This is a genomic window from Streptomyces sp. NPDC046557 (genome assembly GCF_040645975.1).
Taxonomy (GTDB): Bacteria; Actinomycetota; Actinomycetes; order Streptomycetales; family Streptomycetaceae; genus Streptomyces.
In genome coordinates, this window is record NZ_JBEYZH010000001.1 from 665,626 (window position 1) to 722,265 (window position 56,640).

At 72.7% G+C, this 56,640-nt stretch carries 51 protein-coding genes and 3 pseudogenes (1 of these 54 only partly in view); 21 read left to right on the plus strand and 33 right to left on the minus strand.

Annotated features, from left to right (window positions below):
* Positions 1–30, plus strand: a pseudogene (locus ABZ934_RS03275) (transposase); its annotated part reaches 495 nt to the left of the window's first position; the annotation flags it as partial.
* A 35-nt stretch (positions 31–65) separates the two neighbouring features.
* Here ABZ934_RS03275 and ABZ934_RS03280 read toward each other — a convergent pair.
* Positions 66–470 carry a hypothetical protein gene (locus ABZ934_RS03280; RefSeq protein ID WP_361307941.1) on the minus strand — a complete coding sequence of 135 codons (405 nt, stop codon included), beginning with the start codon at positions 468–470 and terminating at the stop codon, positions 66–68.
* Between the two features lie 103 nt (positions 471–573).
* Here ABZ934_RS03280 and ABZ934_RS03285 point away from each other — a divergent pair, with 103 nt between their 5' ends.
* Both ABZ934_RS03285 and ABZ934_RS03290 read left to right on the plus strand, forming a co-directional pair.
* Complete coding sequence (locus ABZ934_RS03285) at positions 574–1,347, plus strand: MBL fold metallo-hydrolase (protein ID WP_361307943.1); 774 nt, start codon at positions 574–576, stop codon at positions 1,345–1,347.
* Entirely contained in the window at positions 1,344–1,952 is a 609-nt protein-coding gene (locus ABZ934_RS03290) for a VTT domain-containing protein (RefSeq protein ID WP_361307945.1), read from the plus strand. Before ABZ934_RS03285 ends, ABZ934_RS03290 begins: the two co-directional genes overlap by 4 nt.
* A 142-nt stretch (positions 1,953–2,094) precedes the next feature.
* On the opposite strand, the pseudogene ABZ934_RS03295 reads toward ABZ934_RS03290, so the two are convergent.
* From ABZ934_RS03295 to ABZ934_RS03305, 3 genes and pseudogenes are all read right to left on the minus strand, one after another.
* A pseudogene (locus ABZ934_RS03295) lies at positions 2,095–2,409 on the minus strand (hypothetical protein); the annotation flags it as partial.
* A gap of 133 nt (positions 2,410–2,542) precedes the next feature.
* The gene (locus tag ABZ934_RS03300) at positions 2,543–3,781 is read right to left on the minus strand and encodes an aminotransferase class I/II-fold pyridoxal phosphate-dependent enzyme (protein WP_361307947.1); all 1,239 of its coding nucleotides are present in this window, start codon (positions 3,779–3,781) and stop codon (positions 2,543–2,545) included.
* A gap of 129 nt (positions 3,782–3,910) precedes the next feature.
* Positions 3,911–4,483, minus strand: coding sequence for a TIGR03086 family metal-binding protein (locus ABZ934_RS03305; RefSeq protein ID WP_361307949.1), 573 nt, complete (start codon positions 4,481–4,483; stop codon positions 3,911–3,913).
* 188 nt (positions 4,484–4,671) lie between these two features.
* Here ABZ934_RS03305 and ABZ934_RS03310 point away from each other — a divergent pair, with 188 nt between their 5' ends.
* Positions 4,672–5,484 carry a methyltransferase domain-containing protein gene (locus ABZ934_RS03310; protein ID WP_361307951.1) on the plus strand — a complete coding sequence of 271 codons (813 nt, stop codon included), beginning with the start codon at positions 4,672–4,674 and terminating at the stop codon, positions 5,482–5,484.
* Between the two features lie 31 nt (positions 5,485–5,515).
* Here ABZ934_RS03310 and ABZ934_RS03315 read toward each other — a convergent pair whose 3' ends face one another.
* From ABZ934_RS03315 to ABZ934_RS03340, 6 genes are all read right to left on the minus strand, one after another.
* A complete protein-coding gene (locus ABZ934_RS03315; RefSeq protein WP_361307953.1) occupies positions 5,516–7,486 on the minus strand; it encodes a DUF5107 domain-containing protein in 1,971 nt (656 codons plus the stop codon).
* Between the two features lie 114 nt (positions 7,487–7,600).
* Positions 7,601–8,143: a GNAT family N-acetyltransferase gene (locus ABZ934_RS03320; protein WP_361307955.1), complete on the minus strand. Its 543-nt coding sequence runs from the start codon at positions 8,141–8,143 to the stop codon at positions 7,601–7,603.
* Positions 8,144–8,191: 48 nt separating this feature from the next.
* Entirely contained in the window at positions 8,192–10,240 is a 2,049-nt protein-coding gene (locus ABZ934_RS03325) for a prolyl oligopeptidase family serine peptidase (protein ID WP_361307957.1), read from the minus strand.
* A 13-nt stretch (positions 10,241–10,253) separates the two neighbouring features.
* Positions 10,254–11,567, minus strand: coding sequence for a M20/M25/M40 family metallo-hydrolase (locus ABZ934_RS03330; protein WP_361308705.1), 1,314 nt, complete (start codon positions 11,565–11,567; stop codon positions 10,254–10,256).
* Positions 11,568–11,628: 61 nt separating this feature from the next.
* Entirely contained in the window at positions 11,629–12,462 is an 834-nt protein-coding gene (locus ABZ934_RS03335) for a M55 family metallopeptidase (RefSeq protein WP_361307959.1), read from the minus strand.
* A 182-nt stretch (positions 12,463–12,644) separates the two neighbouring features.
* Complete coding sequence (locus ABZ934_RS03340; RefSeq protein ID WP_361307961.1) at positions 12,645–13,088, minus strand: SRPBCC family protein; 444 nt, start codon at positions 13,086–13,088, stop codon at positions 12,645–12,647.
* A 255-nt stretch (positions 13,089–13,343) separates the two neighbouring features.
* On the opposite strand from ABZ934_RS03340, the gene ABZ934_RS03345 reads away from it, so the two are divergent.
* Together ABZ934_RS03345 and ABZ934_RS03350 are read left to right on the plus strand one after the other, a co-directional pair.
* Positions 13,344–14,384: an Rv2578c family radical SAM protein gene (locus ABZ934_RS03345; RefSeq protein ID WP_361307963.1), complete on the plus strand. Its 1,041-nt coding sequence runs from the start codon at positions 13,344–13,346 to the stop codon at positions 14,382–14,384.
* A 112-nt stretch (positions 14,385–14,496) separates the two neighbouring features.
* The gene (locus ABZ934_RS03350; RefSeq protein ID WP_361307965.1) at positions 14,497–16,092 is read left to right on the plus strand and encodes an alpha/beta hydrolase; all 1,596 of its coding nucleotides are present in this window, start codon (positions 14,497–14,499) and stop codon (positions 16,090–16,092) included.
* A 22-nt stretch (positions 16,093–16,114) separates the two neighbouring features.
* Here the strand turns inward: ABZ934_RS03350 and ABZ934_RS03355 are convergent, their stop codons facing one another.
* Positions 16,115–16,687 (minus strand): adenylosuccinate lyase, encoded by a 573-nt coding sequence (locus ABZ934_RS03355; protein ID WP_361307967.1) that lies wholly within the window; start codon positions 16,685–16,687, stop codon positions 16,115–16,117.
* 340 nt (positions 16,688–17,027) lie between these two features.
* Between ABZ934_RS03355 and ABZ934_RS03360 the strand changes: the two genes are divergently transcribed.
* From ABZ934_RS03360 to ABZ934_RS03410, 11 genes are all read left to right on the plus strand, one after another.
* Positions 17,028–18,830, plus strand: a complete 1,803-nt coding sequence (locus ABZ934_RS03360) for a 3-hydroxybutyryl-CoA dehydrogenase (protein ID WP_361307969.1) — start codon at positions 17,028–17,030, stop codon at positions 18,828–18,830.
* Positions 18,831–19,026: 196 nt separating this feature from the next.
* The gene (locus ABZ934_RS03365; protein ID WP_361307971.1) at positions 19,027–19,842 is read left to right on the plus strand and encodes a TetR family transcriptional regulator; all 816 of its coding nucleotides are present in this window, start codon (positions 19,027–19,029) and stop codon (positions 19,840–19,842) included.
* A 403-nt stretch (positions 19,843–20,245) separates the two neighbouring features.
* A complete protein-coding gene (gene ccrA / locus ABZ934_RS03370; protein WP_361307973.1) occupies positions 20,246–21,583 on the plus strand; it encodes a crotonyl-CoA carboxylase/reductase in 1,338 nt (445 codons plus the stop codon).
* 48 nt (positions 21,584–21,631) lie between these two features.
* Complete coding sequence (locus tag ABZ934_RS03375; RefSeq protein ID WP_361307975.1) at positions 21,632–23,683, plus strand: protein meaA; 2,052 nt, start codon at positions 21,632–21,634, stop codon at positions 23,681–23,683.
* The gene (locus ABZ934_RS03380) at positions 23,680–24,654 is read left to right on the plus strand and encodes a CoA ester lyase (protein ID WP_361307977.1); all 975 of its coding nucleotides are present in this window, start codon (positions 23,680–23,682) and stop codon (positions 24,652–24,654) included. Before ABZ934_RS03375 ends, ABZ934_RS03380 begins: the two co-directional genes overlap by 4 nt.
* Before the next feature lie 5 nt (positions 24,655–24,659).
* A complete protein-coding gene (locus tag ABZ934_RS03385; RefSeq protein WP_030155134.1) occupies positions 24,660–25,172 on the plus strand; it encodes a MaoC family dehydratase in 513 nt (170 codons plus the stop codon).
* A 5-nt stretch (positions 25,173–25,177) separates the two neighbouring features.
* Positions 25,178–26,383 carry an acyl-CoA dehydrogenase family protein gene (locus ABZ934_RS03390; RefSeq protein ID WP_361139237.1) on the plus strand — a complete coding sequence of 402 codons (1,206 nt, stop codon included), beginning with the start codon at positions 25,178–25,180 and terminating at the stop codon, positions 26,381–26,383.
* Positions 26,384–26,568: 185 nt separating this feature from the next.
* Positions 26,569–27,225 (plus strand): phosphatidylserine decarboxylase, encoded by a 657-nt coding sequence (locus ABZ934_RS03395; RefSeq protein WP_136212902.1) that lies wholly within the window; start codon positions 26,569–26,571, stop codon positions 27,223–27,225.
* A 64-nt stretch (positions 27,226–27,289) separates the two neighbouring features.
* Positions 27,290–28,069, plus strand: coding sequence for a CDP-diacylglycerol--serine O-phosphatidyltransferase (gene pssA / locus ABZ934_RS03400; RefSeq protein WP_361308707.1), 780 nt, complete (start codon positions 27,290–27,292; stop codon positions 28,067–28,069).
* 321 nt (positions 28,070–28,390) lie between these two features.
* Positions 28,391–29,872, plus strand: a complete 1,482-nt coding sequence (locus tag ABZ934_RS03405; RefSeq protein WP_361307979.1) for an AlkA N-terminal domain-containing protein — start codon at positions 28,391–28,393, stop codon at positions 29,870–29,872.
* Positions 29,873–29,915: 43 nt separating this feature from the next.
* Positions 29,916–30,425, plus strand: coding sequence for a methylated-DNA--[protein]-cysteine S-methyltransferase (locus ABZ934_RS03410; RefSeq protein WP_361307981.1), 510 nt, complete (start codon positions 29,916–29,918; stop codon positions 30,423–30,425).
* Between the two features lie 26 nt (positions 30,426–30,451).
* Here the strand turns inward: ABZ934_RS03410 and ABZ934_RS03415 are convergent, their stop codons facing one another.
* From ABZ934_RS03415 to ABZ934_RS03435, 5 genes are all read right to left on the minus strand, one after another.
* Positions 30,452–31,495 (minus strand): cytochrome P450, encoded by a 1,044-nt coding sequence (locus ABZ934_RS03415; protein ID WP_361307983.1) that lies wholly within the window; start codon positions 31,493–31,495, stop codon positions 30,452–30,454.
* A 54-nt stretch (positions 31,496–31,549) separates the two neighbouring features.
* The gene (locus tag ABZ934_RS03420; RefSeq protein ID WP_361307985.1) at positions 31,550–31,723 is read right to left on the minus strand and encodes a hypothetical protein; all 174 of its coding nucleotides are present in this window, start codon (positions 31,721–31,723) and stop codon (positions 31,550–31,552) included.
* Positions 31,724–31,902: 179 nt separating this feature from the next.
* Entirely contained in the window at positions 31,903–32,331 is a 429-nt protein-coding gene (locus ABZ934_RS03425; protein WP_361307987.1) for a hypothetical protein, read from the minus strand.
* Between the two features lie 45 nt (positions 32,332–32,376).
* On the minus strand, positions 32,377–32,877 hold the full coding sequence (locus ABZ934_RS03430; RefSeq protein WP_361307989.1) for an NUDIX hydrolase: 501 nt from the start codon (positions 32,875–32,877) through the stop codon (positions 32,377–32,379).
* 44 nt (positions 32,878–32,921) lie between these two features.
* Positions 32,922–33,233 (minus strand): hypothetical protein, encoded by a 312-nt coding sequence (locus tag ABZ934_RS03435; RefSeq protein ID WP_361307991.1) that lies wholly within the window; start codon positions 33,231–33,233, stop codon positions 32,922–32,924.
* Positions 33,234–33,464: 231 nt separating this feature from the next.
* On the opposite strand from ABZ934_RS03435, the gene ABZ934_RS03440 reads away from it, so the two are divergent.
* Together ABZ934_RS03440 and ABZ934_RS03445 are read left to right on the plus strand one after the other, a co-directional pair.
* A complete protein-coding gene (locus ABZ934_RS03440; RefSeq protein ID WP_361307993.1) occupies positions 33,465–34,613 on the plus strand; it encodes a glycerate kinase in 1,149 nt (382 codons plus the stop codon).
* A 124-nt stretch (positions 34,614–34,737) separates the two neighbouring features.
* Positions 34,738–35,250, plus strand: a complete 513-nt coding sequence (locus ABZ934_RS03445) for a GNAT family N-acetyltransferase (protein ID WP_361307994.1) — start codon at positions 34,738–34,740, stop codon at positions 35,248–35,250.
* A gap of 40 nt (positions 35,251–35,290) precedes the next feature.
* Here ABZ934_RS03445 and ABZ934_RS03450 read toward each other — a convergent pair whose 3' ends face one another.
* On the minus strand, positions 35,291–35,896 hold the full coding sequence (locus ABZ934_RS03450) for a cysteine hydrolase family protein (protein ID WP_361307996.1): 606 nt from the start codon (positions 35,894–35,896) through the stop codon (positions 35,291–35,293).
* Positions 35,897–35,969: 73 nt separating this feature from the next.
* Here ABZ934_RS03450 and ABZ934_RS03455 point away from each other — a divergent pair, with 73 nt between their 5' ends.
* Positions 35,970–36,995 carry a helix-turn-helix domain-containing protein gene (locus ABZ934_RS03455; protein ID WP_361307998.1) on the plus strand — a complete coding sequence of 342 codons (1,026 nt, stop codon included), beginning with the start codon at positions 35,970–35,972 and terminating at the stop codon, positions 36,993–36,995.
* Positions 36,992–39,784 (plus strand): SpoIIE family protein phosphatase, encoded by a 2,793-nt coding sequence (locus ABZ934_RS03460; RefSeq protein WP_361308000.1) that lies wholly within the window; start codon positions 36,992–36,994, stop codon positions 39,782–39,784. Before ABZ934_RS03455 ends, ABZ934_RS03460 begins: the two co-directional genes overlap by 4 nt.
* A gap of 81 nt (positions 39,785–39,865) precedes the next feature.
* Here ABZ934_RS03460 and ABZ934_RS03465 read toward each other — a convergent pair whose 3' ends face one another.
* The 16 genes and pseudogenes from ABZ934_RS03465 to ABZ934_RS03540 all read right to left on the minus strand — a co-directional run bounded on the left by ABZ934_RS03465 (position 39,866) and on the right by ABZ934_RS03540 (position 56,618).
* Complete coding sequence (locus tag ABZ934_RS03465; RefSeq protein ID WP_361308002.1) at positions 39,866–41,923, minus strand: SpoIIE family protein phosphatase; 2,058 nt, start codon at positions 41,921–41,923, stop codon at positions 39,866–39,868.
* A 121-nt stretch (positions 41,924–42,044) separates the two neighbouring features.
* The gene (locus tag ABZ934_RS03470; protein WP_361308004.1) at positions 42,045–42,527 is read right to left on the minus strand and encodes a DUF3574 domain-containing protein; all 483 of its coding nucleotides are present in this window, start codon (positions 42,525–42,527) and stop codon (positions 42,045–42,047) included.
* Between the two features lie 7 nt (positions 42,528–42,534).
* Complete coding sequence (locus ABZ934_RS03475; protein ID WP_361308005.1) at positions 42,535–43,497, minus strand: DNA-binding protein; 963 nt, start codon at positions 43,495–43,497, stop codon at positions 42,535–42,537.
* Complete coding sequence (locus tag ABZ934_RS03480; RefSeq protein ID WP_361308006.1) at positions 43,494–44,708, minus strand: MAB_1171c family putative transporter; 1,215 nt, start codon at positions 44,706–44,708, stop codon at positions 43,494–43,496. Before ABZ934_RS03480 ends, ABZ934_RS03475 begins: the two co-directional genes overlap by 4 nt.
* The gene (locus ABZ934_RS03485; RefSeq protein ID WP_361308008.1) at positions 44,705–45,193 is read right to left on the minus strand and encodes a toxin; all 489 of its coding nucleotides are present in this window, start codon (positions 45,191–45,193) and stop codon (positions 44,705–44,707) included. The genes ABZ934_RS03480 and ABZ934_RS03485 overlap by 4 nt, the downstream gene beginning before the upstream one ends.
* A 294-nt stretch (positions 45,194–45,487) precedes the next feature.
* On the minus strand, positions 45,488–46,060 hold the full coding sequence (locus ABZ934_RS03490) for a MepB family protein (RefSeq protein WP_361308010.1): 573 nt from the start codon (positions 46,058–46,060) through the stop codon (positions 45,488–45,490).
* Positions 46,061–46,115: 55 nt separating this feature from the next.
* Positions 46,116–46,628: an O-acetyl-ADP-ribose deacetylase gene (locus ABZ934_RS03495; RefSeq protein ID WP_361308012.1), complete on the minus strand. Its 513-nt coding sequence runs from the start codon at positions 46,626–46,628 to the stop codon at positions 46,116–46,118.
* Positions 46,628–48,046, minus strand: a complete 1,419-nt coding sequence (locus ABZ934_RS03500; protein ID WP_361308014.1) for an NAD(P)/FAD-dependent oxidoreductase — start codon at positions 48,044–48,046, stop codon at positions 46,628–46,630. Before ABZ934_RS03500 ends, ABZ934_RS03495 begins: the two co-directional genes overlap by 1 nt.
* Positions 48,047–48,137: 91 nt before the next feature.
* On the minus strand, positions 48,138–48,962 hold the full coding sequence (locus tag ABZ934_RS03505; RefSeq protein WP_361308709.1) for an inositol monophosphatase family protein: 825 nt from the start codon (positions 48,960–48,962) through the stop codon (positions 48,138–48,140).
* 513 nt (positions 48,963–49,475) lie between these two features.
* Positions 49,476–49,790: pseudogene (locus tag ABZ934_RS03510) on the minus strand (S9 family peptidase); the annotation flags it as partial.
* Positions 49,791–49,860: 70 nt separating this feature from the next.
* On the minus strand, positions 49,861–51,054 hold the full coding sequence (locus tag ABZ934_RS03515) for a hypothetical protein (RefSeq protein WP_361308016.1): 1,194 nt from the start codon (positions 51,052–51,054) through the stop codon (positions 49,861–49,863).
* Positions 51,051–52,100, minus strand: a complete 1,050-nt coding sequence (locus tag ABZ934_RS03520; protein WP_361308018.1) for an aspartate-semialdehyde dehydrogenase — start codon at positions 52,098–52,100, stop codon at positions 51,051–51,053. Before ABZ934_RS03520 ends, ABZ934_RS03515 begins: the two co-directional genes overlap by 4 nt.
* 47 nt (positions 52,101–52,147) lie before the next feature.
* The gene (locus ABZ934_RS03525; protein ID WP_361308020.1) at positions 52,148–53,107 is read right to left on the minus strand and encodes a helix-turn-helix domain-containing protein; all 960 of its coding nucleotides are present in this window, start codon (positions 53,105–53,107) and stop codon (positions 52,148–52,150) included.
* Positions 53,108–53,250: 143 nt separating this feature from the next.
* The gene (locus ABZ934_RS03530) at positions 53,251–53,601 is read right to left on the minus strand and encodes a LuxR C-terminal-related transcriptional regulator (protein WP_361308022.1); all 351 of its coding nucleotides are present in this window, start codon (positions 53,599–53,601) and stop codon (positions 53,251–53,253) included.
* Between the two features lie 204 nt (positions 53,602–53,805).
* The gene (locus ABZ934_RS03535; RefSeq protein ID WP_361308024.1) at positions 53,806–55,263 is read right to left on the minus strand and encodes an aldehyde dehydrogenase family protein; all 1,458 of its coding nucleotides are present in this window, start codon (positions 55,261–55,263) and stop codon (positions 53,806–53,808) included.
* Positions 55,264–55,307: 44 nt separating this feature from the next.
* Positions 55,308–56,618, minus strand: coding sequence for a hydroxyacid-oxoacid transhydrogenase (locus ABZ934_RS03540; protein ID WP_361308026.1), 1,311 nt, complete (start codon positions 56,616–56,618; stop codon positions 55,308–55,310).
* Between the last annotated feature and the right edge of the window lie 22 nt (positions 56,619–56,640).

Genomic DNA, 56,640 nt, shown 5'->3' on the forward strand with positions numbered 1-56,640 from the left:
AAGCGCGTCAAACCCGCTACCGCGAGGTAAGCAGGAACCTCCCGACTTCCAGCCGGGAGAACACTTCAAGTGCCGTCGTAGCCGGCAGTCGGCATGGAGAGCCTGCGGTGCACCTCGGCCTTCATGGCGGGGGTGTAGGTGGGTTCGTCCTGCCCCGCGGTCTCCAGCCGTACGCCGCGCCGCTCGCATTCGGCGGTGAACTCCTCGACGGAGCGCAGCGCCCGGGCCAGGACGCGCCGGTTGGCGGTGACGAACAGGTCGACCTGTCCGGCGTCGATGTCGCGCCAGAGCCCGCAGTGGTCGGCGCGCAGGCCGTAGACCAGCAGGTGTCGGGTGACGACGTACCCGTGTTCGGCGGCCCAGCGCGCGCACATGGCGTGCTGGCCGCGGGTGTCCACGGCGAAGGGGTCGGCGTCGAGTTCCTCGAGCGGGGCCAGGCTGGCGATGGCGGCCACGCGCAGCTCATCCATGGCGCGAGACCCTACTCCGATCCCCGGCCTGGGAGGAGGGGGCGATCGGTCACGGTTGTGCGCGCTTCGGCCTACCCTCGGGGGGACGAGGAGGGAGATCCGCGTGGCGGTGGAGATCACCTGGTGGGGGCATGCCACCTGCACGGTGGAGGACTCCGGCGTACGGGTGCTGACGGACCCGCTGTTCGCGCGCCGGCTCGCGCACCTGCGGCGGCGGGGGGCGTTGCCGCCCCCGGAGGCGGCCGACGCGGACGTGGTGCTGGTGTCGCACCTGCACGCCGACCACCTGCACCTGCCGTCGCTGGCCCGGCTCTCGCCGGGTACCGGGCTGTTGCTGCCGCGCGGGGCGGTGGGCGCCGTGCCGGGGCTGGCGCGCGTCGCGGCCGCGGGCGGGCTGGCGCTGACGGAGGTGGCGCCGGGCGAGGAGGTCACCGTGCGCGGGGGGCTGCGCGTACGGGCGGTCAGCGCGCGGCACGACGGACGGCGGCTGCCGTTCGGCCCGCACCGGGCTCCGGCGCTCGGGTACGTGGTGCGGGGCTCGGCGCGGACGTACTTCGCGGGCGACACCGGCCTGTTCGACACGATGGCCGAGGAGGTGGGGTCGGTGGACGTGGCGCTGCTGCCGGTCGGCGGCTGGGGGCCGTACCTGGGGCCGGGGCACTTGGACGCGGGCCGTGCGGCGCGCGCGCTCGCGGAGCTGGCTCCGGCGGCGGCGGTTCCGGTGCATTACGGGACGTACTGGCCGATCGGGATGGACGCGGTCCGGCCGCACGAGTTCCACGCCCCGGGCGAGGAATTCGTCCGTCTCGCGGCCCGGCTGGCCCCCAAGGTGACGGTACGGGCCCTCGCGCACGGCGAACGGGTGCGGCTGCCGTGACGCTGTGGCCGGCGGCGACGGAGGGCGCGGGGCAGGCCGCGGGCTACCCCGCGTTGTTCGTGCTGGTCGCTCTGGGCGCGCTGGTTCCGGTGATCCCGACGGGTGCGCTGGTGAGTTCGGCCGCGGTGGTGGCCTTCCACCAACCCTCCATGGCGCTCGGGTTGTCGCTGGTGTTCGGGGTGTCCTCGCTCGCGGCGTTCCTCGGGGACCTCGCGCTGTACTGGCTCGGGCGCAGCGGAGTGCGCTCGCGGGGCGGCTCGCGGTGGCTGGAGCGGCTGCGGGGCCGGGCCACTCCTGAGCGGCTGGAGCGGGCGCGGCGCGGGCTCGACGAACACGGGGTGCTGGTCCTGGTGGTCTCGCGGCTGGTCCCGGCCGGGCGGATACCGGTGATGCTGGCGTGCCTGCTGGCCGGGTTGCCGCTGCGGCGGTTCGCACGGGGCGACGGGCCGGCGTGCCTGGCGTGGGCGGCCACGTACGGGCTGATCGGCATCGTGGGCGGGTCGCTGTTCTCGCGACCCTGGAAGGGGGTGGCCGTGGCGGTGGGAGCAACGCTGCTGATCAGCGCCGCCCCGGCGCTGTGGCGGCGGCTGCGCCCCTCGCCCTGAAGGAGGCACGGACCGGGCCGTGGGGTCACAAGGCGCGGGAGGCGCCGATGGCCAGGTCCCCCAGGCACTCGCGCGGCAGCCCGGCCCGGGACCACGCGGCGTGGACCCGGTGCAGGGGCAGGAGGGCGAGGTCGATTCCGGCGGTCAGGACGGTGAGCCCGCCGGTGCGCAGCACCCAACTGGCGTGCCCCGCCCAGGTGACGCACACCGTCCCGGGGACCGCCGGGGGCAGCGGGGCCGGCCGGTAGGGGAGGTCGGGGATGCCGGTGAGTCCCTCGGCACCGGGCCGGAAGGCGCCTTCGTGGGCGAGGCGGGCGAAGGCCCGTACGCCGGGCAGCGGAGTGGTCAGCCGGTCGGTGAACGAGCGGGGCGAGGAGCGAGGTTCCCCGAGGGGCCGGGGCACGGGCAGGGCGGGCGGGGTGTCGGGGGGCGGGCGCGGCGCCGGCCCGAGGGGGATCGGGGGCCCGAGAGGGGTCGGGGGCGGTAGCCGGTTCGCGGCGGACGAACCGGGGCCGGGCCGTGGCCGTGCGTACAACGAGAAATCTCCGTTCTCCTGCGCGGTGGGTTCGGGCGGCGGTTCTCGTCCCGGTTCAGTCGGCCAGGGGCGCCAGCACCGACCGGAGCCGGTCCAGCGAAGCCCGTACGTGCGGCAGCTCCAGGGGCTCCCGGGCGGTGAGGGAGTCGAGCCGCTCCCGGGGGCCCGCCCCCAACAGGGGTCCCGTCGACAGGCGTACGCGCAGCGCGTCGGGCGAGTCCGCGAAGCGCTGGGCGCCGGGCGTTGGCGCCCCGAGGCGGGCGCCGAGCCAGTCCTCCAGTTCCATGGCGTCGCCCACCCCGTGGCGGGCCAGGCCGGTGCGCAGCGGGGTGAGGTCCGCGTAGAGGTGGCGCCCGGCCTGGGGGGGCCGGGCGAACGCGCCGGCGGCGAGCAGCTCGGCGTGCGCCGCGGCGGCCACCGCGCCGTGCAGGGCGGCGGCGGTGTACGCGCGTTCGCCGACGGCGTCGGGTTCGTCGAGCGCGTACGCGGCGGCGCCGGCGACCGGGCCCGCGACGAAGGCGCCGGTGGCGGTGAGGACGTCGAGCGTACGGGCTCGCGGACCGCCGCCGCGCGCCGTGTCGGGGAAGCGGACCACCGCCGCGGGCCAGCCGGCCGGCAAGAGGGAACCGGAGAGGTCGACCAGTACGGCGGCCCGGTCGGGCAGCATCTCGGCGGGGCTGAGCACCAGCGTCTCGTGCGGGCGGTGCACGGTGTCGCGCCAACTCTCGTCGCTGACCACGAACAGACCGGCGGATTCGGCGGCCTCGCACGCCTCGCGCAGCATCTCGGGCGGTGGCACGGTCGCGGTCGGATCGTCGGCGACCGACAACAACAGGACACGCGGGTCACCGCCTTCCGCGCGCACCCGCCGGACGGTTTCCAGCAAGGCGTACGGGTCCGGTACGCCCCCGCACTCCGCGGGCGTCGGGACGTGGAAGGCACGCCGCCCCAGGAGCCGGACCTGGGGTGTCCACCAGGCGGGACAGGGCCGGGGCAGCATCACGTCGCCCCCGTAGGCGCCGAGCAGCGCGAGCAGCAGGCCCGGGGCGCCGGGGCCCGCTGCGACGTTCTCCGGCCGGGTGGGCAGCCCGCGCCGGGCCCAGAACCCGCAGGCGGCCGCCCGGAGCGCCTCCCCGCCACCAGTAGGCTCGGGGGCGGCGCGTCCGGCGGCCCGGGCGAGGACGTCGGTGAGTTCGGGCAGGACGGGCAGGCCGGGTTGCGGGGCGGGCGGGCCGTAGCGGACGGTGCCGCGCTCCTCCACCGTGGTCCGCCCCGGCCCCGCCGTCCCCGACATCGCGCCGCCGCCTTCCCTCGTTCCGTCGTTCCGTGCCCGGGCCGCCCTCTCTGCGGATCATGCCCTTTATCCGGTTATCTACCCCCTATCGCCTGCCCGGGTGCGCCATGCCCGCCGCCATGCCCGCCGCTATGCCCGCCTGCCGAGCAGCGCCAGCAGCCGGGTCTGCGCGTCCGCGCCGGGCGGCACCTCCAGCGGCTCCGCGTACATCCCGGACGGCGCGAGCGCGTCGGCGTACGGCATGACCTCCTTGAGGGAGAACTCGACGAGACCGTCCGGCATCCGGTCGTCGGCCCCGATGGCCCGCGAGAGGTCCCAGGCGTGGACGACGCAGTCGGCGGTCAGTTCCGAGCAGTACGCGGACCCGCGTGCGGGTCCGTACGAGAGCTTCACCGTCTTGTCGAGCGCCCCGGGCGCGGCGAACGCGGAGTGGGCGGCGACGGACGCCCGGTCCCAGGCGACGACCGGGTCGTCGCCGAGGAGGTCGCCGGAGAACGCGTCGCCGACGTCCTCGACCGTGCGGCCCTCGGTGACCAGCGGCGCCACCCACAGTTGCTCGCCGGTGACGTGGTTGACCAGGTCCCGCACCGTCCACTCGGTGCAGGGGGTCGGAGCGCCCCACTGCTCGTCCGCGATGACGCGCACCCGCTCACCGAACAACCGCAGTGCCGCGGCGTGCTGTCGGAGCAGCGTGTCAGGCATGGGTCCCACCGCCTCCGGCGTGGTCGGTCCCCCAGGGGCCACTGTCCTCGCTCCCGACTCGGGCTGCCACCGACCCGGACGGCGCCCTTGCCGGAGAAGGACCATGTCCACATGTCAAAACGCATATCTCAGATGTCGAGCCGATCCTCTACGGTGATCACACGCTTCTACGAGGAGGAGTCACCGCCATGAAGGAGACCGCCGTCTACACGCACGGCCACCACGAGTCGGTCCTGCGGTCGCACCGCTGGCGCACCGCCGAGAACTCGGCCGCCTACCTGATCGGCGAGCTGCGACCGGGCATGTCGGTCCTGGACGTGGGCTGCGGCCCCGGCACCATCACCGCGGACCTGGCGGCGCTGGTGGCACCGGGCGGCCGGGTCACGGCGGTCGACGCGGCGGCCGATGTGCTGGAACAGGCCCGGGCGTACGTGGCCGAACGCGCGCCCGGCGCCCCCGTCGAGTTCGCCACGGCGGACGTGCACGCGCTGGACTTCCCGGACGACTCCTTCGACGTGGTCCACGCCCACCAGGTGCTGCAACACGTCGGGGACCCGGTGCGGGCCCTGCGCGAGATGCGGCGGGTGTGCCGACCCGGCGGGATCGTGGCGGCGCGGGACGCGGACTACGCGGCGATGACGTGGTATCCGGCGACGCCGGGGCTGGAGGAGTGGCAGAGCCTGTACCGCCGGGTGGCGCAGGCCAACGGCGGCGAACCGGACGCGGGGCGGCGGCTGCTGTCGTGGGCCCGGGCGGCCGGGTTCACCGAGGTGGCGGCCTCGGCGACGGCCTGGTGCTACGCCACCCCGGAGGAGGTCGCCTGGTGGTCCTCCCTGTGGGCGGACCGCACGACGGCGTCGGCGTACGCGTCGATCGCGACCTCCGGCGGCCATGCCACACCGGCCACCCTGAGCGCGATCGCCGAGGCGTGGCGGAGCTGGGGCGGGGCCCCCGACGCATGGTTCTCGGTCCTCAACGGCGAGATCCTGGCCCGCGCCTGAAGCGGGCCGGGACGCCGGGAGCCGGGGACGGTCAGGGGGTCTTGGGGCGCATCCGGAAGTCGTAGGCCGGTGGGAGGGGGCGGTCCGTGAGGGTGGACCAGATGTGCTCCAGGGTCTCCTCACCCTCGCGCAGGTCCGGTACTTCGAAGCCGTCCTCGAAGACCCGCCGGGCCGCGCCGAGGTGGCCCTCCGCCGACAGCAGCCGCGCCGCGAGCAGCCGGAAGCGGCCGTGCTCGCGCAGGGTGGGCCGCAGGCGGTCCCAGACGGAGCGCGCCGCCGCGAGCCGGCCGGCCGCCGACAGGGCCGTCAGCGCCTCGCGTCCCAGCGCGGATTCCGCCGCGAGCCACGGTTCGCCGCCCCGGCTCTCCTGCGCCAGGTCCTCGAACGCCTCCGCGTAGCGGTCCGCGGCCCGTTCGGCGTCACCGGCCAGCGCGTCGGCCACCGCCAGACACCTCAGCAGCGGCCACCGCGAGGGCGCCAGCGCCAGGCCTCGCTCCCAACTGCGTACGGCCTGGGCCGTGTCGCCGGCGTGCCACTGGGCGACGCCCAGGTGGTACTCGGTCAGCGGGTCGGCGGGGGCAGTCTCCAGCATGTCCCGCCAGTGCGGGGCCACCAGGGTGTCACCCGGCGGCGCCACCCGGCGGGGCGCGGGGAAGACCCCGGTCCGCCACAGTTCCAGCCAAGGCGTCTGGGCCTCGCCCAGCGTCGACTCCGGGAACGGGGTACCGGGCAGCTTGAAACCCCCGCAGAGCACCTCCAGGGCGCCCCACCCGGAGCCCGTCGCCAGCCGCTCCCCCGGCGCCTCGTCGGCCGCCGCGCGCCACGCCGCGTACGCCTCCGCCACCCGCTGGGCGGGCAGCGCCGCGTCCAGCGCCGCCGAGGCCGCGCCGCGCGCCGCCGCCCAGTCGGGGCCGTGCACGGTGGCGGGGTCCGCGCCGAGCGGCCCGTACGCCTCCAGCCAGTCGAACTCCGCCCCGGCCTCCAGGCGCACGTGCTCCAGTTGGGTCCGGGCGAGCCCCGCCTGGATCTCGGCGTAGCCTCCCGTGCCGGGTTCGGTCAGCCACTCCTGCCACCGCCGGCCGCCGTCGCCCGATCCCCACGTGAACAGCTTGCGCCCGCGCAGGCGCGCGGTGGACGTCTGTACGAGTCCGCGGCCCTCGGCATCGAGGGAGGCGATCCACGGCCGGACGCCCTCCGGGACCTCGTAGAAGAAGTCGGCGGGGAGCTCGCCGCGCGTCGGGTACGTACGGTCCGCGCCCTCCCACTCCGGGACCGGGACCCGCCGCAGCGAGCGCTCGTAGCCGAAGTGCCACGCCTCGTCCGCCGGCGCCAACACCCGGGTCCCCGGGTCCTCGGGGACGGCGATGTTGGACCACCAGTAGACGGGGACGGGCAGCTCGTGCGGGTTGCGCACCCGGACGCCCACGTAGAGGAACTCCGAGTCCCCCGGCAGCCACAGGTCCACCTGGAAGGGCAGGTCGCGCAGCCGCTCCCACTCCCACAGCCGGAGCATCACGCCGCCGTCCGGCGCCGGGACGAGCGCGGCGTGCAGCGGGGCGCAGGACAAGGTGGTGTGCCCGGTCGCGCCGATGTTCCATTCCACGCCGCCCGAGAACCAGGCGCCGTTGAGGGCGAAGTTCGCGGGCTGGAACACCGGGTTGCGGTAGAGGAGTTCCCGCCCGGTGGGGAGGTGGACGAGCGAGTGGATCCGGCCGCCGAGCTCGGGAAGGACGGTGACCCGCAGATGGGCGTTCTCGATGACGACCGCTTCGAAGTCCCGCTTGCGCCGGGCGCGTTCGTACCCGTCACGGACACGGACGGGCAGCAGCGAACGCAGCGGTTCGTAGCCGATCTGGCGGGCCATGTCGCGCGGCAGCCCCTGCCGCGCCCGCTCGTCCAGTACGTGTACCTCGGCGGGCGCGCGCAGGGCGGGCAGCGGGTTCTCGGGGCCGAGCGGGGCGGCGGGGAGGGTCAGCGGAGCACGTCGGACGGTGGTGGCCATGAAGGAATGGAACACGCCGTACCGGCCGGTGCACAGGGGTTCCGCGGATCACCACCGGTCAGGATTACGCAAAGCGATGGCCCACGGATGACCGACGGATGTCCTACGGGTGCCCTATGGCGCGGTCAGCGCCCAGCGCTCGTGGTCCCGCCAGCCGCCGTCGACGCGGAGGAAGTCGGGGGAGAACCCCTCCCGCCGGAAGCCGTGCCGGCGGACGAGCCCCAGGGAGGCGGCGTTGCCGGGCTGGATGTTGGCCTCCAGTCGGTGCAGACCGAGGCCGCCCTCCGCCGCCGGGGCGAAGGCGTGGGTCAGGACCAGGCCGAACGCCTCGCCGAGCAGTCCGCGCCCCGCCGCGTGGGCGAACGCCCCGTAGCCGAGGGCGCCGCACTGGAAGGCGCCGCGGACGATGTTGTTGATGTTGACGAAGCCGGCCAGTGCGCCGGTGGCGCGTTCGCACACGAGGAACCCGGCGCGCTGGTCACCGTCGAACCGGGCCGCGTAGGGCTCGTAGTCCTCGACCGTGTCGGGCGGGAACAGCCAGGGCCGGTGCAGGTCCCGGCTCTCTCGGGCGCGGGCGGTGAACTCGGGGCCGTCGGCGGCACGGTAGCCGCGGATCGCGACGCGGGGGCCTTCACGCAGGGAGTGGAGATCGACCATCCCTCCAGCCTATGTCCGACGACGGGGCCGTACCCGGACCGAACGGCCTCAGGGCTCAAGGGTCAGCTCCGGCACGTCCGTCCGCTCGATACCGAACACCTTGACGTAGAGGGCGAGTTCGGCCTCCAGCGCCCGGACCATGGTGTCCGCGCGCCGGAAGCCGTGGCCCTCGCCCGGGAAAGTGAGGTACGCGTGCGGCACCGAGCGGCCCCGCAGCGCGGCCAGGAAGCGCTCGGCCTGGGCCGGCGGACAGACCGGGTCGTCGAGGCCCTGCAGCAGCACGAAGGGGGCGGTGACCCGGTCGGCGCGGGCCACCGGGGAGCGTTCGCGGCAGCGCACCCCGAGGATCTGCGGCGGCCCGGCCAGGCCGTCGACGTAGTGGGACTCCAGGTCATGCGTCTCCTCCGCGAAGCCCGTCAGGTCCAGCACGGGGTAGATCATCGCCGCGCAGGCGTACAGGTCGGTCGCGGCCAGGGAGGCCGCCGCCGTCCAGCCGCCGGCGCTGGCGCCGCGGATCGCGAGCCGGTCCGGATCGGCTGTGCCCTCGGCGGCCAGGGCCCGGGCCACGGCCGCGCAGTCCTCCACGTCGACCACGCCCCACTGCTCGCGCAGCCGCTCGCGGTAGGCGCGGCCGTAGCCGGAGGAGCCACCGTAGTTGACCTCGACGACGCCGATGCCCCGCGAGGTGAAGTAGGCGATGTGCAGGTCCAGTACGGGTGGTACGTGATCGGTCGGGCCGCCGTGTGCCCAGACCACGTACGGGGGCAGCTCGTCGGCCGGCGCCGGCCGGTCGGGGTGGTGCGGCGGGTAGACGTGGGCGTGGATCTCCCGGCCGCCCGGGCCGAGGAAGGTCCGGCTCTGCGGTTCGGGGAAGTACGCGGGGTCCACGGGGGCGGCGGCCCGGGCTCCGATGACCCGGGCGTGGCCGGAGGCGGTGTCCAGCTCGACCACCTCGTAGCCGCTGCGCGGGCTGGCGGCGACCCCGTACACCCGCGTGTCGTGCACGGCGAGGGTGGGTTGCCAGGCCGTCCACGGCCCGGCCGCGTCGACCAGGTCCGCGGTGTCGGGGTCGAGCACGCCGAGCACCGAGGAGCCCAGGCCGTGCAGGACGGCGATCAGCCGGTCCGGCAGCGGGGCGATCCAGGCCAGGCCGGGCTTCCACAGCGGGCCGCCGAACTCCTCCTCGCGCGGGCACAGGTTGACGACCTCGCCGGTGTCCGGGTCGACGCGGTACGGGTTCCACCAGCCGCAGCGGTCGCTCACCGCGAGGAGGGTCCCGTCGGCGGCCCACTCCACCTGGGCCACGGCCTCCTCGGGTCCGCCGAGCACGGTGCGGGGCTCGGCGAGCACGTCGGCACCGGCGACCTCGGCCCCGATGGCCTCGGCCCCGGTGACCTCCGCTTCGGTGACCTCCGCTTGGGTGATCTCGGCCAGCAGCAGTTCCGTGCCGTCCCAGGGCATCCGAGGGTGGTCCCACACCAGCCGGACCGCGAACCGCCCGTCCGCGGAGATCCGGGGGCCGGTGGTGAACCGGTGCCGGTCGTCGGTCAGTTCGCGCACCCGGGACCGGTCGGCGGCGGCCGATCCGTCCAACGGCACGGCCGCCACCACGCGGCGCACGTCGGTGGGCGCGGGGCCGGTGAACTCCTCCAGCACGCACCACACTTCTTCGCCGCGCAGCACCGGGTCGGCCCAGCGCAGCCCGCCGCCGACCGCCGAGGACGGGGTGAGCGGCCGGGGCGGCGGGCCGCCGGGCGCGTCGGGCTCGTACGCGTACAGCCGCTGGTCGGCGTGGTGGACGAACACCACCAGCGGCCCGCCGGCGGCTCGGGCGGTACCGGCCCAGGGGCGGCCCCCGTACTCGGTCAGCCGGCTGCGGACGTTCCAGGGCGCGTCCAGTACCGACCGCTCGGGGCCCCCGTCGGCGGGCCTGCGGACCAGGGTGCGGCGGCCTCCCTCGGCGGGTCGGGGCTCGGTCCACCACACCTCGGGGCCGACCGTGCCCACGTACTCGGGCCGTCCGTCGAGCGACGCGGCCAACGCGGCGTCGATGGGCGAGGGCCAGCTCCCGTAGGACCCGGCCGCCGGAGCCGTCATCGTCCGGCCCCCGTCACAGGGCGCGCAGCGCGCGGTCGAGCACCCGGACCCCGAAGTGCAGGGCGTCCACGGGTACCCGCTCGTCCACGCCGTGGAAGAGGGACCAGTAGTCGTAGCCGGGCGGCAGCTTGAGCGGGGAGAAGCCGTAGCCGGTGATGCCGAGCCGGGAGAACTGCTTGGCGTCGGTGCCGCCCGCCATGCAGAACGGCACCACGTGCCCTTCGGGATCGAAGTGCTCGACGCTCTCGCGCAGGATGCCGAACGTCCGTCCGGTGACGGGGGCTTCAAGTGGCACTTCCCGGTGGTGGAACTCCCAGCGCACATCGGGACCGGTGAGTTCGTCGAGGGTGGCGATGAACTCGTCCTCGCCCCCGGGCAGCACCCGTCCGTCGACGTAGGCGGTGGCGTGCTCCGGAATGACGTTCAGCTTGTAACCGGCGTTGAACATGGTCGGGTTGGCGCTGTTGCGGAGCGTGGCCTCGACCAGTCCGGCGGCCGGGCCGAGCTTGCCGAGGAGTGCGTCGAGGTCGGTGTCGCGTGCGCGCGGGTTGACGGACAGCCCTTGGACCGCGGCGAGTTCGGTCAGGCAGGCGGCGACGGTGTCGGTCAGCCGAACGGGCCACTCGTGGGCGCCGATCCGCGCGACGGCCGCGGCGAGTCGGGTCACGGCGTTGGCGCGGTTGGGCTTGGAGCCGTGGCCGGCGGTGCCGTGCGCCGTCAGCTTCAGCCAAGCGGTACCGCGTTCCCCGGCGGCGATCGGGTAGAGGGGCCGACCCGGGCCGGCGTGCAGGGTGAAGGCGCCGGATTCGCTGATGCCCTCGGTACAGCCCTCGAACAGGTGGGGGTGGCGGTCGGCGAGGAATCCCGATCCGTCGACGGCGCTGTCCTCCTCGTCGGCGGTGAAGGCGAGCACGATGTCCCGGCGGGGCTTGGTACCGGCCCGCGCCCAGGCGCGTACGACGGCCAGCACCATCGCGTCCATGTTCTTCATGTCGACTGCTCCGCGGCCCCAGACCACGCCGTCGCGGATCTCCCCGGAGAAGGGGTCCACGCTCCAGTCGGCGGCCTCGGCCGGGACAACGTCGAGGTGGCCGTGGACGAGGAGGGCGTCGGCGGACGGGTCACTGCCCTCGATCCGGGCGACGACGTTGGTGCGTCCCGGGGTCCGTTCCAGCAGGACCGGTTCCAGCCCGGTGGCGGCGAGCCGCTCGGCGACGTACTCGGCGGCGGGTCGTTCCCGGCAGTCGCCGGCGCCGCGGTTGGTGGTGTCGATGCGGATGAGGCCTGAGGTGAACTCGACCGCTTCGTCGAGCGCCGTCCGGTCCATGGTCCCGTCGGTGGCCACGGTCTCGTCCGTGGGGCCGTCGGTCGAACACATGGGCTGCATGTCAGCCATACTGCTCCTCCACGGCAGCCGAGACGACCGTCGTGACCGCCTTGAAGGTACGGATGCCCTCGAACATGGTCTCGCTGGTGTACGCGATCCGGCGCTCGCCCGAACGGGCGACACCGGGGATCACCGTCGCGGCCGCCGGCAGGTGCTCGGCGTCGAACTCCACCTCGACGGTGAAGGGCCCGCGCGCGTGGGGTTCGTGGCGGACGGCCAGACGGGTCGCCCGCTTGGCGGCGGTACGGATGTCGGCGGCGGTACGGGCGGGGGTGCGGCACACCGCCGCGTAGCGCGAGACGTGGTCCTTGACGGCGACGCTCTCCGCGCCGGGGGCGTAACCGGCGGCGTCGGCGCAGGTCAGGTCGTCGCCGGTGACCAGGATGACGGGGACGCCGTACTCGGCGACGACGTGGGCGTTCAGCCGGCCCTCGCCGGCCGGGACCCCGTTGAGCCAGACGCCGGTGATGCTGTTGGCGAGGTAGGTGTGGGCGAGTACGCCCTCGGCGCCGGCGCCGGTGTGGTAGCCGACGAAGGCGATGCCGTCGACGTCGCCGTGCTGGACGCCCTCGACCATGGAGAGGGACTTGTGCCGGCCGGTGAGCATCTCGGCGCGCTCGTCGAGCCGCTCCAGCAGCAGGTTGCGCATGGTCCAGTGCGCCTCGTTGACGAGGACCTCGTCGGCACCGCCGTCGAAGAAGCCGAGGACGGCCGCGTTCACGTCGGAGGTGAACAGGGAGCGGCAGCGTTCCCACTGCGCGGTGCCGGGCAGTACGTCGGCGGGCCAGGTGACGCCGGTGGCGCCTTCCATGTCGGCGGAGATGAGGATCTTCATCGGTCCCCCGGTGGGTCGGGTCGCGGACGGTCCACCCTAGCGGCCGGGGGCCCTCCCGGCCCGGGGCCACGCCCGGTCCCGGGCCTGCTCACCGGGCGCGCTCACCGGGCGCGCTCACCGGGGCCGGGAATTCCACCCGAACCGGTGAGTCGCCCGGCTGCCCCTTGGGGCAACGGCCTTGCTCAGCCCTCGACTTCGGCGGCCAGGTTGGCGAGCACGGTGTCGTAGATGCGGCCGAGGCCCTTGGGAGCGAAGGTGCGCTCGAAGAAGCCGCCGACGCCGCCGGCGCCGTTCCACACGGTGGAGACGACGGCCTTGGACTTGCCCTCGCCGGCCGGGGTCACGGTCCAGGTGGTGACCATGGAGGAGTTGCGGTCCTTCTCGACGAGCTGTCCGTCGGTGGGCTCGCTGACCTCCAGGAGGCAGTCCCGTACGCGCTTGCTGGTGGCCTGGAGCTTCCAGTGGACGAGGGTGCCCTCGCCGTCGCCGCCCTCGCGCACCTCGTACTCGCTGAAGTGCTCGGGCAGCAGCTTGCCCCGGGTCCCGGTGTAGTCCGCCAGCGCGTCGAACACCGTCTCCGCGTCGGCCGCGATGATCCGCTCCGTGGTGGCCTCGACCTGCGCCATGGCTGTTCCTCCAGCAGTTGTGTCCGCTCGTCGCGGCAAGCCAACCACCTCCGGGGCGGGCGCCCAAATCCGGGTCGGGCGTCACAGCGCGCGAAGACGAGACCGGGCCCCGGCGGAGAGCCTCCGCGTAGACGGGGTCGGGGGCGCTGTCGCCTCGCCGTCGCGGGCGCCGGTGACATCACCGCGGGGGTCGCCCCGCACGATCATGGGAACGTTTGTTCTATTCTCGGGGATGAGACACCGAGGGAGGCGCTCATGCGCTGGGACAATCTGACGGGCGGCCCCGGGGCCCCCGACGCGGGAGGGGCCCTCTTCGGGGCCGCCTCCGTCGTCACGCGGACCTTCGACACCCCCGAGTTCCGCGGGATCACCTTCCACGAGGTCCGCGCCCGCTCGATCCTCAACCGGGTGCCCGGCGCCTCGCGCATGCCGTTCGAGTGGACGGTCAACCCGTACCGCGGGTGCAGCCACGCCTGCGTGTACTGCTTCGCCCGCAAGACCCACAGCTACCTCGACCTCGACACCGGCATCGACTTCGACTCGCAGATCGTCGTCAAGACCAACGCCCCCGAGCTGCTGCGCCGCGAACTCGCTTCCGGCCGGTGGACCGGCGCGCACGTCGCCATGGGCACCAACGTCGACTGCTACCAGCGCGCCGAAGGCCGCTACCGCCTGATGCCCGGGATCATCGAGGCCCTGCGCGAGCGGGCCAACCCCTTCTCCATTCTGACCAAGGGGACCCTGATCCTGCGCGACCTCCCGCTGCTGCGCCGGGCCGCCGAGGTCGCCGAGGTCGGCATCTCCGTCTCCGTCGGCTTCACGGACACCGCCCTGTGGCGGACCGTCGAGCCCGGCACGCCCTCCCCCGCCGCCCGGCTGGGAGCCGTACGGACCCTCACCGACGCCGGGATCGAGTGCGGGGTGCTGATGGCCCCGGTGATCCCCTTCCTCGGGGACTCCCCGGAGCAGCTGCGGGCCACCGTCCGGGCCGTCGCCGAGTCCGGGGCGACCTCCGTGACCCCGCTGGTACTCCATCTGCGGCCGGGTGCCCGCGAGTGGTTCACGGCGTGGCTGGGGGCCCACCACCCCCACCTCGTCGAACGGTACGAGCGGATGTACGCGGGCGGCTCGTACGCACCCACCTGGTACCAGCGGCAGATCACCCGACAAGTCCACGAGCTCGCCGCCGAATTCGACATCGGACCTTCCCGACGGGGCGCGGCCCGCAGGATCCCCCTCCCCGAACGCCCGGCCGGGCCCGCGCCCGCCGAGCCGGTCCAGCTCAGCCTCCTGTGACCTCGTACGGCCCCTGAACGCTCATCACATCGGGCCAATGAGCGGCGCAATCCGGGCTTCCGGGTGTGGTTTCCGGGACGATTCCGCCCAGAACCCTCGGCTGGGAGGCCCCATGCTCGACCCCTTGAAGACGCGCGGCTCCGTGAAGGTCAAGAACCGTGCCGCCGTCCTGCTCTCGATCGCGACCGTCGCCGCCCTCGCCACGCCGGTCACGGCCGCCCCGGCCGGCGCGGCGGGCCCGGCCGGCGCGGCGGCGGCGGCGCTGCGCTGGACCGGCTGCGCGACCACCCGCTACCCCTCGCTGCAGTGCGCCTCCCTCAAGGTCCCGCTCGACCACGACAACCCCGGCGGCCGGCAGATCTCCCTGGCGCTGACCCGGGTCCGGCACACGGCGGCGAAGTCGCAGGGTCCGCTGCTGGTCAACCCGGGCGGGCCGGGCGGCAGCGGCCGGGCGCTGGCCGGTTTCGTCGCCTCCGCGCTGCCGAAGGACGTGGCCGCCGCGTACGACGTGATCGGGTTCGACCCGCGCGGCGTCGGCAAGAGCGAGCCGACCCTGGACTGCGCCGCCGGCTACTTCGCCCCGGTGCGGCCGGACTCCGTCCCCACCGACGGGCGCGCCGAACAGGCCAACCTCGACCGGGTCAAGTCCTTCGCCGAGTCCTGCCAGACCAAGCACGCGGACGTGCTCCCGTACATCGACACCGTCTCGGCCGCCCGCGACCTGGAGACGCTGCGCACGGCCCTGGGAGCGGCGAAGCTCAGCTACTTCGGCTACTCGTACGGGACCTACCTCGGCGCGGTGTACGCCAAGCTCCACCCGGACCGGGTGCACCGCCTGGTCCTGGACTCCGTCGTCGACCCGGGCGGGGTCTGGTACGAGGACAACCTCGCCCAGGACCGGGCTTTCGACGCCCGTCACAAGGCGTTCCTGGCGTGGGTGGCGCAGTACGACGAGAAGTACCGGCTCGGCAGCGACCCGGCGGAGGTGGAGCGCCGCTGGTACGAGATGCGCGAGGCGCTGCGGGAGACGCCGGCGGGCGGGAAGGTCGGCGCGTCCGAGCTGGAGGACACCTTCATGCCGGGCGGGTACTACAACGGCTACTGGCCCAACCTGGCCGAGGCGTTCTCCGCGTACTCTGTGACCAAGGACGAGAAGCCGCTGGTGGCGGCGTACGAACGGTTCGGCGCGGTCGAGCCGGCGGCCGGCAACGGCTACAGCGTGTACACGGCCGTGCAGTGCCGGGACTCGGCGTGGCCGAAGGACTGGGACACCTGGCGGGCCGACATGTGGCGCACGCACGCCGAGGCGCCCTTCATGACCTGGAACAACGCCTGGTACAACGCGCCGTGCGCGTTCTGGAAAACCGAGCCGCTCGCCGCGCCGGACGTGACGAACGCCGACCTCTCCTCGGCGCTGCTGTTGCAGGCGACGGAGGACGCGGCCACCCCGTTCGGCGGCGCGCTGAGCATGCGGGACAAGCTCAAGGGCGCGGCCCTGGTGGTCGAGGAGGGCGGCGGCAACCACGGGATCGCGCTGAGCGGCAACAAGTGCCTGGACGACAAGCTGGCGACCTACCTGCGGACGGGCAAGACGGCGGACGCCACCTGCCCGGCGCAACCGGCCCCCAAGCCGACCGCCGCGACCCGCGCCCTCCCCCGCTCCGCCGGCGGCTCGACCTTGCACGGCCTCCTGGGCTTCCGGGGCTGATGCCCGCCGGGCGCCCGCCCGGTCAGCTGCCCGCCCCGCCGGGGGCGGGCAGCGCGCGCAGGGAGGCGGTGGCCGCGACCGCCAGGCGGGGGTGGGACTGGGCGCGGGTCAGGACGTCGTGGGCGCGGGGGTCGGCCAGGGTGCCGAGGCCCTCGACGCACGCCAGGGCGACGCGCCAGTACGGGTCGTGCGGCGCGAGGAGCCGGGAGAGGGTGCGGATCAACGCGGGCGCCGACTCGGGGGCCCGCAGGGCGGTGAGCAGGCGCACCGGGTGCAGGGCGTAGGCGGTGCGGAGTTCGTTCGTCGCCAGGGCCGCCGCCGCGCGGGCCGTGCGCGGGTCGCCGAGGACGGCCAGCGCCTGGGCGGCGGCCTCACAGCGCGGCGGGTCGCGGTGGTTGAGCAGCAGCACCAAGGCCTCGAAGGCCCGCCGGTCCCCCGCCATCCCCAGCCGGTACGCGGCCAGTTCGCGGGCCCACAGGGGCCGTCCGGGTGAAGTCAGCGCGTCCGCGAGCCCGTCGGGGCCGGCCGCCAGCAGCGCTTCGTACTCCGCCGACCGTCCCGCTTCGCCGCGCAGCCGCTCCAGTACCTGGTTCACGCCCCCACCCTAGGCCCGCAGCGGTGTACGTCACATCCGTTCCCCATTCCCCTGCTCTGGCCAACGGGTTACCGACGAGTTACGCTCCCCTCAACACGTACGGGACCGGCCTGGTGACGCAGCCGCCCCGTACCAGTCGGTCCGGTACCCCAGGTACCGGGCGCCCCGTGCCGCACGTCCGGGTACGGCGCTCACGCACGACGCTCACGTACGGCACGACCCCGGGACAGGGTCGGCCGTTCTTCCGCCCTTCGGGCACCCCTGTGCGGAATACCCGGCCGCGTGCTGTGCGCCGCGCGCCGCGCCCTCAGTCGTCACCCTCTTCCACTGGAGTCCCGCGATGGACCGTCCGTCCACGTCCAGTCAGTCCACCCTCCAGACCGTCGCCGTCGTCGGTCTCGGCACGATGGGCACCGGCATCGCCGAGGTCCTCGCCCGGGCCGGCCGCGAGGTCATCGGCATCGACATCAGTGAAGGCGCGGGCCGGCGGGCCACCGCCGCGCTCGCCGCCGCGACGGCCCGCTCCGTCGCCCGGGAGCGCCTCACCGAGCCCGAGCGCGACTCCGTGCTCGCCCGGTTCCGCACGTTCACCGAACTGGGCGCCGCCGCGGACGCCGACCTCGTCATCGAGGTCGTCCCGGAGGACTACGCCCTCAAGCAGCGGCTCTTCCGCGAACTCGACGCGGTCGTCCGCCCGGACACCATCCTGGCCACCGGCACCAACGCCCTCTCGGTGACCCGCTTGGCCGCCGAGTCCCAGCGCCCCGAGCGGGTACTGGGCCTGCACTTCTTCAACCCGGCGCCGGCGATGAAGCTGGTCGAGGTCGTCTCCTGCGTGCTGACCGCGCCGCCCGCCGTCCAGGCGGTCACCGAGCTGGCCCGCGAACTCGGGAAGGAGCCCGTCGCGGTCGGCGACCGTCCCGGTTTCGTCGCGGACGGCCTGCTCTTCGGCTACCTGAACCAGGCCGCCGCCATGTACGAGTCGAAGTACGCCTCCCGCGAGGACATCGACGCGGCGATGCGGCTCGGGTGCGGCCTGCCGATGGGCCCGCTCGCCCTGTTGGACCTGATCGGCGTGGACACCGCCCGTACCGTCCTGGAGGCCATGTACGCCTCCTCCGGCGACCGGCTGCATGCCCCGGCCCCCATCCTCGGGCACCTCGCCGAGGCGGGCCTGACGGGACAGAAGGCCGGGCGCGGGTTCTACACGTACGAGGCGCCGGGCAGCCCGGTGATCGTGCGGGACCTCCAGACCCCGCTGGACGGGTCGCTGCTCGGCGCCGGCCGCGCCGTCGCGTCGGTCGGCGTGGCCGGCTCCGGCACCATGGCGAGCGGCATCGCGCAGGTCTTCGCGCAGGCCGGCTACCCGGTGGTGCTGGCGGCCCGCAGCCAGGAGAAGGCGGAGGCCGCGAAGGCCGCGATCGGCAAGTCCTTGGGCCGTGCGGTGTCCAAGGGCCGGCTGACCGAGGACGGCGCGGCGAAGACCCTGGCGCTGATCACGCCGGCGGGCTCGTTGGACGCGTTCGCCGAGGTGGACCTGGCCGTGGAGGCCGTCGCCGAGGACCTGGCGGTCAAGCAGGAGCTGTTCGCGGGCCTGGACAAGGTCTGCAAGCCGGGGGCGGTGCTGGCCACCACCACCTCGTCGCTGCCGGTGATCGCCGTGGCGCGCGCGACCTCACGCCCGCAGGACGTGATCGGCATGCACTTCTTCAACCCGGCGCCGGCGATGAAGCTGGTCGAGGTGGTCCGTACCGTCCTGACCTCCGACGACGTGCACGCCACGGTCCGCGAGGTCTGCGGGAAGGTCCGCAAGCACGCGGTCGACTGCGGCGACCGGGCCGGTTTCATCGTGAACGCGCTGCTGTTCCCGTACCTCAACAACGCGATCAAGATGGTCGAGCAGCACTACGCGGGCATCGACGACATCGACGCCGCGATGAAGCTGGGCGGCGGCTACCCGATGGGGCCGTTCGAGCTGCTCGACGTGGTCGGCCTGGACGTGTCCCTGGCCATCGAGAAGGTGCTCCACCAGGAGTTCCGTGACCCGGGCCTGGCGCCCTCGCCGCTGCTGGAGCACTTGGTCGCGGCGGGCTGCCTGGGCCGGAAGACCGGCCGCGGATTCCGTGAGTACGCCCGCCGGTGATCCGCCCCCCGGGCGCCCTGACGCCCGGGACCGCGAGCCGGATGCGTGGGGAGGGCTCCTCGGGTCCGCCGGACCCTCACGGCGGACGAACCCTCCCGACGAGCACTGTGTGCCCAGTGCCGGCCCTCCCCCGCATCCACCCACGTCCCACCCCCCTCAGGCGCGCTCTCCTGCGCGAATGAAGTACTTTCGCTCTATGTCCCAGCCCGCCAAGACCTCGCCCCGCGCCGCCACGGCGTCCGACGCCCCGGAGAGCACGGCCGGCACCAAGGCGGCCGCTCAGCGGCTCAAGATGCGCCGCGAGCTGGCGGCCGCCGCCATGGAGCTGTTCGCGACGAAGGGGTACGAGGCCACGACGGTCGACGAGATCGCCGCGACCGCCGGCGTGGCCCGCCGGACCTTCTTCCGGCACTTCCGGTCCAAGGAAGAGGCGATCTTCCCGGACCACGACGACACCCTGACCCGCGCCGAGGCCGTCCTCGACGTGGCCCCGGCGCACGAGCACCCGCTCGACACGGTGTGCCGGGGGATCAAGGAAGTCATGAAGATGTACGCCGCCTCGCCGGCGGTGTCGGTGGAGCGCTACCGGCTCACCCGTGAGGTGCCGGCGCTGCGGGAGCGGGAGATCGCCTCGGTGGCCCGGTACGAGCGGCTGTTCACGCGCTATCTGCTGGCCCACTTCGACGAGCAGGACCACGCCGACGGCAACGACGACCCGCTGCTGGCGGAGGTCGCCGCCTCGGCGGTGGTCACGGCTCACAACCACGTGTTGCGGCGCTGGTTGCGCGCGGGCGGCCAGGGAGACGTGGAGGCGCAGTTGGACCACGCCTTCTCGATCGTGCGCAAGACCTTCGGTTCGGGGATCGGCGCGGGGCGCACCCTCACCGGCCCGTCGGCCGCCCCGGCGGCGGTGCGCACGGAGGGCGAGGTGCTGGTGGCGGTGGCCCGCACGGACGCCCCGCTCGACGAGGTCATGCGGACCATCGAAGAGGCACTTCGGATGAACAAGTAGCGACTCCGGCCACACGGGCCACTCGGGCCGCCTCCCACAACGGGGGGCGGCCCTTCCGTTTGTCCGGCTTGCCCCTACTCGCGGGTAACTCTGATCGATCATCGCTCATTCGCGCAGGTCACATGGCAAATGAGAGAAAGTTTTGGCACGCGGTGCCTTGCTGAGTGACACGGGGTGCCATACGTTGAAGTGGTCCGGATGTCCCCGCGGTCCACGTCCACCCGGCACGGACCGCGCCCCGGATGCCTGCGTCACCAGGCCCCCGTACGCCCCACCACAGGCGTCGCCGCACCACCGCTTTCGCCGGACCGACGGCACCAGACCCGCACCACACCACACCCGTACCGCGCAGCCGCGTATCCCCTCAGCGCCCCCTCATCAGCGCTTAGCCGGAGGCAACACCGTGAAGGACATCCTGGACGCGATCCAGTCGCAGGCCGCGACGGCCGCCGACTACGCGGCCCTGCCGCTCCCCGACTCGTACCGCGCGATCACCGTGCACAAGGACGAGGCGGAGATGTTCGCCGGGCTCACCACCCGCGAGAAGGACCCGCGCAAATCCCTGCACCTCGACCAGGTCCCGGTTCCCGAACTCGGCCCGGGCGAGGCCCTGGTGGCCGTCATGGCCTCCTCGGTCAACTACAACTCCGTGTGGACCTCGATCTTCGAGCCGGTGTCCACCTTCAGCTTCCTGGAGCGCTACGGGCGCCTGTCGGAGCTCACCAAGCGCCACGACCTTCCCTACCACGTCATCGGCTCCGACCTCGCGGGCGTCGTGCTGCGCACCGGCCCCGGCGTCAACGCCTGGAAGCCGGGCGACGAGGTCGTCGCGCACTGCCTGTCGGTCGAGCTGGAGTCCTCCGACGGCCACAACGACACGATGCTCGACCCCGAGCAGCGCATCTGGGGCTTCGAGACCAACTTCGGCGGCCTGGCGGAGATCGCCCTGGTCAAGTCGAACCAGCTGATGCCCAAGCCCGACCACCTCAGCTGGGAGGAAGCCGCCTCGCCGGGTCTGGTGAACTCCACCGCCTACCGCCAGCTGGTCTCCCGCAACGGCGCCGGCATGAAGCAGGGCGACAACGTGCTGATCTGGGGCGCCAGCGGCGGCCTCGGCTCCTACGCCACCCAGTTCGCCCTGGCCGGCGGCGCCAACCCGATCTGCGTCGTCTCCTCCCCCGAGAAGGCCGACATCTGCCGGGCCATGGGCGCCGAGGCGGTCATCGACCGGAGCGCCGAGGGCTACAAGTTCTGGAAGGACGAGCACACCCAGGACCCGAAGGAGTGGAAGCGCTTCGGCAAGCGCATCCGCGAGCTCACCGGCGGCGAGGACATCGACATCGTCTTCGAGCACCCCGGCCGGGAGACCTTCGGCGCGTCCGTCTACGTCACCCGCAAGGGCGGCACCATCACCACCTGCGCCTCCACCTCGGGCTACATGCACGAGTACGACAACCGCTACCTGTGGATGTCCCTCAAGCGCATCATCGGCTCCCACTTCGCCAACTACCGCGAAGCCTGGGAGGCCAACCGCCTCATCGCCAAGGGCAAGATCCACCCGACCCTCTCCAAGGTCTACTCCCTGGAGGACACCGGCCAGGCGGCCTACGACGTCCACCGCAACCTCCACCAGGGCAAGGTCGGCGTCCTCGCCCTCGCCCCCGAGGAGGGCCTGGGCATCCGCGACCACGAGATGCGCGCCAAGCACCTGGACGCCATCAACCGCTTCCGGAACATCTGATTCGCCCGACCGTCCGAGACCGTTCAAGGGCCAAAGGGACAGCCTGAGATGACAGAGCGCCAGAAAGACCGTCCGTGGCTCATGCGGACGTACGCCGGCCACTCCACGGCCGAGGCGTCCAACGAGCTGTACCGCCGCAACCTCGCCAAGGGCCAGACCGGCCTGTCGGTCGCGTTCGACCTTCCGACGCAGACCGGCTACGACCCCGACCACATCCTCGCCCGCGGCGAGGTCGGCCGGGTCGGGGTCCCGGTCTCCCACCTGGGCGACATGCGGCGACTGTTCCAGGACATCCCCCTGGAGCAGATGAACACCTCGATGACGATCAACGCCACGGCCATGTGGCTGCTGGCGCTCTATCAGGTGGCCGCCGAGGAGCAGGGCGCGGACATCTCCAAGCTCCAGGGCACCACCCAGAACGACATCGTCAAGGAGTACCTCTCGCGCGGGACGCACGTCTTCCCGCCCGGGCCCTCGCTCCGTCTGACGACGGACATGATCGCGTACACGGTCAACCACATCCCGAAGTGGAACCCGATCAACATCTGCTCGTACCACCTCCAGGAGGCGGGGGCGACCCCGGTCCAGGAGATCTCGTACGCGATGTCCACCGCGATCGCCGTCCTGGACTCGGTGCGCGACTCCGGGCAGGTCCCGGAGGAACGTTTCGGTGAGGTCGTCGCCCGTATCTCCTTCTTCGTGAACGCGGGCGTCCGCTTCATCGAGGAGATGTGCAAGATGCGCGCCTTCGGCAGGATCTGGGACAAGGTCACCCGCGAGCGCTACGGCATCGAGGACGCCAAGCAGCGGCGCTTCCGGTACGGCGTCCAGGTCAACTCCCTCGGACTGACCGAGGCGCAGCCGGAGAACAACGTCCAGCGCATCGTGCTGGAGATGCTCGCGGTCACCCTCTCCAAGGACGCCCGCGCCCGCGCGGTGCAGCTGCCCGCCTGGAACGAGGCGCTGGGCCTGCCCCGGCCCTGGGACCAGCAGTGGTCGCTGCGCATCCAGCAGGTCCTCGCGCACGAGAGCGACCTGCTGGAGTACGAGGACATCTTCGCCGGTTCCCACGTCATCGAGGCCAAGGTCGAGTCCCTGGTCGCCGAGTGCCTGGAGGAGATCGACCGGATCCAGGAAATGGGCGGCGCGATGGCCGCCGTCGAGTCGGGCTACCTCAAGTCCCGACTCGTCTCCTCGCACGCCGAGCGGCGGGCCCGGATCGAGGCCGGCGAGGACAAGATCGTCGGCGTCAACTGCTACCAGCAGACCGAGGAGAACCCGCTCACCGCCGACCTGGACGGCGCCATCATGACGGTGGACGGGGCGGTGGAGGCCCAGATCGTCGAGCGCATCGGCCGCTGGCGCGCCGAGCGGGAGGAGTCCTCGGACCGTCAGGGCGAGGGCGACCCGTTCGTCTTCCCCACCACCCGGCAGGCGCTGGAGCGCCTCAAGGAGGCGGCGGCCGGGACCGAGAACCTGATGGAGGCCACCTTGGAGTGCGCCCGCGCCGGTGTCACCACCGGTGAGTGGGCGAGCGCGCTGCGCGAGGTGTTCGGCGAGTTCCGCGCGCCGACGGGGGTCTCGTCGGCCCCGGTGGCCGTCACCGCCGAGGAGGGCACCCCGATGGCCCTCGTCCGCGAGAAGGTCGCCCGGACGGCCGAGGAGCTCGGTGCCGGCCGGCTGCGCCTGCTGGTCGGCAAGCCCGGCCTGGACGGGCACTCCAACGGCGCCGAACAGATCGCGGTGCGGGCCCGTGACGCGGGCTTCGAGGTGGTCTACCAGGGCATCCGGCTGACGCCGGAGGAGATCTCCACCGCCGCGCTGGCCGAGGACGTGCACTGCGTGGGACTGTCCATCCTGTCCGGCTCGCACTGCGCGCTCGTCCCCGACGTGCTGGAACGCCTGCGCCTCGCGGGGGCGGGCGACATACCCGTCATCGTGGGCGGCATCATCCCGAACGCCGACGCGGTGACATTGAAGGCGGCAGGAGTCGCCGCCGTGTTCACACCCAAGGACTTCGGCATCACGGAGATCATCGGCCGTATCGTCGACGAGATCCGCAAAGCGAACAAGCTCGACCCCATGGAGGTTCCCGCATGACCACGCCCGCTTCCCCGGTGAACCGGCTGCGGCCGCGCCGCTCCTGCCTCGCGGTGCCGGGTTCGAACCCGCGTTTCCTGGAGAAGGCCCAGGGTCTGCCGGCCGACCAGGTCTTCCTCGACCTGGAGGACGCCTGCGCCCCCCTCGCCAAGGAGGGCGCGCGCCACACCATCGTGGACGCGCTGAACAACGGCGACTGGACCGGCAAGACCCGTGTGGTGCGGGTCAACGACTGGACCACCCACTGGACGTACCGTGACGTCATCACGGTCGTCGAGGGCGCCGGCCAGAACCTCGACTGCATCATGCTGCCCAAGGTGCAGGACGCGCAGCAGGTCGTGGCGCTCGACCTGCTGCTGACGCAGATCGAGAAGACCATGGGCTTCGAGGTCGGCAAGATCGGCATCGAGGCGCAGATCGAGAACGCCAAGGGCCTGGTGAACGTCGACGCTATCGCCGCCGCCTCGCCCCGGCTGGAGACCATCATCTTCGGCCCGGCCGACTTCATGGCCTCCATCAACATGAAGTCCCTGGTCGTGGGCATGCAGCCGCCCGGCTACCCGGCGGACGCCTACCACTACATCCTGATGCGGATCCTGATGGCGGCCCGCACGCACGACCTCCAGGCGATCGATGGCCCGTTCCTTCAGATCCGCGACGTGGACGCGTACCGCGAGGTCGCCGGGCGGGCCGCGGCCCTCGGTTTCGACGGCAAGTGGGTGCTGCACCCCGGTCAGGTCGACGCGGCGAACGAGGTGTTCTCCCCGTCTCAGGAGGACTACGACCACGCCGAGCTGATCCTCGACGCGTACGACTGGTGCACCTCCGAGGCCGGCGGCAAGAAGGGCTCGGCGATGCTGGGCGACGAGATGATCGACGAGGCCAGCCGCAAGATGGCCCTGGTCATCGCGGGCAAGGGCCGCGCCGCGGGCATGCAGCGGACCACCAAGTTCGAGATCCCGGAAGGCTGACCCCCATGCAGTTCGGACGCACGTACGAGGAGTTCGAGGTCGGGGCTGTCTACAAGCACTGGCCCGGGAAGACGGTCACGGAGTACGACGACCACCTCTTCTGTCTGCTGACCATGAACCACCACCCGCTGCACATGGACAGCAACTACGCCGAGAACACCACCGACTTCGGCAAGAACGTGGTCGTCGGCAACTACATCTACTCGCTGCTGCTCGGCATGTCGGTCCCCGACGTCTCGGGGAAGGCCATCGCCAACCTGGAGATCGAGTCGCTGCGGCACGTGGCGCCGACCTTCCACGGCGACACCATCTACGGCGAGACCACGGTCCTCGACAAGACCCCGTCGAAGTCGAAGAACGACCGCGGGATCGTCTACGTGGAGACCAAGGGCTACAAGCAGGACGGCACCCTCGTCTGCGTCTTCCGGCGCAAGGTGATGGTCCCCACCGAGACGTACATCAAGGAGCGCGGCGGCGAGCAGCCCGGGCGCCCGCAGCTCAAGGAACAGGGGAAGTAAGAGCCATGACCCGACTTGCCCAGACCGCCGGCCTCAACGAGGTCCAGCGCGAGATCCTCAAGACGGTCCGCGAGTTCGTCGACAAGGAGATCATCCCCGTCGCGACCGAGTTGGAGCACCGCGACGAGTACCCGCAGGCGATCGTCGACGGTCTCAAGGAACTCGGCCTGTTCGGGCTGATGATCCCGGAGGAGTACGGCGGTCTGGGTGAGTCGCTGCTCACCTACGCGCTGTGCGTCGAGGAGATAGCGCGCGGCTGGATGTCCGTCTCGGGCATCATCAACACCCACTTCATCGTGGCGTACATGCTCAAGCAGCACGGCACGCAGGAGCAGAAGGACCACTTCCTCCCGCGCATGGCGCTGGGCGAGGTCCGCGGCGCGTTCTCGATGTCCGAGCCGGGCCTTGGTTCGGATGTGTCGGCCATCACCTCCAAGGCGGTGAAGGACGGCGACGAGTACGTCCTGAACGGCCAGAAGATGTGGCTGACGAACGGCGGCACGTCCACGCTGGTGGCCGTTCTCGTCCGGAGTGACGAAGGACACCCGGAGGGCACCGCGCCCCACAAGTCGATGACGACCTTCCTGGTCGAGAAGGAGCCCGGCTTCGGTGAGGTCCGTCCGGGCCTGACCATCCCGGGCAAGATCGACAAGATGGGCTACAAGGGCGTCGACACGACCGAGCTCATCATGGACGGGCTGCGCATTCCGGCCAATCGTGTCCTGGGCGGGCAGACGGGCCGAGGGTTTTACCAAATGATGGACGGGGTCGAGGTCGGCCGCGTCAACGTGGCGGCGCGTGGCTGCGGAGTCGCTCAGCGTGCGTTCGAGCTGGGTGTCTCCTATGCCCAGCAACGTCACACTTTCGGCAAGGCGATCGCCGAACATCAGGCCATCCAGTTCAAGCTGGCCGAGATGGCTACCAAGGTCGAAGCCGCCCATGCGATGATGGTCAACGCAGCACGCAAAAAGGACTCCGGGGAACGAAACGACCTCGAAGCAGGGATGGCGAAGTACCTCGCCTCCGAGTACTGCAAAGAGGTGGTGGAGGACGCCTTCCGTATCCATGGCGGCTACGGGTTCTCGAAGGAGTACGAGATCGAGCGCCTCTACCGGGAAGCCCCGATGCTGCTGATCGGTGAAGGTACCGCCGAGATCCAGAAAATGATCATCGGGCGACGCCTGCTCGAGGAGTACCGACTCCAGGGCTGAAAGTCCCTTTTGCAGTGAATCGCCGGCCGATTTTCCGCAAGAGGATCACTGCCAGTCACTGGCCGACGGTCATCGACTCGGCTTCTGGCTTGCCCAGTTGTTGCGCGCAACCGATAGCATTCCAGTAAAGCCGCCGTCCCGTCCCCCCGTTTGCGGCGCGGCATCACCCGCTACGAAGGTCATCCATGCCCCACAGCCAAACCTCTGCACCTCGCGTCGGCCTCCTCGGTGGACGCCTCGCGCGCGGAGCATCGCCGTGGCTCCTGCCGACCGTCGCCACCGCGGCGCTCAGCCTCACCCGGGCCCGCAAGTCCGGACGCTGGGCCGCGGCGGCCGTGCCCGCCACCGCTCTCGCGGCGGGCATGCTGTGGTTCTTCCGCGACCCGGAGCGCGAAATCGCCCAGGGCCGTGTCATCTCGCCCGCCGACGGTGTGGTGCAGAGCATCATGCCGTGGAAGGACGGGCGCACTCGCGTCGCGATCTTCATGAGCCCCCTGAACGTCCACGTCAACCGTGCTCCGCTGGCCGGCACGGTGACGTCCGTGGAGCACATCCCCGGCGGGTTCGTCCCGGCGTTCAACAAGGAGAGCGAGAACAACGAGCGCGTCGTCTGGCACTTCGACACCGAGCTCGGCGACATCGAGATGGTGCAGATCGCCGGTGCCGTCGCGCGTCGCATCGTCCCCTACCTGCCGGCCGGCACCAAGGTGGAGCAGGGCGAACGCATCGGTCTGATCCGCTTCGGCTCGCGCGTCGACATCTACCTCCCCGAGGGTGTCGAGGTGGCGGTCGAGGTCGGTCAGGCCACCACCGCGGGGGTGACCCGAATTGACCGTGACTGACCCTGAGACCCCTGCCACAGGCTGGGTTCCGGAGGCCAAGGACGAGGACGCGGACGCGGAAGACATGCCGCTCTCCCTGCGACTGTCGATAGCGGACACGCTCACCCTCGGCAACGCGACCTGCGGATTCATGGCGGTGTACTTCACCACCACCGGAATCCTCATCCCGCACCTCACCGGCAGCGGCGAGTCGGGCATGGCCCGGCACAGCGCGGCGACGGCGGTGATACTGATGCTGCTCGCGGCGGTCTTCGACCTCTTCGACGGCATCGTGGCCCGCAAGCTGCGCAGCTCGCCGATGGGCGCGGAGCTGGACAACCTGTCGGACCTGATCAGCTTCGGCCTGGCACCGGCGTACTTCGTGCTGGTGTACGGCATGGTCGCGGACGACGCGCACCAGAAGATGTCGGCGCTCGCGGCGATCGTGGTCCTTCTCGCCGTGGTCCTGCGCCTGGCGAGATTCAGCTGCGTGACGATGAAGGACGGCATGTTCCAGGGCATGCCGAGCCCCTTCGGAGCCCTGACGGTCGTGTCCGTCGTGCTGCTGGGGCTTCCCTTCATCCCGACGCTGCTTGCGATCATCGGGGTGGCGTGGCTGATGGTGAGCCGCGTCGAGTACCCCAAGCCGCGGGGTGTCCTCGCGGTGGCGATGCTGAGCTGGATCGTCGGCGCGATGGGGTTGCTGGCGGCCTGGGCGTTCGACGCCCCGGGCGGTCAGCTGCTGCTCCAGACGGGCTGCGCGCTGCAGATCGCCCTGGCGGCGACGATCCCGCTGTTCGCGACGACCCGTCGCGCGAACACGTTCCGCCACAACCGCCGCGAGGCGCGGGCGGCGCAGCCGTAACGCAGGCCACCGTGTGTGCAGCTGAAGGCCCCCGGGCGGGGTAAACGCCCGGGGGCCTTCGCCATACCGCCCCCGGCCCGCACGGGGGCGGCCCCGGTCGAGCAAAGCCAGCCCCGCCTGCGATTGAGGCTGCGGGGGGTGCGGGGCGGAGCCCCGGGGGTCCGGGCGGAGCCGCCGCATCGGGCGGCCCCCGTCGAGCAAAACCAGCCCCGCGGCGATTGAGGCGCGGGGGGTGCGGGGCGTCGCGACAACCCCCGGTGGGCTACGCTTGATGTCGGAAAACCGCCAGCCTCGCACCGGGCCTCCCGGGATGCTGGAGCCATGTACACCGACACCGACCGCTGTGTGAGGGCCGTGCAGTCGAAGGACGCCCGCTTCGACGGCTGGTTCTTCACCGCCGTCCGGACCACCCGGATCTACTGCCGGCCCAGCTGCCCCGCCGTGCCGCCCAAGGTCGAGAACATGACCTTCCTGCCCAGCGCCGCCGCCTGCCAGCAGGCCGGGTACCGGGCCTGCAAGCGGTGCCGGCCCGACACCAGCCCCGGCTCCCCCGAGTGGAACGCCCGCGCCGATGCCGTCGCCCGTGCCATGCGGCTCATCCATGACGGTGTGGTGGACCGCGAGGGCGTTCCCGGCCTGGCCGCCCGCCTCGGCTACTCCACGCGCCAGGTCGAACGGCAGCTGAACGCCGAGCTCGGCGCCGGCCCCCTCGCCCTCGCCCGGGCGCAGCGTGCCCAGACCGCCCGGCTGCTCATCGAGACCTCCGCCCTCCCCATGGGTGACGTCGCCTTCGCCGCCGGGTTCTCCTCCATCCGGGCCTTCAACGACACCGTCCGCGAGGTCTTCGCGCTCTCCCCCAGCGAGCTGCGCACCCGATCCGCCAAGGCCCACCGCGACCAGCCCCGCATCCCCGGCACGATCAGCCTGCGGCTCCCCTTCCGGGCGCCCCTCAACCCCGACAACCTCTTCGGCCACCTCGCCGCGACCGCGGTCCCCGGCGTCGAGGAGTGGCGCGCCGGCGCGTACCGCCGGACGCTGCGGTTGCCGTACGGAACCGGCGTCGTCGCGCTCGCCCCTCGGCCCGACCACATCGCCTGCCAACTGGCCCTGACCGACCTGCGGGACCTCACCATCGCCATCAGCCGCTGCCGCCGGCTGCTGGACCTCGACGCCGACCCCGAGGCCGTCGACGAGCAGCTCCGCTCGGACCCGCTGCTGGCCCCGCTCGTCGACAAGGCGCCGGGGCGGCGGGTCCCCCGTACGGTCGACGCGGCCGAGTTCGCCGTACGCGCCGTACTCGGCCAGCAGGTGTCCACCGCGGCGGCCCGTACGCACGCGGCCCGGCTGGTCACCGCACACGGCGAGCCGGTCGCCGACCCCGACCCCGAGGGCGGGCTGACCCACCTGTTCCCCTCACCGCGGGCCCTGGCCGCGCTGGATCCCGAATCGCTCGCCCTGCCCCGCAGCCGCCGGGCGACCCTCGCGACCCTGGTCTCGGCCCTGGCGGACGGCTCGCTCCCGTTGGGCGTCGACAGCGACTGGGAGGCGGCCCGCGCACGGCTGGTCGCGCTGCCCGGCTTCGGCCCGTGGACCACCGAGGTCATCGCGATGCGGGCCCTCGGCGACCCGGACGCGTTCCTGCCCTCCGACCTCGGGGTCCGCCGCGCCGCCGCCGGGCTCGGGCTGCCGTCCACGCCCGCCGCGCTCACCGCGCGGGCGGCCGGCTGGCGGCCCTGGCGCGCGTACGCCGTCCAGTACCTGTGGGCCACCGACAGCCACCCGATCAACCACCTGCCCGCCTGACCCGTCCGAGCCCGTCCGGGCCCGTCCGAGGAGACGACCAGCAATGAACGACAGCAGCAAGCAGCACACGCTCGTGGACAGCCCCTACGGGCCGCTCACCCTCGTGGCCACCGACGGTGTCCTCAGCGGCCTCTACATGGTCGGCCAGCGCCACCGCCCGCTGGAGGAGTCCTTCGGCGAACGGGTGTCGTCGGCGGAGGAGCCGTTCCCCGAAGTGACACGGCAGTTGACCGCGTACTTCGCCGGCGAGCTCACCGACTTCACCGTCCCGGTCCGGCTGGAGGGCACGGCGTTCCAACGCAGCGTGTGGGAACAGCTGGTACGCATCCCCTACGGGCAGACGTGGTCCTACGGTGAACTCGCCGCGAAGCTCGGCAAGCCGGGCGCCTCCCGGGCCGTGGGACTGGCCAACGGCAAGAACCCGGTCGGGATCATCGTGCCGTGCCACCGGGTGATCGGTGCCTCGGGTGCGATGACCGGCTACGGCGGCGGCGTCGACCGCAAGGTCCGGCTGCTGGCCTTCGAGGCCGGCGAGCGGTCCCTGCCGGTCTGACGCCGACCGCCGTGCGGGAACTCCGGTCAGGCGAAGCGCAGGGGCAGCTCGTTCGGGCCCGTGATGCCGATGGCGGGGCGCCACGTGACGGGACCGGCGACGGACGGTGCTCCCAGCCGCTTCGCCAGCACCGGCAGCGCCTCCGTGATCTCCATGCGCGCGAGCGGGGCCCCCAGGCAGTAGTGCAGCCCCCCACCGAACTGCAGGACCGGGGTGCTCCGGGTGGCGGTGATGTCGAAGACGTCGCCGCCGGGGAAGACCCGCGGATCACGCTGTACGGCCTGCACACCGATCAGGAGCATGGTGCCCTTGGGGATCACTTCCCCGCGGAACTCGAAGTCCTCCGGGGCGTACCGGAAGAGGGCGTTGGTGGACGGGCGCCACCGCATCACCTCTTCCACCGCCTGCTGCGTCAGGTCGGGGTTGTCGCCCAGCAGCTTCCACTGGTCGGGGTGCTCGGCGAAGGTGACCATGGCGTTGGCGAGCTGGAGCCGCGTGGTGTCGTGGGCGGCGAAGATCATCGAGACGATGAGGTTCTGCAGCTCGTCGAGGCTGGCGGTGCCTTCCGCGTGCTGGAGCGCCACCAGCGCGGAGATGAGGTCCTCACCCGGATCGGCCTTCTTGGCGGCCATCAGGGCGTCGACGTAGCCGTAGAGACCGGTCACCGCGGCCTCGACGCGTGCGGGGATGTCCCCGCCCAGCGCCAGGGAGAAGACCAGGCCGATGTCGGAGGTCCAGGTGCGGAAGGTGGGGAAGTCCTCCGGCGGAATCCCGAGGAGTTCGGTCATGACCACGAGGGGGAGCCGGTCGGCGAATTCCTCGATGAAATCGATGTCGCCGGCGGAGGCGAGTTTGTCGGCCAGCCGCTCCGACGTCTCCCGCATGAGCGGGCGCAGATTCTCGACCATGCGCGGGACGAAAGCCTTGTTCACCAGACCGCGCAGACGACGGTGGTCCTCGAAATCACGACTCACGAGACCGTTGACGAACCAGTCGTAGATCGGGCCCTCGGTGACGCCGTTCTGTTCCATGAAACGGACGCCGTTGTGGATCAGGCCGGGATCCCGCACGAGGTCCTTCGCCTCGGCGTAGCGTAGGACGAGCAGGCCGAGGGGGGTCTTCGCTTACCAGTGTTTCTCCCGGGCCTGCGCCACTTCGGGAGAGGTGAACCGGAATGCGGGGTCGAGGACGTCGATGAAGGCGATGTCCTGCTGCTCCGGCGTGCTATCCGCTAATAGCGCCATATCCTGACCGTCCTTTACAGAAAGCGAATCGCCCGTGCCGGCATCGCGCTTCAATTCGAACTGGTAGGCGACGAGTCAAGCAGGGCTTGATCTTTCCGGTCAAGCAAAGCGCGGGCTTTCTCAAGTTCTGGGATCGGTCCGCGTCACCGGCGCCGTGAGCGGAATGGGCTTACCGGGTCGCGCCGCCCGGCACACCCTCCCGACCGCGGCACCAGGGGTATCCCCAGGGGCGTCTAGACGACCGCGAGCGGGACCAGCAGGGCGAAACCGGCGCCCGCCTCGACCGCGTAGGCGTACAGCGAGGGGTGTTGGACCGGTGCGGCGAGCAGGACCACGCTCCGCTGCTCGGTCGCCGCGGCGACCCATTGCGCGTCCGCGCCGAGCTTGCCCTGGTACCAGCCCTCACAGCTGCCGGGGCCGGTGACGGCGAGGAGGTCGTCCTCGCGGCGGTAGAAGGCTTGCCAATCGGCGGCCGGGACCGACCACGCCTCGAAGTCGGCGAACTCGGCCCAGCCGCCGTCGCGTATCGCGCCGTCGAACATCCAGACCGGCGCACCCTCGGGCGTGACCTCGCCCCCGGCCTGCTCGTCGGTGGTGAAGTGGACCATGGGAAGGGCGTCCGGCCCGTCGGCCGTGCTCGGCCAGGCGTACATCGTGATCATGCGCTGCATTCTGTCCTGGGCGAAGTAGGCGACGGATAACGGGTGTTACGCGGACCCCGGCCGGCGGCCGTTCTCCAGCTCGACGGTGCCCGCGCCCGACTCCAGCACCCGGTACGCCTCTTGGACGCGCCGGGCGAGCGATCCCAGCAGGTACGTCGTCAGCTCCGCCGGCGGGACCAGCTTCCAGGAGAGCAGTTCCTCTTCCTGGAGCTTGACGGAGGCGAGCTGTTCGGCGTCGAGCACACCGCCGTCGTAGAGGTACGCGACCAGAGGGGGGCGGCCCACGCCCACGCTCCAGTCCACGGCGAGCAGCCGGCCGAGCGGCTGGTCGATGCCGATCTCCTCGGCGCTCTCGCGCCGCGCGGCACTGCGCGGGGACTCGTTGCGGTCGGACTCGATGGTGCCGCCGGGCAGGGCCCAGCCCTCGCGGTAGTCGGGCTCGACGATCAGCACCCGCCCCTCGACGTCCCGGAAGAGGGCGGCGGCGCCGGCCAGCACCCGGGGCAGGCTCGCGATGTAGGTGGCGTAGTCATCCGTGGTCGTCACGTCCGCCACCCTACCCAGCGGCCCTCCGGTGCGCGGCGCCCGGATCACGGCCTCGGCTCGCCGGGGTCGTCGTCCGCACGGCCCCGCCCCTTGGGCTCCGTCAGGCGCCGCAGGCGTAGGTGGTGGCCCTGGCCCGGGACGCCGATGGCGTCACCGACCATCGCCTTGACGGCGTCGCGCAGACCGTGCAGCGAGTGGGCGTGCGCCGGGCCCACGCCCGGGTCCTCCCGCAGTTCCTTCACCAGCGCCCGACACAGCAGCAGCATGACGAGCACATGGCGGTGCCGAAGGAGTCCCCCGCCGAGCGCGGCCCAGGCGACGACGGCGAGCACGGTGACCGCGCCGACCGTGACCACGGCGAGGTCGGGAGCGCCGGACCCGGGGTCTTAGGGGGTCCGGTCGGGGGCGTCCGGGCGTGCCTCTTCCAGTGGATCCGTGCTCATGCGGCCAGACTATGCAGGCGTATGTCCCCATTTGGGGGCATGGCGCGCCGCGTGTGTCCCAGGCCACCCATGGGCATAGGAGGATCCTCCGGATAGGCTCATGGCGGCGCGACTGCACTGTTCGATAGCAAGGGATTAGCAAAGGTGACGGACGGAGCAGTAACTGAGGCCGCGCGCGTGCTCATCGCCGCGGACAAATTCAAGGGCTCGCTCACGGCCGTACAGGTCGCGGAGCGGGTGACGGCCGGCCTTCGCAAGGCCGTACCGGGCGTGGAGATCGAGACTCTCCCCGTCGCGGACGGCGGCGACGGTACGGTCGCGGCCGCCGTGGCGGCCGGTTTCGAACGTCGCGAGGTGCGGGTCACCGGACCCCTCGGCGACCAGGTCACGGCCGCTTTCGCGCTCCGGGACGGAACCGCCGTGGTCGAGATGGCGGAGGCATCCGGGCTCCAACTGCTCCCCCAGGGCGTCTTCGCCCCGCTGACGGCGACCACGTACGGCTCGGGCGAGCTGCTCAAGGCCGCGCTGGACGCGGGCGCGCGCTCGATCGTCTTCGGTGTGGGCGGCAGCGCCACCACGGACGGCGGAGCGGGCATGCTCGCCGCCCTCGGCGCGGTGTTCCGGGACGCGAACGGCGAACCGGTCGGTCCGGGCGGCGGCGCGCTGGCCTCCCTGGCCTCGGCGGACCTGTCCGGCATCGACCCGCGCTTCGCGGACGTGGACTTCGTACTGGCCAGCGATGTGGACAACCCGCTGACGGGCCCGAAGGGCGCGCCGGCGGTGTACGGGCCGCAGAAGGGCGCCTCCCCCGAGGACGTGGCGACGCTGGACGCGGCGCTGGCGCACTTCGCGGTGGTGCTGGAGAAGGCGATCGGCGCGAAGGCCGCCGAGTGCGCGGTGCTGCCGGGCGCCGGTGGCGCGGGCGGCATCGGCTACGGCGCGCTGCTGCTCGGGGCGACGTTCCGTCCGGGTATCGAGCTGATGCTGGAGGTGCTGGGCTTCGCTCCGGCGCTGGAGCGGGCCACACTGGTCATCACCGGCGAGGGTTCGCTGGACGAGCAGACCCTGCACGGCAAGGCCCCGGCCGGTGTCGCGGCCGCCGCCCGCGCCGCGGGCAAGGAGGTCGTGGCGGTGTGCGGACGGCTCCTGCTGGAGCAGGAGGCGCTGCGCGCGGCCGGCATCCGGCGGGCGTACCCGCTGACGGAGATCGAACCGGACCCCGCCAAGTGCATCGCCAACGCCGGTCCGCTGCTGGAGCGGGTGGCGGCCAACATCGCGGCCGACGTGCTCTGACCGGTTCGGGTTCGGGTGACACGGGAGAGGGCCGGCCCCCGGTGCGGGGGCCGGCCCTCTCCCGTGTCCGTGAGCGGTGGAAAACCGGCGGCGGCCGGGCGGTCGGCACTGGTAAGCAGGGCGCATGGAGGAACCGAGCGCCGACCCGATCCCGACCCCCCGTCTGCTGCTACGCCCGCTGGACCCGGCCGGGGCCCGGCGGATCCTCAGCGGCCGGCCCGGCCCGTCGGCCCGCTGGGGTCCCGGGTACCCGGACGCCGGCGACCGGGCGGGCGCCGAACGGTTCCTGCGGGTCCTGGCCGAGCACGGTGATCCGCGGCCGTTCGGGGCGTACGAGATCGAGCTCCGCGCGGACGGCCGGACCGTCGGCGGGGCCGGGTTCCACGGCCCCCCGGATGTCCTCGGCCGGGTCACTGTCGGCTACGGGCTCGTCCCCGCCGCGCGGGGCCTGGGATACGCCACGGAAGCCCTGCGCGGGCTGCTGGAGCACGCCCGGCGACACGGGGCTCGCGGTGTGGACGGTGACACCGATCTGGCGAACACCGCCTCCCGGCGGGTGATGGCCGCCGCCGGGATGCGGTGCGTACGCCGGGACGCCCGGCTGCGCTACTACGAGCTGACCTGGCCTACGCGGTGAGCCCGGCTGGGCGGTGAACCCGACTGGGCGGTGAACCCGACTACGCGGCGAGCCGGGACCGGGCCGCCGCCGTCAGCACCCCGGCGGTGGTGACGACGCGGGCGAAGCGGCCGCCGTGCAGGTTGACGGCGGTGGCGGTCGCCAGTTCGTCGGCGCTCAGCCGGGTCCCGTCCGGGCCCGTGAGGTCGAAGGTGTGCGTTGCGTCCAGCGGGACGAGGACGTCGTAACCGAGGTTCCCCGCCATCCGGGCGGTGGTCTCCACGCACATGTTGGTCTGGATCCCGGCGACGACCAACTGCCCGATGCCCCGGGCGGTGAGCCATTCGGCGAGATCGGGGGTGCCGTAGAAGGACGAGTTCACGGTCTTGGTGACATGGAGAGCGGCCTGTTCGCGGCGCTCCTCGACGAAGTCCTTGAGGGCGTGGCCGGGCTGGTCGGGGGCGAGGACGGAGCCGGCCCGCGAGGCGTGTTGGACGAGCACGACCGGGCGCCCGGATTCCTGCCAGGCGTCCATCAGGGCGGCCAGGTTGGCCTCGGCCGCCGGGTTGTTGCGCGGACCCCAGAAGGACGCGTCGTCGAAGCCCTTCTGTACGTCGATGACCAGCAGGGCGCTGTTCGGGGCGATCTCGATCTCGTTCGTCGTCATGGCTCCATGGTGTCCGCGCCCACCCGCCGCCGACAGGGCCACCGGTGCCCCGGACCGATGAGATCCTGCCAGGATGGCAGCCCTGCCGGGGCTGCTCTGGGAGGATCGGGGCATGCAGCGCGTCGCGATCGTCATCCAGCCGGGCATCAGGGCCTTCGACCTCGCCGTCATCACCGAGGTCTGGGGTCCCGATCGCAGTCGCTCCGGGGTCCCGCCCTTCGAGCTGCGCCGTTGCGCGCTGACGCCCGAGCCGGTGGCGCTGCCCGGCGGACTCACCCTCACCCCCGACCGGGGCCTCGACTGGCTCACCGAGGCCGATCTGGTCGTCGTACCGGCGCTCGCGGAACCCGACGACCCGAGTCCCGGACCCGTACTGGCCGCCCTGCGGGAGGCGCACGCCCGGGGCGCGGCGGTGGCCGCGCTCTGCGCCGGGGCGTTCGTCCTGGCCGAGGCGGGGCTGCTGGACGGCCGCCGGGCGGTGACGCACTGGTGGCTGGCCCCCAGGCTGGCCGCCCGCTACCCCGGGGTGCTGGTCGAGGACGCCCCGCTGTTCGTGGAGGACGGGGGGATCTGGACCTCCGCCGGGGTGGCTTCCGGCATCGACCTGTGCCTGCACCTGGTGCGGGAGGCCCACGGGGCGGAAGCCGCCGCCGCGGTCGCCCGTTCCATGGTGACGGGCCCGTTCCGCACCGGGGACCACGCCCAGTACCTCGACCGGCCCACCCCGGCCGCCGACCGCACCGCCGAGGCGCTGGCCGCCGTACGGGAGCGGGCGCTGCGGCGGCTGCACGAGCCGCTGGACGTGGCCACCCTGGCCGGCTGGGCGGGGATGTCGCCGCGCTCCTTCGCCCGGCACTTCGCCGCCGCGACGGGGACCACCCCGCACAAATGGCTGCTCGGCCACCGCCTCGACGCGGCCCGCCGACTGCTGGAGCGCACCGACCATCCGGTGTCCGAGGTGGCCCGCCGGACCGGGTTCGCGAGCGAGGTCACCTTCCGCCAACACTTCACCGCGCACGTCGGCCGGAGCCCGCGCGCGTACCGTGCGGCGGCCGCCGCCATCCCAAAAGACCGCGACAGTGTTAGAAATGGCTCATGACCGGACGTTCGGGTCGACCCAGGGGATCGCCGCCGGCGGGCCGGCCCTCGGGCCTGCTCGCGCGCTTCGCCCACGCCCCCGGGAGCGTCGCGGGCCAGGTGTTCCTCCTACAGGCCGTGATCGTGCTGGTGCTGATCACCGCCGCCACGCTGGCCCTGGTCTTCCAGGCCCGGTACGACAGCGCGCGCGACGCCCGCAACCGTTCGCTCGCGGCGGCCGAGGCGTTCGCGCACGCTCCCGGTCTGCCCGCCGCGCTGCGCTCGCCGCACCCCACGGCCGAGCTCCAGCCCCTGGCCGAGGCCGCCCGCCGGGCCTCCGGCGTCGACTTCATCGCCGTGCTGAGCACGGACGGGATCCGCTACACCGACGCCCGGCCCGGCCTCATCGGCAAGCGCGCGACCGGTGACCTCTCGCGCGCGGTCCACGGGCAGGCGTTCACCGAGACGTTCAAGGGAGCCCCCAGCGACGCGGTGCGCGCGGTGGTCCCCGTACGGGACGCGTCGGGGGCGGTCGTGGCACTCGTCTCGACCGGTATCGAGATCGCGAACGTGGGCGGGGCGGTCGGCCAACAACTGCCGCTGCTGCTCGGCTCGGCGACGGGCGCCCTGCTGCTGGGCACCGGCGGCGCGGCCCTGGTCAGCCGCAGGTTGCGGCGCCAGACCCGGGGCCTGGGCGAGGCCGAGATGACCCGGATGAACGAGCACCACGAGGCGGTGCTGCACGCCGTGCGCGAGGGCGTGCTCATCATCGGAGCGGACCACCGGCTGGTGCTGGCCAACGACGAGGCGCGCCGGCTGCTGAACCTGCCCCCGGACGCCGAGCAGCGGCTCGTCACCGACCTCGGTCTGGACCGTCGGACGGCGGACCTGCTGATCTCCGGGCGGGTCGTGACGGACGAGGTCCACCTGTCCGGGGACCGCCTCCTCGCCGTCAACGTGCGGCCCACCAAGCCCTACCGGGGCATGCCCTCCGGCAGCGTCATGACGCTGCGCGACTCCACCGAGCTCGCCGCGCTCTCCGGTCGCGCCGAAGTCGCGCGTGGCCGGCTGCAGTTGTTGTACGACGCGGGGGTGCGGATCGGTACCACCCTGGACGTGGTGCGCACCGCCGAGGAGCTGTCGGAGGTGGCGGTCCCGCGGTTCGCGGACTTCGTCACCGTGGAGCTGCTGGAACCGGTGCTGCACGGCGAGGAGCCCTCGACGCTGTCGGGGGTCTACATCGAGATGCGCCGGGCGGCGATGAGCGGGGTCCGCTCCGACCAGCCGTTGCAGCCGGTGGGCGAGACCATCCGGTTCGTGGTGCCGACGGCGCCGATGGCCTCCGCGCTGGCCGCCGGGCGGGCGGTGCTGGCGGCGGACCTGAACACCGCGTTCGGCTGGCGGGCCCAGGACCCGGAGGGCACCCGGCTGGCGCTGGAGTACGGCCTGCACTCGCTGGTCTCGGTACCACTGCAGGCGCGCGGCGTGGTGCTGGGCATGGCCAACTTCTGGCGGGCCGACACCCCGGACGCCTTCGACGAGGAGGACCTGTCCTTCGCCGAGGAGTTGGGGGCGCGCGCCGCCGTCTCGATCGACAACGCCCGCCGTTTCACCCGCGAGCACGCCACGGCGGTGACGCTCCAGCGCAGCCTGCTGCCCCGGGTGCTGCCGGAACTGAGCGCGGTGGACGTCGCGTTCCGCTACCTGCCGGCGCAGGCGGGGGTGGGCGGTGACTGGTTCGACGTGATCCCGCTGCCGGGCGCCCGCGTGGCGCTGGTGGTCGGTGACGTGGTCGGGCACGGGGTGCACGCCGCCGCGACGATGGGCCGGCTGCGCACCGCCGTCCACAACTTCTCGACGCTGGACCTTCCGCCGGACGAACTGCTGGGGCACTTGGACGAGCTGATCGACCGGATCGACCGGGACGAGACGGGCTCCACCGGGGAGGGCGCGGACGGCGGCGACGACCCGGCCGGCGTCACCGGCGCGACGTGTCTGTACGCCGTCTACGACCCGGTCTCCGGTCGCTGCACGGTGGCGAGCGCGGGACATCCCGGGCCCGCGCTGGTCCATCCGGACGGCCGGGTGGAGTTCCCGGAGCTGCCGACCGGGTTGCCGCTGGGCGTGGGCGGGATGCCCTTCGAGACGGCCGAGTTGCGGCTGTCGGAGGGCAGCCGGCTCGCCCTGTTCACCGACGGGCTGCTGGAGGACCGCGACCGGGACATCGACACCGGACTGGAACTGCTCAGGCAGGCCCTGTCGAGGACCGGACGCAGCCCCGAGCAGGCGTGTGCGGACGTGCTGGCGGCGCTGCTGTTCCCCTCGCCCAGTGACGACATCGCCCTGCTGGTCGCCGACACCCGGCTGCTGGACACGGACCGGATCGCGGAGTGGGAGGTGCCGGACGACCCGGCGGCCGTCTCGCGGGTGCGCAACGCCGGTTCGGCGCAGCTCCAGGAGTGGGGTCTGGAGGAGATCGCGTTCACCGCGGAGCTGATCCTCAGCGAACTGGTCACGAACGCCATCCGGTACGGGTCCGAGCCCATCCGGGTGCGGCTGCTGCGCGACCGCACCCTGATCTGCGAGGTGTCCGACGGCAGCAGCACCTCGCCGCACCTGCGGTACGCGGCCTCCACCGACGAGGGCGGTCGCGGCCTGTTCCTCGTCGCGCAGTACGCCGAGCGGTGGGGCACCCGCTACACCGAGCGGGGGAAGGTCATCTGGGCGGAGCTGCCGCTGACGGGCGGCAGCGCCGAGCCGTTGGCGGCGCTCACCCTGGACCTGGACGAGTTGGAGGGGCTGGCCTGGTGACCCGCGGCCCGGCCGCGGCCGGGTGGCGGTCGGGTGGCGGTCGGTGGGCAGTCGGGTGGCGGCCGTTCCGCCGGCAGCGGCCTACGGGGCCACGGTGCGGGCGAGGAGGACGGCCACGTCGTCCTGTGGGGCGGTCGGCAGGAGCCGCTCCAGGATCTCGTCGCACAGTTGCTCCAGCGGCCGGGCCGGCTGCCCGAGGGCCCGGGCCAGTCGGCCGAGTCCCTGGTCGAGGTCCCGGTCGCGGCTTTCGATCAGCCCGTCGGTGTAGAGCGCCAGGAGGCTGCCGGGCGGCAGTGGCACGCTCTCGGTGCGGAAGCCGGTGCCGCCCGCCCCGAGGGGGGTGCCGGGCGGTCCGTCCAGGAAGGTCACCGTGCCGGTGACACCGACCACGGCGGGCGGCGGGTGCCCGGCCCGGGCGATCAAGCAGCCGCCGGCCGCCGGGTCGTGCACGGCGTAGACGCAGGTCGCCATCTCGTCCTCGCCCAGGTCCGCCACCGCCGCGTCGAGCGAGCGCAGCATCCGCTCGGGCGGTACGTCGTGGCGTGCGAGGGTCCGGACGGCCGTACGGAGCTGGCCCATGACGGCCGCCGCGTGGATACCGTGCCCCATCACGTCGCCGATGACCAGTCCGGTCCGGCCCCGGGGCAGTTGGATGACGTCGAACCAGTCGCCACCGACGTCGTGCGCGCTGGCGGGCCGGTAACGGCCGGTCAGTTCCAGGCCGGGGACCCGGGGCAGGGCGCTGTTGGTGAGGCTGCGTTGGAGGGTGAGGGCGGCCCGGCGCTGGGCGGTGTACATGCGGGCGTTGTCGATGTTGAGCGCCGCGCGGGCCACCAGTTCGTCGATCAGTACGCAGTCCTGTTCGTCGAAGGGCTCGCGCTCGCGCAGCCGGGTCACGGTGACCGCGCCGAGGACGGCGCCGCGCGCGACGAGGGGGACCAGGCGCGCCGACCCGAGTCCGGCCAGGTACCGGCGCAGGGGTTCGGCGCGGGCGTCGGTGATCAGTGCCGGGACGTCGGTGGCGTACAGGTTCATGGGCCGGCCTTCGGAGATGACCCGTTCGTAGACGGTTCCGGCGGGGATCCGGAAGGTCTGGCCGGGTGCGAGCGCGGCCGTCGGCGCGGTCGGGTCGGGGAAGGTGACGGCGAGCCTGCGCAGCACCCCTCGGTTGGAGAAGGCGGCGTCGTCGGGGCCGAGGACGGCTTCGAGGAGCTGTACGTCGGCGGAGTCGGCGAGCTGCGGTACCAGCAGGTCGACGGTCTCCCGGGCGGTCTGGTCGAGGTCGAGCGTGGTCCCGATGCGTGCGCCGGCCTCGGCTAGCAGCGCGAAGCGTCTACGGGCCCGCTCGGCCTCGGCCTGTGCCCGTTGGCCCTCGGTGACGTCGATGAGGGAGGCGATCACGCCGAGGGGACGGCCGCTCGGGTCGAGCAGCGGGGCGTAGGAGCAGGACCAGGTCCGGTCGTGGTCGGGGTCGGCGGGGGTACGGCCGGTGCGGCGGACGTCGACGACCGCGGTGCCCTGTTCCAGCACCTGCCGCATCGTCGCCTCCAAGGCGGTGGCGTTGACGCCGGGGACCACCTCGGTGAGCCGTTTGCCCAGGTGGGCGGCGGCCGGAACGCCGTTCATCCGGGCCAGGGCGTCGTTGACGCGCAGGAAGCGCAGGTCGGTGCCGAGGGTGGCGAGGCCGATCGGGGACTGGGTGAACAGGCTCTGGAGGGCGGCGAGGGAATCCCGCATGTGCAGGACCTCGGAGGTCTGCACGGCGATGAGCATGGCGCCCGTACGGCCCTGCGGGTCGGCGGCGGGGACGATCCACATCTCCATCGTCACGCGGTGCCCGTCGCGGTGGCGTACGGGCAGGGTCCCGACGACGGTCTCGCCCGCCTGGACGCGGCGGGTCAGGTCGTCGGCGAGTCCGCGGTTGGCGTCGGGGACCAGGACGGCGTTGCCGGGGCGACCGAGGATGTCCTCGGGGCGGTGGCCGAGCAGGTCCTGGGCGGCCAGCGACCACTCCACGACGCGTCCGTCGGCGTCCTCGCGCCACAGGGCGATCGGCAGCAGCTCCCGCAGTACGCCCGCGTACCCGACGACGCCCGGCGGCTGATCGGGAACCTCGCTCGTCAACCGGTAAGTGTCCAACGCACCGACCTCACCCCGGGGGGCCTGTTTCCTACCGATTCACCCTAACCGAGTGCCCGGCGGGGGGCGCTGCGGTCACCGTGCGGTGGACGGCCCGGGCAGGGCCGTCCACCGGGGTGGGTCAGAAGTCGACCACGACCCGCGCGTCGGCGCGGCCCACGGACTCCAGCTCCCACGTGGTGCAGTACAGGTTGCGGATGTACTCGATGTCGGCGTCCCGGGCCTTGGCCTCCGTCACCGGGTAGAGCACCGTGAGCTCGTACGACTTCTCGCGGTTGATGTCACCCTCCTTGTCCCTCCATTGGCCGCGTCCCTCCTGGAGGGTCAATCCGGCCGGGAAGCGCGGGGTGACGACGTCCGCGATGAACTTGTCGAACTGCTCGTCGGTGATCGGCGGGTTGCCGTTGTGCCGACCGGTGCCGAAGTACAGGTGGGTGGAGACGTACGGTCTGCCCCGTTCCGCGGCCGCGTCCTGGTTCACCGTCGAGGCGGCGGCGGGCGGCTGGAAGGTGGCGTTCGACGCCTGGCTTCCCGAGCCGACGAACAGCACGGCCGCGGCGAGTACGGTGGCGGCCGCGGGCATCGATATCCGAATGGGGCGCATGGGGTCCCTATCTGTGGCGGTGGTCGTGGGGGGTGGCGTAAGGGGTGCCCGCGGGCACCGGGTCCGGCAGGCGCTCCCGCAGGAACACCGCCGCGTCCCGCAGGCGCGCGGGGACCCGGGGTGCCCGGCGCAGGAGGCGGGCCGTCCCGTGGAGCGACTCGACCGTCCGGGCGGAGCCGATGCGGGCGGCGCGGGGGGCGAGGTCGGTGATGAGGTCCTCCGCTTCGCTCCAGGCACCGGCGCGGGCCAGGGCGGCGAGGAGTTCAGCGGCGAAGAGGTGGCGGTAGGAGGGACCCGGGGCGGTGGCCGCGCGGTACAGGAGGGGCAGGGCGCGGTCCCACCGGCGCAGCCGGGCCATCACCCAGCCCTGGTGGCCGGTCAGCTCCGCCTGGTCGATCCACCAGGCCCAGTGCGGGTCGCGGGGGGACACACCGTCCAGGAAGCGGCTCTGGGCCCGGGAGATCAGCTCCAGGGGCTCGCGGTGGGCGCCGAGGAGGGCGGTCGCGTGGGCCTGGCGGATCAGGACGAGACTGTCGACGCGGGCGGGTAAGGGTCGCGTCCAGGCGACGCGCGAGGCGGTCGCCAGGGCTGCGCGCGGGTGTCCGGTGTGGGTCTGGAGCATGCTGTGGTTCAGCCGTACCAGTCGGGCGGTCCAGCGGTCGCCGCAGAGTTCCGCGAGGGCGAGCGCGCGGGCGTTTGCGCGGTGGGCGTGCCGGTGCAGGCCCGCGTCGAAGAGGATCCAGCCGATGACCTCGGCCAGCTCGGCGAGCACCGCGATCCGGTCGCCGTCGTGGCCGCGCAGGCTTTCGGGTTCGGCGGAGAGCTCCGGGTGGCGGCGTACGGCCTCGCGGGCGGCGGGGACGGCGGCCCGGGCGCCGAGCGTGGCGTCGAGGGTCACCAGCCGCTCCACGGTGCGGGCCGCCTCGGTGGTGGGGGCCGGCTCCGTCGCGTGGCCGGCCTGGGCGGTCACCGGGTCACCGCCCACGCCTCGGGCCGGCGGCCGCTGCGGCCCAGGGCGGTGAAGGAGGACGCGACCTCGGTCAGCCACTCCACCTCGTCGCGGAAGTCCTCGTAGGGCGGGCGCGCGGGGATCTCCGGGGACTCCGCCTCCTCGGCCCTCTCCTCGGGGTCACGGCTGAGGGCCGCGCACACCTGGAGGGCCTCGCCGAGGGGCGACGTCGGATCCTCGGGGAGGCCGAGCGAGCGGGCGACGCGGAAGAAGTCCGCGAGCGAGAGCGTGGTGCGCAGGATCAGCTGCCCGTCACGGATCTCGATCACGCGCCGGTAGAGGCTGTAGTGCAGGTCCCTGGGCGGCAGGAGGTCGCGCGCCCAGGAGCGCGGCGGGTCCAGGGTGATGTCCGGGGACGCCTGGTGCAGGGCCCACCACAGGGGGCGCAGCCGGCGGTAGGCGCGGTAGCTGCGAGCCCAAGCGCGGGCGCGGGTGAGGCGGATGCCCCAGGCGGGGATGGTCCATCCGGTGATCTGGAGCAGCGCGCCGATGCTGCCGCAGGCCCACTGGATCGGGTCGAGGCCCGCGCCGTCGAAGTGCAACCGGGTGCCGGCGATCTGGATGCCCCGGGTGACGCAGTAGACCAGGATGAGCGTGGCGCCGACGGTGACGGTCCGCATGCCGGCGGCGAGCCACTGACGGTTCGCGACCTTGGTGAATCGCACCGACAGCCGTACCGTCTCGGCCTGTCCCACGGCGCATATCAGCAGGTAGAAGGACATGTAGAGGGCGTATCCACCGTGGTGGATGCTCAGCAGGATCGTCGATGTCGCGGTGTCGGAGTGGGCCACCGGGCCGACGACGAAGGAGGACGTGACGAGCACGCAGAGCGCGGCGCCGAAGAACAGGACGCGCCGGCGTGCCATCCGTCGGGCCTGCGCGGGCGGCGAGGACCAGTGGACGAGGACGACTTGCTGCGCGGCGGTGAGCACGACCACGGCCGCCTGGGTGATCAGCGAGGTGATGTTGGGGACGCCGAAGAACCCCGAGATGTGCAGCCGCAGTTGGTCCAGGTCGACGAGGAAGCTGATGCCGGAGCAGAGGAAGTAGACGCACAGAGCCCACAGCGCGATGTCGTGCTTGCGGCGCACCAGGTCCGGGAGCCGGTAGGCGAAGGCGGCGAGACCGACGAAGGCGCAGATCCAGGCGAGGGCCGTGTAGACGGCCGTCACTGCGGTTCCGCCTTGCCGAGCCCCTGCTCGATGCGGGCGACGACGTCGGCGGCTTCCTCGGGGACGGCCCACGCGGGTTCGACCCAGCGTTTGGTGGCCCGGGCCAGGATGAGGGAGGCCATGGTCTCGGCCTCCTGTTCCTCGTCGTCGCTGTAGCGGGAACGCATCAGTAATCCCCGTACGCCCGCGGGGTCGACGTTGGAGAACAGCGGTGCGGAATGCGCCTGGTCCAGGGGTACGGACCCGCGGTGCTCGAAGGCGATGTGCGCCAGTTCGTGGGTGATGATGTGCTCTTTGTGGGCCGGCGAGGCCGACTTCTCGAAGGCGACGACATCGAAGTCGTCCAATTTGAGCCACAGGCCCAGCAAATGGCGTTCCGGGAACGAGGTCGGAATCAGATGAATGGTGCGCCGGCGGCTCTCGCTGAGATAGCGGTGGAGTTCGTCGATTCCACAGCCGTGCTCCATACCCCACTCCACCAGCATCGCCTCACATGTACGCCGGACCTTCCTGAGCCGACGCCTGAGCCGTCTGTCCTCCGATGCCGGCGACGCTGAGCCCGGTATCTTCATCCCTCAGTCCTCCGGCGGAACTCGGCGGCTGCCCTCCCCTGCCCGGCTTCTTGATCTCCGGGGCAGACGACGCGGTCATGATGTCACACGCCCAACTCACCTCTGTCCGTTGTGGGTTCTATCCGGCCACGCACCGCCGGATTGCGCCGAAAGCGAGCGGCGGCGAATGCCGCGTACGGGATATGCCGCGGGGAAATTCAGCGCGGCTCACCGGGGGTGGTAGAGCTCGCGGGCGCGGGCGGCGTCGAGTGTCCCGTCCCGAAGGACGCGCAGGAAGTGGTCCGCCTGCCATGCCCGGGTCCGTTCGGCCTGGCGGCTGGTGATGGTCGCCCAGGGCGGATAGACCCTGAAGGCCCGCTTCCCGCCGAGTCCGTCGACCGATACGACGCCGTGCCGGCGCAGCGTGTCGAGGGGCAGGACGAACTGGCCGAAGCGGTCACCGTCGCGGGTGCCGATGACGAACAGATCGACGGCGTCCGTGGTGTCGAAGGGCCGGATCGGCCCGCCCGACGACCTCTGCCACACGGTGACGAACTGCCCGCTCTTGGTGGGAGTCGTCTTGGCCGTGCGGAAGCGGACGGAGAGGCCGTCCAGGGTGAAGTGGTGGGCGGCGTAGGCGGCGCTCTCGGCTTCGGGGACCGGCTGCGAGCAGGTGAACCCGCAGGGGTCGTAGACCAGCGCTTTCGCCGCGAGGAGTTCCCCGTGGGTCTCGGTGGGGTCCCAACGTGCCGAGGGGCCGGCGGGAGGGGGCTCGGACGGGTGCGTACGGTCGACGGGCATCGGCCTACCCTGTCATGCCCGGGCCGGTCCCGACGATCTTCCCGGGCCCGATCGGTCAGCCGAGGGCGGCGGCGAACGCGGCGTAGGCCCCGGCGTCGAAGAGGACGAAGCGCACCTCCTCCACGGAGGTCGGCGTCGCGCGCACCGTCTCCACCGCGATCCGCGCGCCGTCGTCCATCGGCCACCCGTAAATCCCCGTGGAGATGGCCGGGAAGGCGACCGTACGGGCGCCCAGTTCGTCGGCGACGCGCAGGGACTCGCGGTAGCAGGAGGCGAGCAGTTCCGAGCGGTCCTCGTCTCGCGCGTACACGGGCCCGACGGTGTGGATGACGTGGGTGGCCGGCAGCTGGCCCGCCGTGGTGGCGACGGCCCGGCCGGTCGGCAGGCCCTTGCCGTAGTGCGAGCGGCGCAGCCGTTCGCAGGCGGCGAGGATCTCGGGTCCGCCGCGCCGGTGGATGGCGCCGTCCACTCCCCCGCCGCCGAGCAGCGAGGAGTTGGCGGCGTTGACCACGGCGTCCGCGTGCTCGGCGGTGATGTCGCCCTGGACGAGGGTGATCCGCGGTGACATCAGGATGCCTCTCGCAGGTGGCGCCAGACGGCCTTCGCGGCGTTGTGGCCGGACATGCCGTGGACTCCCGGGCCGGGCGGGGTCGCCGAGGAACACAGGAAGACCGCCGGGTGGGCCGTGGTGTACGGGGACAGGGTGATCTTCGGGCGGAGCAGGAGCTGGAGCCCGGAGGCGGCGCCGCAGGCGATGTCGCCGCCGACGTAGTTGGGGTTGCGTGCGGCGAGTTGCGGCGGGCCGGCGGTGGCCCGGGCCAGGACGAGGTCGCGGAAGCCCGGGGCGAAACGCTCCAGTCGGCGCTCCATGGCCTCGGTGAGGTCGCCTTCCCAGCCCGAGGGGACGTGCCCGTACGCCCAGAAGACGTGCTTGCCCTCGGGCGCCCGGCCGGGGTCGACAAGGCTGGGTTGGGCGGTGATGAGGAAGGGGTTGCGAGGTGCACGGCCGCCGTGGGCCAGTTGCAGGGCGGCGTCTACGTCGCTGGTGCGGGGGCCGATCTGGACGGTGCCGGCCCGGCGGGCCTCCTCCGCGGTCCAGGGGACGGGACCGTCCAGCGCGTAGTCGATCTTGAAGACGGAGGCTCCGTAGCGGTAGCCGTCGTACGCCCGGCCCAACCGGGCGATCCGTGCCAGCGCGGTCGGCGAGGTGTCGAAGACGTACGCGCGGGCCGGCGGCAGCTCGTCCAGGCGCTTGACCTCGAAGTCGGTGTGCACGGCGCCGCCGAGGTCGCGCAGGTACGCGGCCAGGGCGTCCGAGACGGACTGCGAGCCGCCACGCGGCATCGGCCAGCCGTTGGCGTGCGCGGCCAGTGCGAAGACCAGGCCCACGGCGCCGGTCCCGATCCCGTTCAGCGGTGCGATCACGTGCGCCACGAGACCGGCGAACAGCGCGCGGGCCCGGTCGTCGCGGAAGCGGCGCAGCAGCCAGGTGGCGGGCGGCAACCCGGCGAGCCCGAAGCGGGCCAGGGTGAGCGGGTCCCTGGGCAGCGCGGTCGAGGGCAGGGACATGAAGTCCCGGGCCAGGGTGTCCCAGCGGCCGAGGAACGGCTGCACCAGGCGGCGGTAGGCGCCCGCGTCGCGCGGCCCGAAGGACGCGGCGGTCTGGGCCACGGAGCGGGCCAGCACCGCCGCCGTACCGTCGTCGAACGGGTGGGCCATGGGCAGCGGGGCGTGCAGCCACTGCAGCCCGTACCGCGCCAGCGGCATCGTCGCGAACACCGGCGAGCCGGCGCCGAGCGGGTGCACCGCCGCGCAGGGGTCGTGCCGGAAGCCGGGAAGGGTCAGTTCCTCGGTGCGTGCCCCGCCGCCGACGGTCCCGGCCGCTTCGAAGACGGCCACGGACAGCCCGCGCCGGGCCAGTTCGACGGCGGCGGTCAGCCCGTTGGGGCCCGCCCCCACGATGACCGCGTCGAGAATGGAGGACACCTTACGACTCCTTCGTCCGGCGGCGGCACCGCGTGTGAGCCGGCGGTGCGTCCAGGCGGCACTGTATTGAAGACATGGCGCGGCCGGCCCGTCATTCGCCGCGCAGCAGCTCGCGGATCCGGATCGCCGTGGCCTCGTCGCGGCCCACGGCGAACGGCAGCGCGTTGTCCCGGTCCACCCGGAAGGGCACCCCGGCGACGGTGCTCTGCGCGCCACCCGCCTCGGCGACCAGCAGCAGGCCGGCCGCGTGGTCCCATGCCGAGGGCCAGGTGAAGGCCAGGCCGTCCACCTCGCCGCGGGCCACCTTGAGGTACTCCAGGCCGGCCGATCCGCAGGGGCGGGCCGCGACGCCGGGTACGTCGAGCCGGGCCAGGGCTCGCTTGTCCTCGTCGGAGGTGTAGAGCGGGTGGGCCATGGCGACCCGCAGCTCGGCGCCGGGCGCCGGGGAACCGCTGTGGATGCGCTCGCCGTTGACGTACGCGCCCTCCCCGCGCACGGCGGTCGCCAGCTCGTCCAACACCGGGGCGTAGGTCCAGGAGGCGAGGATCTCCCCGCGGTGGGCCAGCGCGACCAGGGTGCAGAAGGCGGGGTCGCCGCCGACGAACTGCCGGGTGCCGTCGACCGGGTCCACGATCCACACGGGCGCGTCGGCGCGCAGCGCCGCGTACACCGTCGGGTCGGCGTGCACGGCCTCCTCGCCTACGACGGCGGAGCCGGGCAGCAGGCGGGTCAGCGCGGCCGTGAGGTGCTCCTCCGCCTTGCGGTCGGCGACGGTGACCAGGTCGTGCGGGCCGGTCTTCTCGTCGACCTCGTGCGCCGCGAGCTGCCGGAATCTCGGCATGATCTCGACCGCGGCCGCCTTGCGGACGGCTTCCTCGACGGCGGACAGGTCAGGGGCCCGAAATTCTGTGATCATGCCTCCATCACACCACGCCCGTGTGACAAACCCCAGCCGCGGTCCCGACGGGGGAGGACATTCCCGGTGGACGGCGGGTGACCCGGCGGGCGGCGGAAAAAGCGGGTGCGGGGCGTCGTCCCCGGGTCGCACCCCGGCCTGGTGATCGTATTCCGTTGCAGGGCCTGCCGTACCCGGGTCTCCGCACCCGTGCGGGAGGTCGCGCTGCCGCCCGAGGACGAGGCGCCGCCGCCGTTCGGGCAGCCGGACGGTGAGGAGTGCCCGCCCCGGCTCGCGCCGGGCACCTTCGTCTCTCGCACGGCCCGAACCTGGCCTGTGCGGGATGCGGCGCGGAGGTGGCCGTCGAGACGGCCTACTGCTATACGGCTCGACAGATCGCGCTGGGCCCCGAGTTGACGGTGCCCGAGCCGCCGCCCGGGGAGTGACTCGGCCGCTCGGCCGGGGCGGTCGGCCGCCCTCAGCCGAGGCGCTGCCAGAGACCCCGGCCCACACCCACTCGACGCCCTCCGCGGCGCCGAGCGCGTCGACGTCCAGGAGCGGCTCCCACTCGGGGGTGTCCTTGCGGTACTGCTCCAGCGTCGTACGCCGCCACACCCCCTTGGGGTGCGCCGCGTCCTGCCAGAAGTCGTAGAGGAAGGCGCCCCGGCGGGCGGTGTAGGGAATCCGGTCGGAGGCGTCGAGGACCTCCCGCACCTCCCGCCGCAGCGCGTCGAAGCCGGGCCCGCCGGCCAACGCGCCGAGCGTCTCCGCGTTCCGCTCCGCCACCCAGTCGAGCGCGTCCGCGCCCTCGATGTCCTCAAGCCACAGGTACGAGTCGTCATCCGTCACGTCGACCGATTGTCCTCGCCCCCGGTCCCTGCGGCCGCCACACCGGCACGGGCACCGGTTCGGCGGCCGGTCAACGCCCGTCGTCGGCCGGCACCGAGGCCGGTGGGGGGACGAGGAGGACGTCGCTGTGCGGGGAGCGGGGCTTGGGCCGCGACGGGGCGGCCGGGGCAGGGGTGCTCGGCGGGTCCGGGTAGAGCCGGGCGTGACACCGGCGGGCCTCGGCGTCGGCGTCGGCCCTGGACACCAGGACGTGTTCGGCCCGGCCGTCCGCGCGCACCGTCGTGATCAGGCACAGGTCGTCGTGGCGCCGCGCGGCCGCGAGGTGGTGCGCCGCCCCCCGGACGCCGGCCGGCACCACCAGGTAGGTGCCGCTCGCCGAGTCGAACTCCGTGCCGCGCAGGCCCTCCGCCGCCAGCGCCCGCGCCGCCGCCCGCCGCTCCCGGACGGAGCGGAAGCGCCAGACGTCGCTGTTCTTGTGCGCGACGACCGCGGCCGCCTCGGGCCCCTCCCCCACCACCGTCCCGTCCCCGCCCGCGGCGGTCCACGGGAAGGGTCGGCAGTGCAGCCGCACGTCCGCGCGCTCCGCCCAGTCCACGGCGCTCTCGTGGACGACCTTGGCGCCGTGGCGCGACATCCGCCGCACCCCCTCGTAGCTGATCCGCGGGAGCGGCCGGGCGGCCGGCACCAGATGGGGGTCCGCGGTGCACACTCCGGGCACGTCCGAGAAGAGGACGCAGGCGCCGGCGCCCAGCGCCGCGGCCATCGCCGCCGCCGAGAGGTCGGAGCTGTTGCGGCCCAGCATGACGGTCCCGCCGGCCGCGTCGACGGCCTGCCCGCCCGGTACGACGAGGACCGGGCAGTCGTCCAGACGCGACCGCAGCACCTCGGGATCGGCCCGGACCAGCCTCGCCCGATCGGCGGGCCCTTCGCCCAGCAGCCCGGTGCCGGCGGCGGACAGCGCCAGCGCGCGCACGCCCCCCGCGTCGAGCGCGGCCGCGAGCAGGGCCACGCTCACCGTCTCGCCGCTGGTCAGCAGCATGGCGGCGGCCGGTGGGGGCGGGTCGGCGGCTACGACGTCGAGGGTCTGCTGGAGCCTGCCCGTGGTACCGGACATCGCGCTCACCACCACGACCACCGGGCGCTCCTCCTCGGCGACCCGACGGGCCGTGTAGCGGGCGACCCGCGTGTAGCCCGCCAGGTCCGCGAAGGCCGATCCGCCGAACTTCAGTACCAGCGGCGGCCGGTCCCACCTGCCGGCGCTCACTTCAACCATCCCTGGCTCGAGGCGAGTTCCACGATCTGCAGGGCGTTGAGGGCCGCGCCCACCCACAGGTTGTCGGCGACTACCCACACCGCCACGGCCCGCGGGTCGTCCGGCTCGACCCGGACGCGGCCGACGTGCACCAACGCCCGGTCCTCGGGCCGGGCGAAGACCGAACGGGGCATCGGGTAGGAGGGGCTGTCCGCCCGGGTGTGGACGCGGAGCCCCGGCGTGGCCGCGAGGGCCTTCTCCACGGCCTCGGTGGTGACCGGCCGGCGCACCCTGACGTGCACCGCCTCGGAGTGGCAGTGGAAGACCGGCACCCGCACCGCCGTGGCGCTCACCCGCAGCTCGGGCAGGCCGAGTATCTTGCGCGGCTCGCGGACGAGCTTGCGTTCCTCGTGGGTGAGCCCGGAGTCGTCCTGGAGACCGATCTCGGGTATGAGGTCGAAGGGCAGCGGCTGCCCGAACCGCCCGCCCGGCTCGCCCCGCGCCCCCGGGTCGTCCAGTACCTCGCGCGAGCCTCGGGCCAGTTCCTCCAACCCGCGCAGGCCCCCTCCCGAAGCCGCCTGGTACGTCGCCACCACGACGCTGTCCAGCGTGGCGAGTTCGTGCAGGGGCGCGAGCGCCCGGACCAGTTGGATGGTCGAGCAGTTCGGGTTCGCCACGAGGTGGGAGGCCGGTCGGACCGCGAGGGTGCGGGGGTTGACCTGCGGTACGACGAGCGGGACGTCCGGTCGCATCCGAAACGCCGAGCTGTTGTCGACGACGAGTACGCCGGCTGCGGCCAGGCGTTCCGCCTCCCGGTTGCTCACGTCCACGCCCGCGCAGAAGACGGCGACGTCCAGGGCACGCGGGTCGAGGTCCTCGACGGTGACCAGTGGGGCCATGGGCAGGGACAGCGCGAGCTCGGCGCGCAGGTCGCGGCCGACGCTGCGCGCCGAGCCGACCGGTACCACCCGCTCCACCGGCACGAGCCCGCTGTCCAGCAGGGTCAGGCACTCCCTGCCCACGGCGCCGGTGGCCCCGATGATCGCGATGCGCGGCATTCCCGTCCTCCTGTCCGAGCCCGGGCGGACCGCCCGGGGTGGGTCTGTCAGGTGAGAGAGCCCCGGAACGCGCGGCGGTAGGCGTTCGGGGTGGTGTGGAGGGAGCGCACGAACTGGTGGCGCAGGGCCGCCGCGTTGGGGAACCCCGTACGGGCGGCCACCGTCTCCATCGTCTCGTCCGTGTTCTCCAGGAGTCGCTGGGCGCTCAGGACCCGCTGCGCCAGCAGCCAGCGGTACGGGGTGGTGCCGGTCTCCATGCGGAAGCGGCGGGCGAAGGTGCGCGGAGACATGCACGCCAGCGCCGAGAGCTGTTCGACGCTGATCTCCTGGTCCAGGTGCTGCTCGGCCCAGGTCAGTACGGAGCGCACCCCGTCCTCGCGGTACTCCGCCACCGGCCTTTCGATGTACTGCGCCTGCCCGCCGTCCCGGTGCGGGGGCACGACCATGCGCCGGGCGATGGCGTTGGCGACGTCGCTGCCCTGGAGCTTGCGCACCAGGTGGAGGGCGGCGTCGATCCCCGCGGAGGTGCCGGCCGAGGTGAAGACCGGGTCCTCGTCGACGTACAGCACACTCGGCTCGACGTCCGCCTTCGGATAGCGCGCGGCGAGCGCGTCGGCGTACCGCCAGTGCGTGGTGCAGCGGCGCCCGTCGAGCAGGCCGGCGGCTCCCAGGACGAAGGCGCCGACGCAGACGCTGAGCACCCGGGCGCCGCGCGCCACGGCCTGGCGCAGGGCTTCCAGCAGGTCCGGCGGGAAGTCCCTGGTGTGGAAGTCGTCGCCCACGGGGATGGCGATGAGGTCCGCGTCCGCGAGCCGGTCGAGGCCGTAGGGCGTGCTGATGGTGAAGCCGGGGACCGCTCGCACGGAGGCGGACTCCGCGGCGACGAGCGCGAAGTCGTAGGCGGGCAGCCCCTCCTCCTGCCTGTCGATGCCGAACACTTCGCACACGACGCCCAGCTCGAAGGGGTGGACGTTGTCGAGTAGCACTGCGGCTACGTTCTTCAGCATGGATCCAATGTGGCAGGGATTCGTGGTGTTCTGACAGTCCCCGCACTGTCAGCCGGCCAAAAGCTCCCGCACACTGACGGAATGGGACCGGAAGTGTTCCGGAGTTGTTCACCCGAGTCTCGGCAGGGAGCCGCCGCATCGCGTCACTCGCCGATGGAGACGATACCGCCGCGAATTCCCATGACGACGGCTTGTGTGCGGTCGGAGGCGCCCACTTTCGAAAAGACGGCGGATAGATGATTGCGCACGGTTTTCTCGGATATCCCGAGCGAGCTCGCCACCCGCCGGTTCGACTTGCCCTGGGAGACGAGGACCAGGATCTCTCGCTCGCGCGCCGTCAGCAGGGAGAGCGGCTCCCGGGACGTCGCGGGGGCGGGGGGAGGTGACGGGACGGCCTCCGCCCGCCGCTCGTCACCGGTGTCGGTGCGCAGGCCCTCGATCATCTGCTCTTGGGCCTCCAGGGCGTCCTGCACCTCGCCGAGGGCCCTGTGCATCCGGTCGACCGCCTCGGCGAGATCGGCGACCGGCCGCGGTGGCGCACCGCACGATTCGCAGCACCTCTTTCCGCTCAACTCCATCGTTCGCCTCTGCGCAACACGTGCCATCAGGTGCACTCCCTCAATGCGGATGTGATAACCGAACCGCTCTTTTCGGTGAGTTCCACTATGTTTTCGGATGGATGGTGAGGGCCGGACGGGTCATACGGGGGGCCGCGTGTGGATGGCCACCGTCTTGCACCGCGTGTATTCCCGCAGCGCCTCCAGTCCCTTCTCCACGCCGATGCCCGAGCGCTTGTAACCCCCGAAGGGGAGCTCCACCCCACCGGCCGCGCTGTAGTTGTTCACGAACACCTGCCCCACGCGCAGCCGCTGGGCGAGCCAGTGGGCGGTGGTCACGTCGGACGTCCAGACCCCGGCGGCGAGCCCGTAGGTGGTGTGCTCCGCGAGCTCGACCGCCTCGTCCAGGGTGTCGAAGACGGAAACACAGAGGACCGGACCGAAGATCTCCTCGTTGAACACCCGGTGCCGCGGTGTCACGTGGTCCAGGATCGTGGGTTCCACGTAGAACCCGCCGGCGTACAGCTCGCCCTCGGGGACCGCGCCGCCGGCGCGGACCACGCCGCCCCGGCCCTCCTCGGTGAGGTAGCCGAGCACCCGGTCGCGCTGGGTGGCGGAGATCAGTGGTCCCATGTCGGGATCGCTTGTTCCCGGGCCGATGCGCAGGGCGCGGAAGGCCGCCGCGAGGGCCGTCACCAACTCCTCGTGCACGGACCGGTGGACGAGCAGCCGGCTGCCGGCCGAGCAGTTCTGCCCCGCGTGCTCGGTGATGGAGTCGACGATCAGCGGTACCGCTCGCGCGGCGTCGAAGTCGGGGAGGACGATGTGCGGCGACTTGCCGCCGAGTTCCAAGGTGACCGGCACGATGTTCTTCGCCGCCGCCGACATGACGGCCTCGCCGATCTCCCGGGAGCCGGTGAAGGCGAGTCGGTCCACGTCGGGATGGGCCGCCAGGGCCGCGCCCGCCTCCTCTCCGTAGCCCGGCACGACGTTCAGCGCCCCCGCCGGGAGCCCCGCTTCCAAGACGATCTCCGCCAGGCGGAGCGAGGTCAACGGCGCGTCCTCGGCCGGCTTGAGCACACAGCAGTTTCCGGCCGCCAGGGCGGGTGCGACGGTCCTGGCGGCGATCTGCAGGGGGTAGTTCCACGGGATGATGTGCCCGCACACCCCGTACGGCTCCCGCAGGGTGAAGGCGAACCGGTCCGGCTGGTGCAGGATCGTTTCACCGCCCAGCGCCTCCACGGCGCCGGCGTAGAAATCGAAGTAGCGTGCGGCGACGTCGGCGTCGACCAGCGACTGACTGATCGGCTTGCCGGTGTCGCGGGTCTCCAGGGCGGCGAGTTCGGGGCGTGCGGCGCGGATCGCCGCGGCGATCCGGCGGCAGACCCCGGACCGCTCCGCCACAGTGGCGAAGCGCCAGACGGACTCGTACGTGGACCGGGCCGCGTCCACGGCGTCGGCGACCTCGGCCTCGCCGCAACGGGCCACTCGCGCGAACGGACGGCCATCGGACGGATCGAGGACGTCGATCCACCCCATCGCGGGCACCTTCTTTCCCGCGATGACGGCCGGGTACTCGGGTAAGTCTGCGTCGCTCACGGGGGCATCAAGCTCCTTGCGTGGGGGAACCGCGGCACTCGTCGTCAGCCGTTCATCGATCCGTCGAGGATTCTGCGCAGGTCGCGAGAGGCGACATCGCGCGGGCAGCACACCAGCAGGCGCTGCTGCTTGAGGGCGCCGTCGACAAGTGCAGGCAAATCCTTGCCGGAATAACCGAAGGACGCAAGGCCGCCCGGACCGCCCGTATCCGCTACCAGCTGCCGCAAAGTGGCCGGAAGTACCTCCGCGCCGTGTGCCGCGGACACGCCGGCCAAGTTCGCACCGAGCAACTCGGCCGCCCGCAGGTGGCGCTCCGGGGAGGTCGGATAGGTGAATTCGAATGCCGCCGGGGCGGTGGACACCACGGCGGCGCCGTGCGGCACCATCGGATGATCGACCGCGTATCCCTCGGGCCGGTAGTCCCGGACCAGACCGGCTATCGGATACGCGCAGGCGTGCGGAATATGGGTGCCGGCGTTTCCGAATCCCATTCCGGCATAGCTCGCCGCCTGGCTCATTCCTATTCGGGCTTCCAAGTCGTCCGGATTGAGCACGGCCCGTCTGAGGTAGCGGCCGACCAGCCTCAGGGCCTGCTCCACCCACACGTCGCTGATCGGGTTGGCGCCGACGTACAGCGGCCGGTCCGCGGGGGTGCGGTAGGGGGGACGCCGGTCGTAGGGGCGGGCGGTGTACGACTCGCAGGCGTGCGTGAGCACGTCGTACCCGGAGGACGCGGTGACCGCCGGGGGCAGGGTGAGGGTGTTGGCGGGGTCGATCAGCGCCAGGGAGGGCAGCAGCCGCGGATCGCTGATGCCCGTCTTCACGTTCAGGCCCGAGACGCCGAGGGCGACCATGGCGGTGCACTCGCTGCCGCTGCCGGCCGTGGTGGGCACCGCGACCAGCGGCTTCAGGGGGCCGGGGATCCTCGCTCCGGCGCCGATCGGCGCGTTCAGGTAGTCGCGTACCGACCGGCCGGGGTAGGTGAGCAGGAGGTTGAGCATCTTGGCCGTGTCGATCGAGCTGCCCCCGCCCAGGCCGACGTAGCCGTCGACCCGCAGGGAGGCCAGTTCGCGGGCGGCCCGGGTGCAGCTCTCGTCGGTGGGCTCCACCTCGACCCGGTCGAAGACCGAGACCGCGATCCCCTCCTGCTCGATGAGCTTGGCGACCCGGGCCGACAGGCCGAGGCCGGCCAGTACACGGTCGGTCACCAGCAGGACCGACCGGACGCCGGCCCGGCGCAGCTCGTAACCGATCTCCCGGGTGGCACCGACACCGAATTTCAGCGGTGGGGCCTGCCAGCCGATGATCCTTTCGTGCTCTGGCGAATTTTCGCCGACCCACGCAACCGGCTCCACCGTCTACCCTCTCCCTCTCGGT

Excerpts from the sequence above, each read along its gene's own strand:
- ABZ934_RS03280 (WP_361307941.1), bottom strand. The coding sequence starts at position 470 with ATGGATGAGCTGCGCGTGGCCGCCATCGCCAGCCTGGCCCCGCTCGAG.
- ABZ934_RS03300 (WP_361307947.1), bottom strand. The coding sequence starts at position 3,781 with ATGTCGGGGACGGCGGGGCCGGGGCGGACCACGGTGGAGGAGCGCGGC.
- ABZ934_RS03305 (WP_361307949.1), bottom strand. The coding sequence starts at position 4,483 with ATGCCTGACACGCTGCTCCGACAGCACGCCGCGGCACTGCGGTTGTTC.
- ABZ934_RS03310 (WP_361307951.1), top strand. The coding sequence starts at position 4,672 with ATGAAGGAGACCGCCGTCTACACGCACGGCCACCACGAGTCGGTCCTG.
- ABZ934_RS03315 (WP_361307953.1), bottom strand. The coding sequence starts at position 7,486 with ATGGCCACCACCGTCCGACGTGCTCCGCTGACCCTCCCCGCCGCCCCG.
- ABZ934_RS03320 (WP_361307955.1), bottom strand. The coding sequence starts at position 8,143 with ATGGTCGATCTCCACTCCCTGCGTGAAGGCCCCCGCGTCGCGATCCGC.
- ABZ934_RS03325 (WP_361307957.1), bottom strand. The coding sequence starts at position 10,240 with ATGACGGCTCCGGCGGCCGGGTCCTACGGGAGCTGGCCCTCGCCCATC.
- ABZ934_RS03330 (WP_361308705.1), bottom strand. The coding sequence starts at position 11,567 with ATGGACCGGACGGCGCTCGACGAAGCGGTCGAGTTCACCTCAGGCCTC.
- ABZ934_RS03335 (WP_361307959.1), bottom strand. The coding sequence starts at position 12,462 with ATGAAGATCCTCATCTCCGCCGACATGGAAGGCGCCACCGGCGTCACC.
- ABZ934_RS03340 (WP_361307961.1), bottom strand. The coding sequence starts at position 13,088 with ATGGCGCAGGTCGAGGCCACCACGGAGCGGATCATCGCGGCCGACGCG.
- ABZ934_RS03345 (WP_361307963.1), top strand. The coding sequence starts at position 13,344 with ATGCGCTGGGACAATCTGACGGGCGGCCCCGGGGCCCCCGACGCGGGA.
- ABZ934_RS03350 (WP_361307965.1), top strand. The coding sequence starts at position 14,497 with ATGCTCGACCCCTTGAAGACGCGCGGCTCCGTGAAGGTCAAGAACCGT.
- ABZ934_RS03360 (WP_361307969.1), top strand. The coding sequence starts at position 17,028 with ATGGACCGTCCGTCCACGTCCAGTCAGTCCACCCTCCAGACCGTCGCC.
- ABZ934_RS03365 (WP_361307971.1), top strand. The coding sequence starts at position 19,027 with ATGTCCCAGCCCGCCAAGACCTCGCCCCGCGCCGCCACGGCGTCCGAC.
- ABZ934_RS03375 (WP_361307975.1), top strand. The coding sequence starts at position 21,632 with ATGACAGAGCGCCAGAAAGACCGTCCGTGGCTCATGCGGACGTACGCC.
- ABZ934_RS03380 (WP_361307977.1), top strand. The coding sequence starts at position 23,680 with ATGACCACGCCCGCTTCCCCGGTGAACCGGCTGCGGCCGCGCCGCTCC.
- ABZ934_RS03385 (WP_030155134.1), top strand. The coding sequence starts at position 24,660 with ATGCAGTTCGGACGCACGTACGAGGAGTTCGAGGTCGGGGCTGTCTAC.
- ABZ934_RS03390 (WP_361139237.1), top strand. The coding sequence starts at position 25,178 with ATGACCCGACTTGCCCAGACCGCCGGCCTCAACGAGGTCCAGCGCGAG.
- ABZ934_RS03395 (WP_136212902.1), top strand. The coding sequence starts at position 26,569 with ATGCCCCACAGCCAAACCTCTGCACCTCGCGTCGGCCTCCTCGGTGGA.
- pssA (WP_361308707.1), top strand. The coding sequence starts at position 27,290 with ATGCCGCTCTCCCTGCGACTGTCGATAGCGGACACGCTCACCCTCGGC.
- ABZ934_RS03405 (WP_361307979.1), top strand. The coding sequence starts at position 28,391 with ATGTACACCGACACCGACCGCTGTGTGAGGGCCGTGCAGTCGAAGGAC.
- ABZ934_RS03410 (WP_361307981.1), top strand. The coding sequence starts at position 29,916 with ATGAACGACAGCAGCAAGCAGCACACGCTCGTGGACAGCCCCTACGGG.
- ABZ934_RS03425 (WP_361307987.1), bottom strand. The coding sequence starts at position 32,331 with ATGATCACGATGTACGCCTGGCCGAGCACGGCCGACGGGCCGGACGCC.
- ABZ934_RS03445 (WP_361307994.1), top strand. The coding sequence starts at position 34,738 with ATGGAGGAACCGAGCGCCGACCCGATCCCGACCCCCCGTCTGCTGCTA.
- ABZ934_RS03450 (WP_361307996.1), bottom strand. The coding sequence starts at position 35,896 with ATGACGACGAACGAGATCGAGATCGCCCCGAACAGCGCCCTGCTGGTC.
- ABZ934_RS03455 (WP_361307998.1), top strand. The coding sequence starts at position 35,970 with ATGGCAGCCCTGCCGGGGCTGCTCTGGGAGGATCGGGGCATGCAGCGC.
- ABZ934_RS03460 (WP_361308000.1), top strand. The coding sequence starts at position 36,992 with ATGACCGGACGTTCGGGTCGACCCAGGGGATCGCCGCCGGCGGGCCGG.
- ABZ934_RS03470 (WP_361308004.1), bottom strand. The coding sequence starts at position 42,527 with ATGCGCCCCATTCGGATATCGATGCCCGCGGCCGCCACCGTACTCGCC.
- ABZ934_RS03485 (WP_361308008.1), bottom strand. The coding sequence starts at position 45,193 with ATGCTGGTGGAGTGGGGTATGGAGCACGGCTGTGGAATCGACGAACTC.
- ABZ934_RS03490 (WP_361308010.1), bottom strand. The coding sequence starts at position 46,060 with ATGCCCGTCGACCGTACGCACCCGTCCGAGCCCCCTCCCGCCGGCCCC.
- ABZ934_RS03495 (WP_361308012.1), bottom strand. The coding sequence starts at position 46,628 with ATGTCACCGCGGATCACCCTCGTCCAGGGCGACATCACCGCCGAGCAC.
- ABZ934_RS03505 (WP_361308709.1), bottom strand. The coding sequence starts at position 48,962 with ATGATCACAGAATTTCGGGCCCCTGACCTGTCCGCCGTCGAGGAAGCC.
- ABZ934_RS03520 (WP_361308018.1), bottom strand. The coding sequence starts at position 52,100 with ATGCCGCGCATCGCGATCATCGGGGCCACCGGCGCCGTGGGCAGGGAG.
- ABZ934_RS03525 (WP_361308020.1), bottom strand. The coding sequence starts at position 53,107 with ATGCTGAAGAACGTAGCCGCAGTGCTACTCGACAACGTCCACCCCTTC.
- ABZ934_RS03530 (WP_361308022.1), bottom strand. The coding sequence starts at position 53,601 with ATGCACAGGGCCCTCGGCGAGGTGCAGGACGCCCTGGAGGCCCAAGAG.